Raw genomic sequence first — 55,944 nt, 5'->3', positions numbered from 1 at the left:
CAGGACGTGGCCGAGGACCTGGTGGTGCCGATCATGGATTTCCCGATCCGCATCGACCGCGATGCGCTGACGCTGGGTTATGCCGGCGTCTATGGCTCCTTCCTGCTGTTCGCCAAGCGCGCGGAGAAGAAGTACGGCGTGCCGGCGCGCGAGATCCTGGTCGAGATGGGGCGGCGCGGCATGGTCGGCGGGCAGGAGGACATGATCGAGGATACCGCACTGAATCTGGCGAGAACCCAGGGCAAGCTGCCCACAGCCGTCCGCGCTTGATCCCGCACGACACCAAAGGAGAGAGACTATGACAAGAATGAGGGCGGCCCGCCTGCACGAAATCGGCGGCAAGTTTTCCATCGACGAGATGCCCATCCCCAAACCGCGCGAGCATGACGTACTGGTGAAGGTGGAGGCCTGCGGCTTGATTCCCAACCTGCGCAACGTCGTGACGCATTTCCCCACTTGGTATCCCTTCCTGCCGCTGCCGGCGCTGCCCGCCATTTTCGGGCTGGACGCGGCCGGCACCGTGGCAGCCGTCGGTTCGGCGGTGAAGTCCTTCAAGCCGGGAGACCGGGTCTACGCGAACCCGGGCCTGTCCTGCGGCGAGTGCCGCTACTGCAAGCAGGGCGAATCCACCCGCTGCGAGGACTACACCTTTTCCGGCTATTTCGGCTTCGGCAAGGGATCGCAGACCCTGTTCGAGAAATACCCGTATGCAGGTTACGCCGAGTACATGACCACACCAGCCACCAACCTGGTGCGCCTGCCTGACAGCATTCCCGCTGCCCATGCAACGCGCTTCGGCTACCTGGGCACGGCCTACTCGGCCATCCGCAAGAGTGCCCTGCGGCCAGGGCAGAGCATCCTGATCCTCGGTGCAACCGGCACGCTGGGCGTGGGCGCGACCCTGCTGGCGCTGGCTTTCGGCGCTGCCCGCGTAGTGGTCGTGGCGCGCGACGCGGCCCTGCTGGGGCGGCTGGCGGCGCTCGATCCCAAGCGCGTGCTGCCGCTGCGCCTGGACGGACAGGGCATCGCGGCGCGCGTGCGCGACCTCGTGCCTGGCGGGGTGGATGCCATGCTCGACACGCTGGGCGCCAAGGCGCCGGCCGAACTGTCGGTGGATGCCATGCAGGGCGTCGCCCGCGGGGGGCGCATCGTGCAGATCGGCGGCGTTGCCGGCCCGATTCCCATCGACCCTCACCCCTTCATGTGCGCCCAATGGCAATACATCGGCTCCCTGTGGTTCTCCACGGCCGAGGGCGACGAGATGGCGAAGCTGATCGACGCGGGTCTGGTAGACCTCGGTGTGCTCGAAGCACGAGCCTATCCGCTGGAGCAACTCAACGAGGCATTGGAGATCGTCGAGACCCAGGCCAGCGGATTCACCAACTTCCACATCGTGCATCGATGAGCACGATCCGCATCGTCACCGGCCACGGCAGTGCCGGACAGTCCGACATTTTGCTGGAAGGCCCGCTGCTGGGTGGTGCCTTCGAGCACACCCCCGGCTTCGAGGTCGGCATCGCCTGGGGGACCACACCACAATCACATATCGAAGCACGTCCTGCCGACAGCGCCGCCGCGCTGGCCTCCGTGGTCCCCGCACAAGGCGGAACAGTGGCCATGCTGGTGACTTTTCCACCGGAGTCAGCCGGACACGGTGGCGACCCAGCAGCGGCCGTCGCCGAGATTGCCCGCCGCCTGCCGGGTCTGGCCGAATGCTTCGAGCCGGATGCGCCCGGCTTCCACCGCTCCGACACCATCGACTATGGCGTCGTGGTGGCTGGCGAAATCTGGCTGGAACTCGATGGCGGCGTGACCCGCTGCCTGCGCCAGGGCGACGTCATCGTACAGATCGGCACACGCCACGCCTGGCGCAACCGCAGCGGGCATCCGGCACGCGTGTTCTTCGTGCTGCTCGGCGCACAGCGCAGCTGAATGGCCGCTGGCGCAAGGCGGATCCGTCAGGCCGTCTTGCCGCCAGCGACAGGCCTGCCGCCGAGCAGGCCGCTGTCGCGGATCACGTCCAGCGAGCGCCGGACATGACGCCGGAGCACCATGGTGAGCGCATCAGCATCGCGGGCAAGGGCGAAGCGGAATATCTGCTCGTGTTCGGCATGGACTGCACCTGGGCGGGGGCCGTCGAGCGCCGACAGCCGCCGGTAACGTTCAGCCTGCAGATGCAAGCGTGCGCGCGCCTCGAGCAGCCGCGGCGAGCCACAGGCGCCGACCAGCGCTTCATGGAACTCGAAGTTGCGCCGCTCCCATTCCTCGTACACCTCGGGCGTGCGCGCAGCCAGCCTTTCCTCGGTCAACGAAAGCTTGTGGAAGGCGCTGACTAGGCGTGCCTCCCATTCGTCCTTGCCGTGGACGAGACTCTGGCTGGCCGCTTCCGCCTCGACCAAGGAACGCACATAGGAGAGGTCTTCGAGGTCGGCCAGCGACATCGGCGCCACCGAAAAGCCGCGCTGCCCCTGGGCGACCACCAGTGCGTCGGACACCAGCAGCGCGAGCGCCTCGCGCAAAGTGCTGGAACTCGCCGTATAGCGGGTCTTGAGATGTTCGATGCGCAGCCGCTCACCCGGAGGGTGGACGCCCAGGACGATGTCACGCCGAATCCTGCGATAGGCCGCTTCGATCAGGGTGGAAGGAGCATCGTCGGCAGCGGAGAAATCCGCAGCAAGTGAGGAGTTGAGTTGCATCGTCGGGAAAAGTGTTCATGGGACGGAAAATCATAGCACTGCAAAGGATGTTGACAGCCAACAAAATAAAAGACAATCTAATTAAAAAAATTCTTTCGTTAAAAATATCGATATTTTTAACGAAGCGGGCGCCACACCTACAGGAGCAGGAGAGATGAACCAGAGCAACCCGGAATTGGGCCACAGCATCGAGATCCGCGGCGTGCGCACCAACTATCACGACCTCGGCAAGGGTTTTCCGCTGCTGATGATTCACGGTTCGGGGCCAGGCGTCAGCGGCTTCGTCAACTGGCGCACGGTCATGCACCCGCTTGCCGAGGGGCGCCGTGTCCTGATTCCCGACATGGTCGGATTCGGCTTTACCGAACGGCGGCCGGGCCAGCGCTACGACGTCGACACCTGGGTCGAACAGGCCATCGGACTGCTCGACGCGCTCGACCTGCCGCAGGCCGACATCGTCGGCAACTCCTTCGGCGGCGCACTCGCGCTGAAGCTGGCGATCCGCCATCCGCATCGGGTACGGCGCATGGTGCTGATGGGCAGCGCGGGGCTCGATTTCCCGATCACCGACGGACTGGAAGCCGTGTGGGGATACGAACCCTCACCCGAAAACATGAAGCGCATCCTCGACATCTTCGCCTACGACCGCCGCCTGATCACCGACGACCTCGCCCGCCTGCGCTATGAGGCAAGCATCCAGCCTGGCTTCCAGGAAGCCTTCGCAGCCATGTTCCCGGCGCCACGCCAGCGCTGGGTGAAGGCACTCGCCAGCGCCGAGGACGAGATTCGATGCATTCCGCACGAAACCCTGCTGATCCACGGCCGCGAGGACCGCGTCATCCCGCTGCAGAGTTCGGTCACGCTGACCGGCCTGCTGCCGCGCGCGCAACTCCACGTGTTCGGCCGTTGCGGCCACTGGACGCAGATCGAACAGGCAGCCCGCTTCACCCGCCTGGTAGGCGATTTCCTCGGTGAGGCAGGCCTGGACGAACCCCTGCCTCTTGATCGAGCAGTGAGATAGGAGAACCAAGCATGACGAAGGACATCGAGGGACGCTGGGAGATCGTCTCCTGGCGGCAGGAATACGACGACGGCCGCTGCGTGTATCCGTTCGGCGAGAACCTGGAAGGCTTCATCGACTATGGACGCGGCACCGACACCATGTTCTGCGTAATCTCGCGCAAGCCACGCACGCCCTTCCGCAGCGGCGGCCAATGGGACGCCAGCGACGCCGACAAGGCCCGGGCCTACGACGAATACCTCACCTACGCCGGACGCTACAGCTACGACGGCGAGACGGTAACCCACCACATCGAGCTGTGCATATTCCCCAACTGGCAGGGCAGTGCGCAACGGCGGAAGGTGATACGCAAGAGCGCAGACGAGATCACGCTGGTCGCGCGCATCGAAGAGGGCACGCCCGAAGCGAGGACCGCGATCCTCGCTTGGCGGCGGGCAGGCAAGCAATAGCGGCATCAGGAGAAGAACACGATGGCACAAGTAAAACGTCTAGCCTATATCCAGATCGAGACGGAGGACGTCGAAGCATGGACTGCATTCGCGCGCGAGGTCCTCGCCTGCGAGGTGGCCGCAGGCAGCGGCGGGCGCGAAGCCTGGCTGCGGGTGGATGACCGGCCATGGCGCATCCATCTGAGCACCGGGCCACGCAACGACATCGTGGCGCTCGGCCTGGAGGCCGACTGCATCGAGGACGTCGAAGCCATCCATGCCCGCCTCGCCGCGGCCGGCCATGCGGTTCGGACAGGCGGCACGGAAGAATGTGCCGCACGCTGCGTTCAGGCGCTGCGCCATTTCGTGGATCCGGCCGGCCTCGCGGTGGAACTGAGCTGCGGCTCGCTGATGCGCCCCCAGACGCCTTTCCACGCCCCGGTGGCGCACGGCGGCTTCGTCACCGAGCAGCAGGGACTGGGGCATGTGATGCTGGTAGCCGAAAACGTCACCGAAACCCAGCGCTTCTACTGCGACCTGCTCGGCTTCACGGTCAGCGACTACGTGTCGACGCAGGATTACGGCGGCCGCCAGGGTAACTTCGTCTTCATGCGCTGCAACAGCAGGCACCACAGCGTGGCCATTGGCTACCTGCCGATCGGACGCCGGCTCGGCCATCTGATGCTGCAGGTACACGAATTCGACGACGTCGGCCGTGCACTCGACCGCGTGCGCCGGTACGGCGCGCCGCAGACGCGCGCACTGGGACGGCACATCAACGACCACATGTTCTCCTTCTACGTTCAAAGTCCGTCCGGCGCACAGATCGAGTATGGTTGGGGCGGCCTGGAAGTCGAGGAGGACGACAACGAGGTTCGGACCTACGACGTGACCAGCGCCTGGGGCCATCAGCACCTGAAAGTCTGACAATGCCGCGAAACCGGTGCACGGCCTGCCGGACCGTGCACCGCATGCCGCAGTCCGCAGCGAACGGACGCGGCGCGTACGAAATAAAACACTGAGGAGAGAGACATGGAAGGACATCAATGGATCGCGGGATGTCACGGCCAAGCCATGATGCCCAGCTTCGAGCGTTTCCACACACGGGACATCGAGGAAGCGCGGCGCTGGGGGACACGCGTATTCTGCGAGAATGAACTGCGCAGCATCGACGCACGCAAGCCGGTCGATGCCCGCATGGACTACCGCAAGCTCAGGGGCATCGGCATCGGCCGCATCAGCTATGGCGGCGAAGTGACGATAGACCCCGGCCAGCTCGACACTTTCTACCTGGTCCAGATGCCACTATGCGGAGGTGAACGCATCGAGAGCGCGGGCGAGCTCACCCTGTCCTCGCCGACCGTCGGCAGCGTGCTCAACGCGCATCGGCCGATCCGTATCCGCCATGGCGAACGCACCGAAAAGCTCATCGTGCGCGTGGACCGCGACCTGCTGGAGCAGCAGTGCAGCCAGCATCTCGGAGGGAGGCTTCGCGGCCGCATCGAATTCGACACCGCGATGCCTCTCGACACCCCCGAGGGCATGCGCTGGATGCGGACCATCGCCTGGCTGCTCGACGCCCTGCGCATGGACAACGACGGCCTCACCTCCACCCTGCTGACTGCGCAGATCGAGCAGATGATCGTAGCCATGCTGCTCGTCTGCCAGCCCAACAATCATTCGGCCATGCTGCGCGAAGACTGTCGCCCCCTCGCGCCTGCATTCGTGCGGCGTGCCGAAGAATTCATCGAGGCGCAAGCGCACGAGCCGATCACCATCGGCGACATGGCCGAACACGTTGGTGTCAGTACGCGTTCGCTCTACAACGGTTTCCGCAAGTACCGGCAGACCTCACCCATGCTTCATCTGAAGGAGATCCGGCTCCGGCGCGTGCGCGAGGATCTGCAGCGCGCCGAGCCCGGCCGCAGCACGGTGACGGCGGTGGCTTTCCGGTGGGGCTTCAACCATCTCGGCCACTTCACCACCGACTACAAGCGCCGCTTCGGCGAGAGCCCGTCGGAAACGCTGGCGCGCTGAGTCCGCCCGGATCCGGCACCGGACATCGCCCGGGGATCGGCCTGCCATGGCCGCCCCCGGGCTTTTTTCATTTCCATCCCGCACATCCTTCCAGTGCCGAATTTCGTGCACTGGCGGGATAAACCCCTCATGCATGGGAGCGCATGCCGGATCGACCATTCCTAAGATTGACCATGACGGATGCGGGGCAACACTGCGCCCCCTGACAAACACAGACATAGAGACCATGAACGATACCCATACCGTTACCCTGCGCTTTGCCGACGGGGTGAGCCGCGAAGTCGCGGTGATGGCCGATCAGACCGTGCTGGATGCAGCCCTGGAGGCAGGCATCCCCGTGCTGCACCAGTGCCGCAGCGGTAGCTGTTCGAGCTGCCTTGCCCGCCTGGCCGACGGCGACGCACCGATCAGACCGGGCGCAAGCTCCACGTTGATGCCTCACGAACTGGCCGCCGGCCAGCGCCTGCTGTGCATCACGCAACCCAGGGGCGACTGCACCTTCGACCTTGACTACGGCAGCGAGGAAGGCAGCCAGCCGGAAGTGGAAGTCCATGCCTTCGTCAACGCCATCGAGCCGGTGGCTTCCAACGTGGCAAAGCTGTCGCTGGAACTGGCCGAAGGCAACTGGCTTTCCTTCCGCCCCGGCCAGTTCGTGCAGATCGAGGTGCCGGGCGCCGAAGTGCTGCGCAGCTATTCGCCGGTGAGCACTGAATCCGATCTGCCCAACATCGAACTTCTGATCCGCCTGCTACCGCAGGGGGTGATGTCCACCTGGCTGACCTGTGGCGCCAAGCTCGACGACGTGGTGAGGATCAAGGGCCCCTACGGCGCCTTCTTCCTGCGGGAAAAGAAGCGCGTGCCCCACATCTTCGTGGCGGGTGGTACCGGCCTCGCGCCCGTGCTGGCGATGGTGGACCGCATCCACCAGCTCGGCGGCCGCAAGCCACCCATGCTGCTCGCCTTCGGCTGCGCCACGCCGGACCAGCTCTTCTATCTGGACGAACTGGAACTGCGCCGCCAGTGGCTGCCGACGCTGGAAACCCGCATCTGCGTGGACCGCGAAGCCACCGACGGGCTCATCTCCGGCAGCCCGGTGTCCACGCTCGCCGCCAATGACGTGACCGATCCCGAAACCGTCGCCTACTTGTGCGGCCCCCCGGGAATGATGGATGCCGCCACTGCGCGGCTGACCGAACTCGGCGTCAGGCCCGAGAACATCTTCGCCGAGCAGTTCGTCGCCAGCCACTGAACCCGGAACCCACGAGAAATGAGCGACTACACCCCCATCCCCACAGTCCGGAATCCCCTCTCCGCGCAGCAACTGGCGTGGTACGAGCAGGCCTGCGCGCGCATCGACGCTGGCCGCCTGCAGAAGCTGCTTTTTTCGATCACCGACATCCACAGTCCCACCGGCCTCGCCCGCGAGGCAAGCGAGTTCATGGCCGACCATCTCGGCAAGGTCGGCTTCAGTTCTCGCTACATGCCCATGACTGGGACCAGCGGCAACGTGCTCGCCGAACGCCGCGGCAGCGGCGGCGGGGCGGCGGTGATGCTGTATTCGCCCATCGACACCCACCTGGAACTGGACGATGAAGAGCGCCAATGGACCGGCAGCAAGGACGAGGCCGACATGCGGCCGCGCGCCCAGATCGTGGACGACTGGGTTTACGGCCTGGGTGCATCGAACCCGAAGGCCATGGTCGCCACGCTGACCGAGATCGCCTCCGCGCTGGTGGAATCGGGCGTGCCGCTGGTGGGTGACCTGCTGCTGGGCATGGGCGACGGCGGCATGCCGGTGGACATCTCCGCGCGCCAGCACTCGGGCATGTCCAATGGCGTGCTGCACCTGCTCAACCGCGGCGCGGCGGCGGACTTCGCCGTGGTGATGAAGCCGTGGAACTGGGTGTACCACGAGGAGCCGGGCATGGGCTGGTTCAAGCTGCGCGTGCACGGCACCCTGGGCTACGCGGGCGTGCCGCGCGGCACGCCGGGCTTCCGCAGCTCCGTCGTGCCGGCCGCCGATGTGATCCAGGAACTGGAAAAGTGGATCGTCGCCTACGCGGAGCGCAACACCTCCGGCGTGGTCGCGCCCCACGGCTGGATTTCCGGCATCCGCTCGGGCAATCCGGAGCGGCCGGCCTTCCCCTCGGCCATCACCGAAATCTTCTTCGACGTGCGCATCAGCCCGCGAACCTCGCCCGCGGACGTGAAGGCGCAGTTCGCCGCCTTCGTTGCCGACCTGCAGCAGCGCCGTCCCGATCTGGTGCTGGACTGGGAGATGTACGGCTCGGTGCCCGGCGGCACCACGGACGAGGCCAACTGGATCGTCCAGTCCGCCAAGCGCGGCTGGGAATTCATCGAAGGCCGCTCCCACGGCAAGCCCGACCTGCTCGGTGGCCAGACCGACGGCACCGCGCTGCGCCGCTACGGCGTACCCACCGTGCGCATCGGCTGGCCGTGGCCGGCCCAGGGCGCCACCGAGCCGGTGGCCGAAGGATTGGGCGGCATGGGCGCCACTTACATCCCGGACCTGCTGCCGTGCGCGAAGAAGATCATGTATGTGCTGATCGACACACTGACGCGCAAGCGCGAAGACATGGGCCTGTAAGGGGAGATCGCCATGAGTAAGAAAATCAGGATGATCTTCCCCGTGCCGATGAGCGAGGCGACCCGTCCCCTGGTGGAATCGCAATTGCCCCCGGGCGTGCGCCGGCCCGACATCGACGTGGAATTCGTCGGCGCTGGCCGCACGATGACACTGGCCGACAGCTACTACGACCTGGCCATCATGGAGATGGCAGTGATCGAGGCCGGCATGCGCGCGCAGGACGAGGGCTTCGACGCGGTGTGCATCAACACCGTCAGCGATTCCGGCCTCGCGGCGCTGCGGGCGCGGCTCTCCATCCCGGTGCTGGCGCCGGGGCAAAGCTCCTTCCACCTCGCGTCCATGCTGGGCCACCGCTTTTCCATCCTGACCATGTGGCCGCGCTGGTTCCCGCTGTACCGCAAGACGCTGAAGGAATACGGGCTGGAGTCGCGGCTGGCGTCCATCCGCTCCATCGACGTGCGGCCGGATACCGAAGCGCTGCTGACGGGCAAGGAGGAAGTCGTGTTCGCCAGGCTGGAAGCCGAGGCGCGCAAGGCCATCGAACAGGACGGTGCGGATGCCATCGTGCTCGGCTCCACCACCATGCACCAGTCCCACGCCTGGCTGGCCGAGCGCCTGCCGGTGCCGGTGCTCAACCCCGGCGTGGTCGCCTACAAGCTGTGCGAACTCTTCCTCGACCTGGGGCTGGCGCACAGCAAGGTCGCTTATCCCGCGCCCGAGACGATCAAGGATCAGGCTTTTTCATTTTGAGCGAGACAAGCCCCATGAATGAGACCGCACGGCCGCCCGAAGGGGGCGCTCATCCTCCCTCGGGGAGGATGTCGCGCAGCGACAGGAGGGTACAGTGAGCGAGCAAGACAAATTCCAAGTGGACGATGTCGAGGGCACGAGCCGCTACGTCACCGTCGATGGCGTGCGCCTGCATTATGTCGAAGTCGATGGCCCGGACGACGCGCCGCCGATCGTCTTCACCCACGGCGGCGGGCCGGGCAGCACCGGGTGGAGCAATTTCCGCCTCTCCGCCAAAGCCTTCTCGGCGAAGCATCGTTGCTATTTCCTGGATTTCGCCCAGTTCGGAAAGTCGGACATGGTGGTGGTCGATGGCCCCGTGTTCTCCTGGCATGCGAAGAAGCTGCTCGGCTTCCTGGACGCGCTGGGCATCGCCCTCGCCCATCTGGTGAACCAGAGCTTCGGCGGCTGCGTGGCCACCGCGCTGGCGGCGGAGCACGGCGAGCGCATCGGCCGCATGGTGATGATCGGCTCCCAGCCGGTGGGCCACGGCGTCATCGCGCCCATGCCGCTCACCACCAAGCACGCCCGCGACATCTTCCCCGGCTACTTCGGCGGCGGCGGCCCCAGCCCGGAGAAGATGCGCGCGCTGATCGCGCGGCTGGAGTTCCACGACGACGACAAGGTGGACGCGGAGAACGTGCGCCTGCGCTTTGAAGCCAGCATCAACCCCGCCTACCTCGAACTCATCAAGACGCCCGGCTTCTTCGGCCGGCCCGACGACCTCACCGCCCTGCTCCCCCGCGTGGCCGTCCCCACCATGATCTTCTGGGGCCTGCACGACTGGTTCGGCAGCATCGACGTGCCGATGCTGATGCTCAACCGCTTCGCCGACGCGCGCCTGCACGTGGTCGGCAACGCCGCCCACCACCTGCAGACCGAATGCCCGGACGAGTTCAACGCCGCGGCGCTCGCTTTCATCGGGGGCTACACGGCATGAACACCCCGCTGCATTACCTGGAAATCGCCGACCTGGCGCCGCTGCTGCGCACGGGCGAGGTGTCGCCGGTGGCACTCGCCCGGCACATGTTCGCCCGCATCTCCGAAGTGGATGGTGGTCTGCGCGCCTACGCCCGGCTGATGGAGGCCGAGGCGCTGGAAGCCGCCGCCCGGGCCGAGGCGGAGATCGCCGCCGGCCAGTACCGCGGGCCGCTGCATGGGGTGCCGGTGGCGGTGAAAGATCTGTTCTGGACCAAGGGCGTCGCCACCGCCGCCGGCACCACGGTCTTCGCCGGCTTCGTGCCTGACGAGGACGCCACGGTCGTGCACCGCCTGCGCGAAGCGGGCGCCATCGTCCTCGGCAAGCTGCAGATGACCGAAGGCGCCTTCGCCACGCCGCATCCGACCCTGCCGCCGCCGCTCAACCCGTGGGGCACGGATCACTGGACCGGCGCCTCGTCCAGCGGCTCCGGCGTCGCCACCGCCGCCGGCCTGTGTTTCGCCGCACTGGGCACGGACACGGGCGGCTCGATCCGCTTTCCGTCCGCGGCCAACGGCCTTTCCGGCCTGAAGCCCACGTGGGGCAGGGTGAGCCGCCACGGCGTATTCGAGTTGGCGGCCACGCTGGACCACGTCGGCCCCATGGCGCGCAGCGTGCGCGACGCGGCGCTGCTGTACGAAGCCATCGCCGGCCACGATCCGCTGGACCCGACCTCGCTGCTCGCGCCGGTGGAGCCCTGCGCCCACGGCAGCATCGCCGGCATGCGCATCGGTATCGACCGGGCCTGGAACGCCCACGGTTCGGACGCCGAAGTGCTGGCGGCGACTGAGGCGATGCTGAAGGTGCTCGCCGATCTGGGTGCGAAAATCGTGGACAGCCGCGTGCCCGACACCGCCTGGCACATCGCCGGCGAATGGGAAGTGCTGTGCGGCGTGCAGACCGCCGTCGCCCATGCGGCCACCTACCCCGGCCGCGCGGCGGACTACGGGCCGGCGCTGTCGCGGCTCATCGACGTGGGCCGTGCGACCGGCGGCATGCGCTACCAGCAGGCCATCCTCGACGCGCTCGCCTTCACCGGCCGCCTGGACGAGACGCTGGCCGGCGTGGATGCGCTGCTCGCCCCTGTCCAGCCCTTCGCCGCACCCACCTACGAAACGCTCGCCGCGCTGGCCGAATCGCCCGAGCTGAACCAGCAGCTCATCCAGTACACCGCGCCCATCAACGTCAGCGGCCATCCCGCACTGTCGCTGCCCTGCGGCACCACGGCCGCCGGCCTGCCCATCGGCTGCCAGTTGATCGGGGCCAAGGGCAGCGAAGCCACGCTGCTGCGCGCCGGCGCGGCGGTACAGGGCGTGACCGGCTGGCACAAGGCGCATCCGCCGCTCGATCGCTGATGCGGCGCCGAATCCACCAGGCCCCCGGACCGCCGCACCCCCTACAGGAGAACCATGGATGAATCCCAACCCCCAGAGCGCCGGCCCGACGCTGGCTGAAGCGACGGCACTGATCGCCGCCGGTGAACTGAGCTGTGAAGCGCTGATGCGCGACTGCATCGCCCGCGCCGAGGCCCACCCGGAACTGAACATCTTCATCACCCTCGACGCCGAACGGGCGCTCGCTGCGGCCCGCGCAGCCGACACGGCACGCGCCGCCGGCCACGTGCAGGGACTGCTCACCGGCCTGCCCATCGTGGTCAAGGACAACATCCACGCCGCCGGCCTGCCGGCCACAGCCGGCACGCCGGCGCTGGCCGACTTCGTGCCCCACAGTGACGCACCCACGCTGAGCCGGCTGAGGGAAGCCGGCGCCGTGGTGCTGGGAAAAACCAACATGCATGAACTCGCTTTCGGCGCCACAGGCTACAACCACGCCTTCCACCACCCGGGCAGCGTGGGCGTGCGCAACCCCTACGACGCCACCCGCATCGCCGGCGGCTCGTCCTCCGGCAGCGCCGCGGCGCTGGGCGCGCGCATGGCGCTGGGCGCACTGGGCACCGATACAGGCGGCTCCATGCGCATTCCATGCGCACTCAACGGCTGCGCGTCCCTGCGCCCGTCGTGGGGGCGATATTCCAGCGAGGGGGTCATCCCGATTGCCAACAGTCGCGACACCGTGGGCCCAATGGCCCTGTGCATGGCCGACGTGGCGCTGCTGGACGGTATCGTCACCGGTGAAGCTGCGCTGCACGCGGTAAGCCTGGAGACGCTGCGCCTTGGCGTGGCACCCGGCTTCTGGGCCAACCTGGACGAAGACACCCAGGCCCTCACTTCGGCCGCGGTGAAAAAGCTCGAAGCCGTCGGCGTGAACTTCATCGAAGTTCCGGAAGCACGGTTGCTGGAATTGAACGACCCCATCGGCTTTCCCATCGTCCTTTACGAAGCCTATGACGACATGGTCACCTGGCTGCGCGACCATGGGCCAGGCATTTCCATCGAAACGCTGTTCGATGGAATCACCAGTCCGGACGTGAAAAGCATCTATTGCGAATTCGTCCTCAAGCGCCAGACCCTCGGCTCGGGCGGCAAGCCCGTTCCGGCACGTCCGCTCTACGACGAAGCCGTTCTCCACGGCCGCCCCGCGCTGAAGGCACATTACCGCGAACTGTTCGCCCGCCACAGCCTGGATGCTTTCGTGTTCCCCACCACGCCCGTGGTCGCCCCCATCGCCCGACCCGAGATAAGCCTGCCGGAGAACTTCCGCCTCCTGATCCAGAATACCGAACCCTCGGCCAGCGCTGGCTTGCCCTCCATCCAGCTTCCCATCGGTCTCGGCCCCGCGACCGGCCTGCCCGTGGGCATGGAACTGGACGGCCCGGCCGGCACGGATCGCCGCCTGCTATCCATCGGCATGGCACTCGAGGCCGTACTGGGGCGAATTCCTTCCGCGCTGTGACAAAAGGCCGACGGCTCTTTTCGACCCGCCTCGCCACCCGGCAGGCGGGCTTTTGTGGTTTCAGGGAGACGAAGTCATGACAGATCTGGACGGCAAAGTGGTCATCGTTACCGGCGGCGGCAGTGGCATGGGACGCGATACCTCTCTGGCGCTAGGCCGCACGGGCGCCCGCGTGGTGCTTGGCGGCCGCCGCGCAGAGGAAGGCGAAGCCGTGGTCGCAGAGATACGTGCCGCAGGCGGGCAGGCGGCCTTCCGCATCACGGACGTTTCCCGCCCCGCCGACTGCGCTGCGCTGGTGCAATACACACTGGACACCTGGGGCCGGCTCGACGGCGCCTTCAACAACGCCGGCCTGCAAAGGGAGTTCTGCGACATCCACGACACGCCCGATGCCGATATCGGCGACGTGATCGACATCAACCTCAAGGGCGTGCTCTACATGATGAAGTACGAAGCCGCCGCGATGCTGGCGAGCGGCGGTGGCTCCATCGTGAACAACAGCTCCATCTTCGGCCTCAAGGCCATGCCGCACCTGGCGTACTACGTCGCCGCCAAGCACGGCATCGTCGGCGCCACCCGCGCTGCGGCGCTGGATTATGCTGCGCGCGGCATCCGCGTTAATGCGGTCTGCCCCGGCCCGATCAAAACCCCGAGCTACGACCGCGTGACCGGTGGCGACGACCACATGTACGACGACGGCGTGCCCATGCACCGCATCGGCAAACCAGCCGAAGTCAGTGCTGCAGTGTTGTGGCTGCTGTCGGGGGCATCGTCGTATGTGACCGGAGCGCTGCTGCCGGTCGACGGCGGGATGAGTGCGGCCTGAGGTACCGGGACGCAATCGTCGCAAGTCGAAGACGCAATGCCGGTTGCTCAGCGTGGATCGGCAGTGTCTTCAGGAGGACACGCCCCATGGGTGCGGAGTGCGGGCCTTCAGGGAGCAACAGCCCGCGCCACCGCAAAGCTGTCCTCGAACATGCGATAGCGGACGACCAGCCCGTTCTCGACTATCAGATCGAAGGCGAACTCCGTCTCCATCAACTTGCCGGTGCTTCTCGCCCGCGACGCCAGCGCACCCAGTACCACAGCGCGGCCGCCCTTCACCAGCACATCGCTGATTTCGAAGCGCTCAGCTGCAATCAGTTCTCGAATCTGGCTGAAGAATTCCGCAACGCCCTTTCTGCCATGCTTGCGGCCTATCCAGGGAACATTTTCCGTATCTCCAGCGATGAACCAATCCACATCCTCGCTGAATAAGGAAGCAATCTCGGCGGGAGTTGCACCTTGTCCAATCTTGCTCACCAGCCTGCGCACCGTGTCGTCGGTCATGAAAGGGCCTCGTTGAAATGAAAAAAGGGTATGGCGGAATGCCATACCCCACGAAGGATGCAAAGGCTCAGCGCCCCGCTGCCTGCAGCGTCTGCAGCGTGAAATCCTTGGCGCTCTTCCCCGGCGGATTGGTCTTCCATGTGGTGGAGTCCACCAGGGACACGGTGGCATGGTTGCGCTGGAAATCGATGACGGCGCCAGCGGCAGTGCGGATGTCGATGAAACCGTCCTCAGCCTTGGCCGGGTAGGAGTGGAATTCCATCATCTTCCAGAACTCGCCCTTGCGGTTGTAGGCCTCACCGTAATAAATGCGCGGATACTTGGTATCGACGTACAGCACCTTCTTGCTGTAAGGATGCTCGGAGGGCGTCGTGGCTTCGATGACGTAAACTTCGCGGGGCTCGTAGTCATTGTTGTTCATGTTCCAGAACGGGGCCTTGTCCTCCAGCACGGGGTATTTCTCTGCGAAACCCTTCCCGTCGCGCTTCCACAGCGGCGTCTTGCTGTTGGCCACGGCCAGCACCCAACGCTTGCCCAGCATCTTGTAACCGGCATACCAGCACGGACGAGCGTTGAAGACTTCCAGGTCATCCTGGAGCTGATCAGAGGAACCCACCGGATCCATCCACGCACCGCCGGAGAGGCGGCGCACTCGGCGCACTGCGGGAATGTAGGCCCACACGTCGGGCACCTTGGCGGAGTCGTACATGATGGTGAAGGTGCCCAACCCCTTCATGTCGGACGGAGCCTTGAAGAACAGGATCTGGCGGCCACGTTCGCTGCCGTCGCCTTCCACCGCGGCACCGCCGGAAAGGCGGCCCTTCATGGAGTAGCGAATGAATTCCGCCACCGGTTCGGCGTGCACGCCCTTGGCACCGTCGATCAATACCTGGGTGTAAAAAGGAGCATGGGCGAGATCACCGGTGAGCTGGCCCAGGTGCCAGTTCCAGACCACCTTTTCTGCGGCCTGGGGGTCGGCCATGTCGATATCCGGGAAAGGCAGGCCCGCTTCCCAACCGTCCACTTGGCAGCTTTCGCCATTGATCTTCGTCTTTCCTGCATTGGCCTGGGAAGCCTTGACCCACTTGGGATCGAGGGGGATCTCCCTGGACTTGGCAAGCGGAATCTGCATGCCGTTGTTGCGGATGCGCCACTCGATCTTCTCGGTGAGCAGGCTGGCGATGGTGTGGCCTTCGAAAGTGTCGTTCTTCACCTGATCGATGTTGGCGGCGGAGATGACGGTGCCGGCCGGCAGTTCGGCTGCATGGGCGAGGCCACAGGCGGCCACTGCGAGAGCAGCAGCGGTGAGGCGAAAGAGGGGGCGATTGATGGCGTTCATGGACTTGCTCCGGGGTCAGAAGAGATAGGTCAGGCTGGTGTAGAGCTGGTCGCGCTTGTGGAAGTAACCGAACATGGTGGTGCTGTCGCAGTTGTTGGCGTTGGGCGGGGCACACTTGCTGCCGTCGCGCCATTCGTCGTCCCAGAACTTGTCGTACTCCACCTTCCAGCGCCAATTCTTGGCCAGTTCGAAGGTCACCGAAGGCACGGCGAAACCGCCCTTGTTGGAGAGATCAGCGCCGACTACCAGTTCAGGCCGGATGCGACCGTTGTCATAGGACAGGCCCAGGATGCCGGTGAGCAGGAAGGAGTGCTCCTTCGCCTTGCCGCCCCAGCCCACGGAGTAGAGCAGGCGCTCGTCCTTGTCGTAATCCAGAATCCACTTGTCGAATAGCTGCACGGAGAAGAACGCCGGCTTTTCCGTACCCAGCAGGGACTGAGTGAACGCCAGGTTCTTGTCCATGCGCACCATCCACGCCAGCACATCCTTGTACTTGACCCCGTCGAAGCCCGGCGCAACGTTCTGGCTGGCGAATGAGCCCGGCGTCGCCGAGAAGTTGTAGGCAGCGTTCCTGACGTAGGCCACTTCGGCACTGAACACGGCATCGGCCAAATCCGAATAGCCACTGGCAGTGAACCCGAACACATCCACCTTCGGATAGATGATGTCGCCGAACAAGCCATTGGTATCGGCACGGCCTTCGGTTCTGACGTTGCTGAAACCGGGCATGCCATTGAACTTGCTGGTGCCATTCATGATGGCCGCAGGCCAGTAGGTCTTCAGGTAGGACACCGAATAATTGATGTCGCCCGCCATGCCGCTCCAACGGATGCCGCCGGTCACGTCGCGCACGTCGCCCTTGTTGTTCTCGAAGTCGTAAGGGTCGATGTTGCGGAAATCCACCCCCGCCCAGGGCTGGCTGGACCAGCGTCCCCCGTAGATCTCCAATTCGGTGCCGATGTCGCTTTTGCGGTCCCAGCCCGGACGGATGAACATCTCGATGCCGCCTTCCAGTTCGGGCACGTCGATGTTCACCTTGGCCATGATGTTGGCCTTGCGCAGCTCCTCGTTGGCCGGCTCCAGGAAGGAGCGCCACGTCCAGTCGAAGCCGTGCACCAGGTCATTGGCAGCGAAGAAGTCAGTCTCGCCCCAGGCGATCTGCTGCTTGCCCAGGCGCACGCGGGTGCGCTCGCCCAGCGGGAAGTCCACGTACAACTCGCGAATCACGTCGCTGATCCGATTGCGGTTGTACAGCGCCATGATGTCGCCATCACGGTAGTTGTGCGCGCCCATTTTTTCCAGATGGCGCAGAAAGGACGTTTTCACCTCGCCCACGGCGCGCAGCTTGGCAACCACGGAAACGTCTTCCGTGGCCTTCCAGTCGAGGTTGAGACGGGCGGTGGTGCGCGCCATGGACAGTTTGCCGCCGTCGTCGTAGTCGGGTGTGTCTTCCCAGTTGCGCATGTTCCAGGAAAGTTCCTGACGCAGGTAGCCATCGACCTTCAGGCTGCCATCGCCCTCGGCGTGCAGCGGCATGGCCGAGCACGCAAGGCCAACGGCTACGGTAGCGCCGAACCAGGTACGGCAGCATTCCGACTTGCAGTTTCTCTTTTTCATGCTAGTTCTCTCCAGGGGGTCGTTCGGGGGTTCAGGCGCCGGCGACGGAACGCAGGCCGGCGAGCACAGGGCGGTCGTGATGGTTCCTGCTGCCGAAGATGAAAACGGGGCGGAACACGTAGATGATGGAAGGCATGACGAAGAGGGCCGACGCCGCAGAAACGGCCAGCCAGATCGCCATCAGCAGACCCATTTCCGCCTGGAAACGCAGAGAAGATGCCCACCACAGCAGGGTGCTGAAAATGAGTACGCCAGCAGTGACCAATACCCCCATGCCGGCCGAATGCATGGCCTCGTGAATGGCCTTTTCGGGCGAACTTCCGGCGGCAATCTCTTCCTTGATGCGGTCGGCCACGTAGAAGGCGTAATCCACGCCCAGGCCGATGCCCAGCGCGGCGACCGGCACGGTGTTGATGTTCATGCCGATGCCTTTCCAGGCCATGAAGCTGAAGGTGAGCGTGTTGGAGATGATGACCGGCACCATGAACAGCATCCCGGCCACTGTGGAGCGGTAAACCACGGTGCAGATCACCACCAGCACGAAGAGCGCAAGCGCGATGTGTTCGATCTGGCTGGACAGGATCACTTCGTTGACCGCCGCCATCACGCCGATCAGGCCGCCGGCGAGCTGCCACTGCCCTTCGGAGAGAGGGTGCTGCTCGATGAACTCCTTGATGCGTGCCACCGCGGTTCGGATGGTTTCGCCCTGGCGGTCTCGGAACATCATGGTGATGGCGCCGTTGGCGTAGGCGGTGTCGGTGAAACGGTCCATGTCGCCCGGTTCGGATACGGAATCCAGAATGGCCATCAAGCTGCCATTCACCGCCTGGCTGTCGCCCAGTTCCAGGTAGCGCGGGTTGCCCTCCCGCAGTGTGCTGTTGACCACCGGAATCACGTCCGCGATGGAGATCGAACCGCCCACTTCCGGCTGGGCCTCGATGAAGCGCTGGAAACCATTCATGGCTTGCAGCACCTCGTTGGACTTCACCAGACCTTCGTTGCCGTCCTCTCCGACGACAATGAACATGCGGTCCACACCCTGGAAGCGTTGGTTGATGGCCGCGGAATCCAGGTTGTAAGCGGATTCCGGCCACAGGATTGGCGAGCCCGGGTTGGCATCGCCGATCTTGAGATTGAAGGCGTAGAGGCCGGAGATGGCCATCACCACTGCACTGCAGCCGATGACCGCATAACGGAAGCGCGAGGTTGCCATCCACACGCCCAGATCCAGGAACTTCCTCAGCAGCAGAGCACAGTCGATGGGGTGTACCGTGCCGTGGGGTTTGCGGATGTACGAGAGCAGTACCGGGGTGAGGATCACCGCGCTGATGGTCAGCGTGGACACCCACACCACCGACAGCAGTGTCAGTTTCTGCAGCATGGGGATTGGCGACAGTGCCACCACCGCCATGCAGGCCGCATCCGCGACGACGCCCAGCATGCCGGGGCGGAACAGGTCGGCCAGCGCCACTTTGGCGGCGAATCGGGCGCAGTCCGCGTCGGGCGGAATCACAGCCAGTTCATCGTCGAAGCGATTGACGATCTGCACCGAGTGGGACACCGCACGGGAAGTGATCAGCATCGCCACCACGATCACCAGCGGCTCGAAATGCACACCCAGGATGCGGCAGATACCCAGCGCCCAGATCGCGCTGACCACGCCCGCCAGCAGCGGCAGCAGCACGCCGCGCCAGGTGCGCAGCAGCACGAAGAGCATCGCCAGGGTCAGGCCCATGGCAGCAGCGACCAGATGGATGGTCTCCGGCACATAGTGGTTCACCCAGCCATACAGCATGGGATCGCCCACCACACGGATGTTCACCGAACCATCGTCGACGCTGGCTACCAAGCCGCGGATCTCGGCGAATACCTTGGCGTAGTCCACCTCCCGGTCGATGAAGTCCACGGTGATCAACGTAGACTGCAGGTCCTTGGAAACATAGAGACCGTACACCAACGGGTTACGCAGCACCGATTCACGCAGCAAGGCCATTTCTGCTGCATTGGTGGGCAGATCCGGCCACATCAGCGGCCTGGTCTCGATGCCGTCGGTGGACGCGCGCACTTCCTTGAGCTTCTTGGACGCCAGCGAGGTGATCTGGTACGGGTTTACCGCCGACACTTCGCGCAGTCCGAGGGTAATCGTGCGCACCTTGTCGAGCACCGCGGCAGAGAAGATGTCACCCTGTTCCACCTCGACCATGATCGTGATCATGTTCGAGCCGCCGAAAGTATCCTTGAATTTCTGGTGAGTCTGGATGTACTCATGCTTGGTGGGCAGCATGTCCTCAAATACGGTGCGCACCTCGACGTGGAGCGCGAACCAGGACAGGAACAGCGTCGCCGCGGCAAGCGCGCCGACAACCAAGTTGCGTTTGCGGATACAGAACTCCGCGATGCGTTCGATCATTTCTGTGCTCTCTGATTGGGGATGATTCGGAGCGCTGCTGTGGGCTCAGTAGCCGAGCGGTGCCCAGATCTGACCGTCCCAGCGGCCGACGTTGGCGCCGGCGAACCAGGCGCGGCCATCGACCGGCAGTACGCGCGTGTGCCAGGACAGATCACGTTCGTCCAGGCGCCCGCTCTGCCAGCGCTGGCCTTCGGCATCGGCAGCGATCCAGCGGCCCAGTGCGCCAGCACCGATCCAGCGTGCGTTCGCAGCGTCCCAACTCACGTCGAATAGGTGAACATGGATGTCCGTCTCCACCTGGGTCCAGCTGAGGCCGCCGTCCCGCGTGGTCAGCACGACGCCCTCCAAGCCCACCGCCACGCCGTGCTGGCCGTCGCGAAAGGCCACTGCCATCAGGGAACTTGCCACCGGGGATGAGAGCTCAGCCCAGGTGGCACCGCCGTCCTCGCTGACCAGAATGCGGCCGAACTCGCCGACGACGACCATGCGTGCCTCGCCGATCAGCGCCACGTCATTCCAGGCCAAATCCTCCTCATCGCGGATGCGCATCCAGGTGCCGCCAAAGTCGTGGCTCATCAGCAACGCGCCCATCTCACCGGTGGCCACGGCGATGCCTCCGGGGGCGGTGCGGACCCGCGCAAGCTTGTTGGCGATCTCGGAGCGGGGCACGTCGGCCACTTGCGACCAGGTCGTGCCGCCATCGGCGGACACCAGGATCACACCGGCATTGCCCACCGCCACCACGCGCACGCCGTCCCAGGTCGCCACATCCTGCAGGGTCTCGCCAGTGGGTGTCGGAGCGCGCGTGATATCTTCCGCAGACGGATCGATGCGCAGGATCTTCCCGCCCGAACCCGCTGCCAGCAGCATGCCGTTCGCGGCGACGAGGCCGTAATAGTGATCACGCCGCTCCAGCACTGGCGGCTGCAGGCTGGCACCTACTGGCTGCGGCTTGACGAACAGGCCCGCCCACAACAGACCGGCAATGGTCAACCACGGCAGTGCGGACACCACGCAGCCACCGACTGTCCAGTTACGGCGGCGGCCCTTGCCTGGCGCGGCTGACAGGCTCGCGGAGGCGGGCGGAGAAAAAGAGGTAATCTGTTCGGGGATGCGGTCCATGGCTGCTCTGTCGGGTCGGGGCTGGCTCGCAAGAGCCGTAGAGGTTTCTAGTGGCCTCTACGCTAGAGGCTCCCTCCCCCCCGGGGCTATCCGCTGAACGCAGCCCTTATCCGCTGGGTGCACGTGAATCCGCACAGTACGGACAGGCTCTGACCAAGGTCTGATGGCCGCAAGATCGGACATCCCTTCTCTTCAGCCTCGGCAAGGCACTTTCAAGCCTGTCGCCCCCGCTTGCCGCTTGTTGATCACCCCCCTGCTTGTGTAAGCTTGCGGCCGGGTGTCCGTGCCGCAACTCCGCCGCCGGGCAGGTTTTCGTGATGGTCGGGCCGCCTCACGGAGCACCCGTGCGCCCATGAACCGACACCTCGCCCTGCAGCCGCAGCAAGCTGCCCGCCCATCCTCCGACGCTGCGGATCACCGTCTCCTTCGCCTGCGCACCCGCCGCAGCCCGCCACGTGCGCCTCCACTGACCAACGGCTTCCACCCCGGCCCGTCTACCGTGGCCGCAACACCCCATCCCCACCCCTTTTCCGGTGAAGCCGCATGAATCCAACAACAATCCAGGTGATCGGCGCGATCCTGTTCGCCATCGCCATCATCCACACCTTCTCCACCAAATTCTTCGAGCACCTGGCCCACACCCGGCCGGCCCACGCGGGGCTGTGGCACCTGCTGGGCGAGGTCGAAGCGGTATTCGGCTTCTGGGCCATCGTACTGGTGGTGTTCATGGGCTTCGCCACCGGCCTGGACAGCGCGGTCGAGTATCTGGACACGCGCAACTACACCGAGCCGATGTTCGTGTTCGCGATCATGGTGGTGGCGGCGAGCAAGCCGGTGATGCAGTTCGCCTCGGCCACGGTGCGCATGATCGCCCGCACCGTGCCGCTGCCGGAATCGGTCGCGACCTATTTCACCATCGTCGCCGCCGTGCCGCTGCTCGGCTCCTTCATCACCGAGCCGGCGGCGATGACGCTGGCGGCGATGATGCTGCGCGAGCGCTACTACAGCCGGGGCATCTCCCGCCACCTGATGTACGTGACCATCGGCGCGCTGTTCGTCAACGTGTCGATCGGCGGCACGCTGACCAACTTCGCCGCGCCGCCGGTCCTGATGGTGGCCTCGACCTGGGGCTGGGACTCGCTCTACATGCTGTCGCACTTCGGCTGGAAGTCGGCGCTCGCCGTGACCATCAATGCCGCCGCGGCGACGCTGATCTTCTACCGCGAACTGAATGCACTGCCGCTGGAAACCGAGGAGCGCACGGATGAAGTGCCGATGACGATGGTCGGCATCCACCTCTTCCTGCTGTTCCTGATCGTCGCCTTCGTCCACCATCCGCCGATCTTCCTCGGCGTGTTCCTGCTGTTCATGGGCCTGGCGACGGCCTATCCGCGCTTCCAGGAACGCCTGATCCTGCGCGAAGGGCTGATGGTGGCCTTCTTCCTCGCCGGCCTGGTGGTGCTCGGCGGCCAGCAGGCGTGGTGGCTGCAGCCCCTGCTGACGAAGATGGATGCGACCACGGTGTATTTCGGCGCCACCGCGCTGACCGCCGTCACCGACAACGCCGCGCTGACCTACCTGGCTTCGCTGGTCGAGGGCCTGAGCGACGAATTCAAGCACGCCATCGTCGCCGGCGCGGTGACCGGCGGCGGCCTCACGGTGATCGCCAACGCGCCCAATCCGGCGGGCATGTCGATCCTGCGCCGCGACTTCAACCAGGGCGTGGTCAACCCGCTCGGCCTGTTCGTTGCCGCGCTGCCGCCGACCCTGGTCGCGATCCTGGCTTTCCGCGTGCTGTAAGCACCGGCCCGTGGCACGCTGCCGGAATCGGGCAGCGCGCCACGGGCCGGCCGAGGCTCAGAAGATCGTCATCAGCCTCAGATTGACGCGCAGGTTTTCGCGGACACCCTGATCCACCGACAGATCCCGCCCTATGTGGCCCATCAGTTGCCAGTTCGGCGCCAGGAAGTGGGATGCGCCGATCATCATCCGCGTGCGGCGCTGGCGATCGTCCTGATCCACGCGATCGATCTCCGTTTCGCCGCCTTCGACCCGGAACAGGCTGGCACTGAGCGTGGTGGCCGGCGACAGGTGGTAGCGCAGATGGGTCTGCAGTTCCCAAACCTGCTTCTGGCTCATGGTCTGCCTGTTCTCGCCGAAGCGCTTGTTGTCGCCGTGGAACTGCACGTCGCCGACCACATCCAGCGTGAACTTGTCGCCCAGCGGCAGCACCCCTGCTGCCTGCAGCGTGAACTTCCAGCGGTTTTCGCCGAAGGGGTTCAGCGTGCGGTGGCGGTCGTACTGCCCGGTGGGTAGCGTCAGGTAGGGCATGATGCCGAACACGCGGCGCTGCTCGTCCCTGTACAGGAAGATGCCGCTGCCCAGGATCACGTCGCCCACACCGTTGCGCACGGTCGCACCGCCGAGGTCGCCACCGGTATTGACCGAGCCGAACGGCAGGATGATCTGCGGCGTCATCGTGATGCCGCCGAGCTCGACGAACCTGACCAGCCTCAGCATGCCCACCTGGGCGCGCAGGCTGGCATCGCTCGAAACCTTGTCGCCGCCGGCATACAGCTTGTCCCCCTTGCTGTACTGGTAGTACATCAGCCCCAGGGTGGTGCCCGGCGGCGCGTGGTCGTAATCGCCCGGATCGACGCTTATCGCCGCAGCCTGTTGCGCAGTCGCTGCGAGCAGCGTGGCGCCGAGCCAGACCGTGATGCGACTGCCGCGCCGGCGCTTCGCCGGCACGGCGGAAGCCTGCCCGACACGTTTCTCGGTCTCGGTGGAAATGCCGGGCATGAGCCCGGATGCGTCTCTTTCGATCATCTGTTTGTCTCCTTCGGTGGGGCCGCGCATTCGATTCGATGCGCTGTCGCGCCCGATGGCGAATCCTCCGGAAATGGCCGCAGCCAGGTGCGCCATTTCCACGAGGCGTCTTTCTCGAAGCGGATTTCTTTTTGCTTTCGACAGCCACGGAACGTGGCCGGAAAAAACTTTAACTTGGATCAAAGACATTTCGCCTCAGGCTCATTGCGGTTTCACCGGTTTGTTCAAAACATTGCCAAGAACCGACAAGATGCCCGGAGCGATACGCCTATAGATTCTCTTCCGGCATGAAACGAAACGCGTCCATCGAGGCGCGGCAGCGTGCTACCGCGTGATCTCCGATCATCGGGAAACCCTTAGCAATGGAAGTGAAGGAGACAAAAATGAGTACTGCACAGGTACAAGGCAACAGCGCCGGAAACCAGGCGGCAGCCAGGCATTTCGACGCCATCGTCATCGGCGCGGGCGTGGCCGGGCTCTATCAATTGCATCGCCTGCGGGAAATGGGCATGAATGTGCGTGCCTATGAAACTGCCAGCAACGTCGGCGGAACCTGGTATTGGAACCGTTATCCGGGCGCCCGCTTCGATTCCCAGGCGGAGATTTACCAATACTGGTTCTCCGAGGAATTGTACAAATCGTGGCAGCCTTCCGAACGCTTCCCCGCCCAGGAAGAAACGGAGCGCTGGCTCAATTACGTCGCCGACAAGCTCGATCTGAGAAAGGACATCCAGTTCAATACCCGGATCGCCTCGGCCCATTACGACGAAGCGCAGGACATCTGGCGCATCACCACCGCGGACGGCGAACAGGTGACGACCCAGTACCTGGTCGCCTGCTGCGGCATGCTGTCGGCGCCGATCACCGAACGCTTCCCCGGCCAGTCCAGCTTCAAGGGCGAGCTCTACATCACCGGCCTGTGGCCCAAGGAGCCGGTGGATCTGAAAGGCAAGCGCGTTGCCGTGGTCGGCACCGGCGCCACCGGCATCCAGGTGATCCAGACGATCGCCCCCATCGTCGGTTCGATGAAGATCTTCGCCCGCACGCCGCAATACGTCGTGCCGATGAAGAACCCCAAGTACACCGCGGTGGACTGGGAAAAATGGGGCTCCCGCTTCCACGAGCTCAAGCAGCGCGTGCGCAGCACCTTCGCCGGCTTCGACTACGACTTCGACAAGGGTTCGTGGGCCGAGAACACGCCGGAGCAGCGCACCGCCGTCATGGAGGCGCTGTGGGAGGATGGCTCGCTGGCGCCGTGGCTGGCCGGTTTCCCGGAAATGTTCTTCGACGAGGAAATCAGCGAAGTGGTGTCCGAATTCGTCCGCGGCAAGATGCGCGAGCGCCTGAAGAGCCGCCCCGACCTGTGGGACCTGCTGATTCCGCAGGACTACGGCTTCGGCACCCATCGCGTGCCGCTGGAAACCAAGTACCTCGAGGTCTATCTCCAGCCCAACGTCGAAGCGGTGGATTGCCGCAAGACGCCGATCGAGCGGGTCGTGCCGGAAGGTTTCCAGACCTCCGACGGCAAGGTGCACGAAGTCGATGTGATCATCCTGGCGGTCGGCTTCGACGCCGGTTCGGGCGCGCTGAGCCGCATCGACATCCGCGGCCGCGGCAAGCGTTCGCTGAAGGAGCAGTGGAGCAAGGAAATCCGCACCGCGATGGGCCTGCAGGTCCACGGCTACCCCAACCTGTTCACCACCGGCGCGCCGCTAGCGCCGTCCGCCGCGCTGTGCAACATGCCCACCTGCCTGCAGCAGCAGGTCAATTGGATCACCGACTGCATCGCCTATGCCCGCCAGAACGGCAAGAAGGTGGTGGAAGCCACGCAGGAATTCGAGGACGAATGGGTCAGGCACCACGACGAAGTGGCCAACGCCACGCTGCTGACCAAGACCGACTCGTGGTACATGGGCTCCAACGTCGAAGGCAAGCCGCGCCGGCTGCTCTCCTACGTCGGCGGCGCGGGCACCTACCACAACAAGTGCGACGAGCTGGCTCGCCAGGGCTACCCCGGTTTCGCGATGAACTGACCGGACCGGAGAAACCAACATGAATCGACTTGCTGGAAAGGTGGCGGTCGTCACCGGCGGCAGCAGCGGCCTCGGCCTGGCCATCGTCCGGCGCATGGCCGGGGAAGGCGCGGCCGTCGCCATCCTCGATCGCGATGCGCGCGGCGAGGCGGAGGCGGAAGCGATCCGCGGCATGGGCGGCAAGGCGCTGTTCGTGCAGGTGGACGTGACCGACGAAGAGCGCATCAGCGCAGCCATGCAGGCTGCCGCCACGCAGTTCGGCTCCGGGTTCAACCGTATCGACGTGCTGGTGAACAACGCCGGCATCGAGGGCGAGAACACGCCGACCGACAAGCTGGCGCTGGCCGAGTGGAACCGGGTGATGGCGGTGAACGTGACGGCGGTGTTCCTGTGCACCAAGCACGCCGTGCCGTATCTGCGCCAGGCCGGGGGCGGCTCGGTCATCAACATTTCGTCGATCTACGGCATCGTCGGCGGCGGCGACATCCCGCCCTACCACGCCGCCAAGGGTGCGGTGCGGACGATGAGCAAGAACGACGCCCTGCTCTACGCCCCCGAGCGCATCCGGGTCAATTCCATCCATCCGGGCTTCGTGTTCACGCCGATGGTGGACCGCTACGTCCAGGACAACGGCCTGGCGCACGACGCGGCCAAGGCCCATCTGGATGCCCTGCATCCGCTGGGCGGCACCGGCACGCCGGACGACATCGCCTGGGGCGCGGTTTACCTGGCCTCGGACGAGGCGCGCTGGGTCACCGGCGCCGAACTCGTCATCGACGGCGGCTACACCGCACGCTGACCCCACCCCCGACCCCAACCCTTCAACCCCGGGGGCCGGCCGCCAGCCTGCGGCCGGCCATCCACGGAGGAGACAATCATGAAAAGACTGAGCAACAAAGTCGCCCTGATCACCGGCGGCGCAGGCGGCATCGGCCTGGCCACGGCCAAGCTGTTCGTTGCCGAAGGCGCCCGGGTGGTGCTGGCCGACCTTAACGAGCAGGCGCTGCAGGCAGCCGTGAAGGAAATCGGCAGCGATGCCGTCAGCCATGTGGCGGGCGACGTCACCCGGGAAGACCAGGTACGCAACATGATCGACACCGTGGTGCAGCACCACGGCCGGGTGGACGTGGTGTTTGCCAACGCCGGCACCGAAGGCAGCATCTCGCCGCTGGTCGATTACACCGTCGAGGCTTTCGACCGCGTCATGGCGGTGAATGTGCGCGGCGTGTTCCTGCCGCTCAAGCACGCCATTCCGGTGATGCAGAAACAGGGCGGCGGCAGCATCGTCATCACCTCGTCGATCGCCGGCCTGAAGGGTTTCGCCGGGCTGTCGGCCTATGTGGCGAGCAAGCACGCGGTGGTCGGGCTGATGCGTTCGGCGGTGCTGGAAGTGGGCAACAGCGGGGTGCGCATCAACACCATTCACCCCTCCCCGATCGACAATCGCATGATGCGTTCCATCGAGGAAGGCGCAGCGCCCGGCGCGGCTGCAACGGTGAAAGCCCAGTTCGAGACCATGATCCCGGCCGGACGCTACGGCCTGTCCGAAGAGGTCGCCCGGACCGCCCTGTTCCTGGCCAGCGACGAAAGCACCTTCTGCACCGGCGGACGCTACTGCGTCGATGGCGGCATGTCGGCAGGCTGAGTCCGCCGACATCCCCTTCCCGCCACGACGGCCGGAACACCGGCCTCATCCACATGCCCTGCGGCGCCGAGGCCGTCCGCGGCCCTGCCCCCAGCCCCACGAGGACACTCAAATGACCTACTACACCCAGGAAAACCACGGCCCCTACAAGCTCGTCAGCATCGGCCGGCTCGAACTCGAGGAAGGCGGCGTGCTCGAAGACTGCACGCTGGCCGTCGCCACCCACGGCCGGCTCAACACCGCGCGCGACAACGCGATCCTCGTCCCGACCTGGTATTCGGGCACGAGCAAGATCATGGAGCAGGTCTATATCGGCCCCGGCCGTGCGCTGGACCCGGACCGCTACTTCATCATCGTCGTCAACCAGATCGGCAGCGGCCTGTCGCTGTCGCCCAGCAACGCGCCGGCGGAAATCGCCGGGCCGAAATTCCCCCGCGTGCGCATCGGCGACGACGTCCGGGCCCAGCACCGCCTGCTCACCCAGCATTTCGGCATCGAACGCCTGGCCCTGGTCGTGGGTGGCTCGATGGGCGCCCAGCAAACCTACGAATGGGCGGTGCGCCATCCGGACATGGTCGAACGCGCCGCCCCGATCGCCGGCACGGCCCGCAACACCGAACACGACTTCATGTTCGGCGAAACCCTGATCGACACCATCGTCACCGATCCGGCCTTCCGCGACGGCAACTACGCCGACTCCGCCGAGATGGCGGCCGGCCTGCGCCGCCATGCCAAGCTGTGGACGGTGATGGGCTGGAGCACCGACTTCTTCCGCGGCGGCCGCCACAAGGCGCTGGGCTTCGACAGCATGGAGAGCTTCGTCGATCAATTCATGACCGGCTACTTCGCGCCGATGGACCCGAACAACCTGCTGTGCATGATCTGGAAATGGCAGCGCGGCGACGTCAGCCGCCATACCGGCGGCGACCTGGCCGCGGCGCTCGGCCGCATCAAGGCGAAGACCTTCGTGATGCCGATCAGCCACGACATGTTCTTCCCGCCCAACGACTGCCTGGCCGAGCAGAAGCAGATCGCCGACAGTGAATTCCGCCCGCTGAACAGCATCGACGGCCACCTGGCGCTGTTCGGCACCGACGCCAACTGCATCGCCGAACTGGACACCAATCTCCGGCAGTTGCTGGACGCTCAGCCCAGCGTCTGACGTGTCCAGCGTGCCCCCTGCCGCATCCGCGGCGGGGCTTGCAGGCCGCGGCCTCTTTGACGAGACCGCGGCTTTTTTTCATTTCACCATGACTCCAGCCCGGCCATGCGCTGGACTGCGCCGAAGCCAGATACAGAAGGTTTATCAATCACTTAGGTGAGCCAAGCATATGCCGGTGCATTCCGAAACCTGACCGGCCTTTCTCTTTGTCGGCCCCTATGAGGCCCCTGGGAAACGGGTCTTTCCGAGGAGTCATCATGGCAAAGCTGAAGCTCACCAAGTCCGCCGTCGATGCGGCGCAACCCCAGGCGCAGGCCATCGAGTTGCGGGATACCGTCGTACCGGGTTTTATGTGCAAGGTTACACCGGCGGGCCGCAAGGTATTCATGCTCCAGTACCGCACCAACGCGGGCGAGCACCGCAAGCCCGCCCTGGGCCTGTACGGGGAACTGACCGTCGAGCAAGCCCGCGCCCTGGCGCAGGAATGGATGGCCGAGGTACGCCGGGGCGGCGACCCCAGCGCGGCCAAGGCTGCTTCCCGTGCCGCCCCCACGGTCAAGGAACTGTGCGGCAAGTTCATGGGGGACTACTCCAAGCAGCGCAACAAACCCAGCACGCAGAAAGGCTACCAGAGCGCCATCGACCGCAACATCATCCCGATGTTGGGCCGCATGAAGGTGCAGGACGTGAAGCGTTCCGACGTGGCCGCAGCGATGAAGAAGATGGCGCACAAGCCCGCCGATGCGAACCGCACGTTCAGCGTCATGCGCCGCATGTTCAACCTGGCCGAGGTGTGGGGCTACCGGCCCGACGGCACCAACCCTTGCCGCCATGTCCCGGTGTACCCGGATGGCAAGGCCACCCACCTCATCAGCGACGAAGACATGGGCAAGCTGTTCCGCTACCTGGAGCGCCTGGAAGCCGAAGGGCTGGAGCACTACACCATCCCGCTGGCAATCCGCCTGCAATTCGAGTTCGCGGGCCGCCGTTCGGAAATCATCTCGCTGCAATGGCAATGGGTCGATCTGGAAAACCGCCGTGTCGTCTGGCCCGACAGCAAAACCGGCGGCATGTCCAAGCCCATGAGCGAGGAAGCCTACCGGCTGCTCTTAACAGCGCCACGCCAAGACGGCTGCCCCCACGTGCTGCCCTCACCGAACGACCCGACCAAGGCCCTCACCGAAGGCGAGTACTACGGCGGTTGGAGCCGCACCCTCAAGGCCGCAGGCGCAACGCATGTCGGCACGCACGGCATCCGCCATCGCTCGACGACCGACATTGCCAACTCGGGCATCCCGATCAAGGTCGGCATGGCACTGACCGCGCACAAGACCGTAGCGATGTTCATGCACTACGTTCACACCGAAGACGACCCGGTGCGCAAGGCGGCGGAGCTTGTGGCGAACCGGCGCAAAACCGTTGTCATGGGCAAACCGCCAGCCGCGCAGGAAAGCACCACTGCCGCATGACATAGCCGCTCCGTTCTGCATTCCGATTACAAGATTCCGCCCTGTTTTACGCACGACAACGTGCGCAAAACAGGGGCGGCAGCATTTAGAAAGCCACGTCAGCCGAAAGCGTGGTCGCTGGCATCGTCGCCGCTCATCATGAAGCCATCGGCGTGCATTGCGTCGTGTCTCCGGCCTGTCATTGCGCGTGCATTCACACTGCGCGCCAAATCGCACTCGGCGCAGCCGTCCCACGTGCAGACAGTGGCCCATGCCGCGCCGCCGCCACACCGAGTTTGCGTGCCGTGGCGCTTGAAGCGGCGGAAGGCAAGACAAAAGGACGCGGCACGGGGTCGCGTCGAAGCCAGTCTGCACATGGGGGAAGCGCGGCACGCCGCGTCGATGGCATCGTGCCGTCGAGATTCACCAAACCGCATGAATGCTGGTTTGCCCGCGTGCCACCTGCGCAGCAGCACGCCGTGCTGCGCCGGAGCCGCAGCGCATCGAATCTCGGGAAGTGAATCAGCGGTGCGGGCCAGAAACGCCCGAAATGGCCCGCTTAATGAAGCGGGACAGCGGTTCAGAGGGAGCCGTGTCGGCCCGCAGAAGATAGGTCGTCAGAGCCGGGGAGATGCCCGACAGCGGGCGGCTGGCTATGTCCGGCGAACGGCTGGCAGCGATCTGCGACGCCCCGAGCAGCGCCAAGGCATAGCCGGCCGAAACCAGGGTCAGCATCAGGTCGAGCGAGGCGACTTCTTCCGCCACCAGCGGCTCCGTGTCCACGGTGTGCAGCACCCGTGCAATTTGCCAACAGTAGCCTTCGCACACATGCGGGTCGCCCATCGCCAGCGGATAGCGCAGGACTTCTTCCAGCGGGATGCGTTTGTGGGTCAGCAGTGGATGTCTGGCTGGCACTGCCACCACCAGCGGGTCATGCCAGGCAGGCACCGCCAGCAGGCCATCGCCCACGTCGTCGGACTGCGCGAACCCCGCATCGTAGAGGTCTTCGCGCAGTCCGGCGATCTGCTGCGACAGCGGTATTTCGGCCAGATGAATCCCGACTTCGGGATCGTCGCCCCGGCACTTCTCCAGGCAGGCACCCAGGCGCGGCGGCGTGATGCCGTCGGACAGGGCGATGCGCAATTGACCGTCGTAGCCGGCGGCCACCGCTTTGGCTCCCTCGCGGGCCTGCTGCAAGGCGGTGAAGATGCGCGGCACATGCTCCTTGAAGACCTGCCCGGCACGCGACAGGCGGGTGCTGCGTGTGGTTCGGATGAACAGGCGCACGCCCAAGTCTTCTTCCAACTCCTTGATGGCTCGCGACAGCGGCGACTGCTCGATGTGCAGGCGCTCGGCGGCGCGGGCGAAATGGAGTTCTTCGGCCACGGCGAGAAAGCAGCGTAGATGTCGGAGTTCCATCATCTGACCTCATGGCCGATGACGAACCGCGCCCGGCTGGCTGAGCGCGCAGCGAGCACACAACACTCATCAATCAGCCTCGCCCTGTTGGCAAGGCTCAACGCATGGCCTATCGCGCCTTCGCGCCTTGCATTGCCAGCAACTTTTCGCCGCCATGCGCCTTGAGCGCAGCCGCCAATGCTTTCTCGTAGTCGGGCTGCGCGCTTTCGAGGCGTGTGCGTCCGTCTTTGGTCAGCACCGTGTAAACCCCCCGCTTGTCGTCCGGGCACAGATCGCGGACGGTGAAGCCGGAACGCTCCAGACGTTCGACCATCCGCGACACCGAACTTTGGTTCAGACCAAGGTGCGCAGCCAGATCCTGCATGCGCAGTTCGGAGTTCTGCGACCGGGCCAGTATTTCCAGTGCGCGGTATTCCGACAGGCCAAGCCCATGCCGGGCTTGCAGCACCTTGACCAGATCGGCTTCGACGTTGGCGACGATCTGGATCAGCATGAGCCAAGCATCGCTTTTCTTTGACGTCACCGGCGCGTACTCCTATTGAACGACGGACGATCCATTTTCTCATATGTATGCCCATGCAAGCACGTCAAGAGGCCCACCCTGTGGCGCTCACGTCTGCGAGCGAAACGCCAGAAAGGGTTGCATTCCCTCCGGCACCGGCAGCTTGCGCACGGCGGGGGATTGCCAAGCCAGCGGGTCGCGGGAGAACAGCGCATAGGTGCCGCGATAGTCGAACCCATGTGCCGCCGCCTCGTTCCGATCGACGGCGAAATACACCTGCTCGATACCCGCATAGAGCGCGCTCAGGTAGCACATGGCGCACGGTTCCCCCGAGGCCAACAGCGTCAGGCCGCGAAGATATGGCGTGCCCGCCGTGCGGCACGCATCCCGGATGGCTTCGATTTCCGCATGGGCGGTCGGGTCGTGGTGTTCCCGGACGCGGTTGACCCCACGCCCGAGAACCGTGCCGCGTGCATCGACCACGAAGGCCGTGAAGGGAATGCCACCGCCGTGGACATGCTCGCCCGACCAGGCGACGGCCTCCTTCATGCGCTGCATGAGGCGTTCATCGAAATCGCCCGCCTTCATGCGGGAACCCCACTTTTGTGAGCCTGGAGCTTGGCGCTGTCGGCGAGCTTCAACCAGACCACGCCACCGATGATGACGGCCAGCCAGCATGCCTGGGCCAGTGTCAGCGGCTGGTCAAGCAGGACGCTACCGAAAGTCGCCGCCCCCACCGAGCCGATACCGGCCCATACGGCATAGCCGATGCCCACGTCGATGGTTTTCAGCGCAACACTGAGCGCATACAACGTCAGCAGGAAAAACACCCCAGCGGAAATCGACCATCCAAGCACCGTGAATGCCTGGCTGCCCCCTACGCTGAGGGCATAGCCAATCTCGAATGCGCTGGCCAGCAGCAGCATGATCCAAGCACGTCCGTTGCTTTGGCTGGTTTCGTTGATAGTCGTCATGTCGGATTCCTTTGTGATGTCAGATTGAGAGTGAATGAAGCGGTGGTCTGTCGTCTTCATGCCGCGCCACTGAGCCGCAGACCCACGACGCCGCCGATGACGAGCGCGATTCCGAAGAACTTGCTCAGGTTCAGTCGTTGCCCGAAGAACAAGGCCCCCAGGATGACGATTCCCACGCCTGCAACGGACGTCCAGATGGCATAGCCCACGCCGACATCGAAGGTCAGCAAGGCAAGGCTGAGGAAGTAGGTGGCGATGGCCCCGCTGACCAGCGTGGCGGCTGTCCAGCCAAGGCGGGTGAAGCCCTTGGCGTTGCCTGCGGAAATGGCTACCGCAATTTCAAAGACCACGGCGATGCTCAGATATAGCCAACTCATGATGAAGGTTCCTTTCGTTGATGCCCCAAAGAGCGGTTGGGTGATGTGTCGAGAAAATGGGCGTTCAGCCCTGCGGTGATGCTGGCGACGGATCGCCGTTCGGCTCGTTTCCGAGCTGGTCGATGGCACGCTTGAGTTCATCCAGAGGCGGCGTGCCACGGAACACTTGTTTCCCGACGACGATGGTGGGAACGGATGTGATCTGCATTTCCTCGCGGGCATGGCGTTGGGCCTCGCGGTGGCGCTGGGCATAGGTGCCGTTTTCGAGCGCATGCCTGGCCTCGTCGGGGTCAAGCCCGATCTCGGCGGCGAGTTCGATCAGAATTTCAGGTTCGCCGATGTCCCGATCCTCCTGAAAGAAGGCCCGCAGGACGCGCAGGGAGTAAGCGTTGTCCAGCCCCTGATCCCGGGCCATCGCCAGCAGTTCAAACGCCTTTGCCGTGCGAGGCTGGGGCGATATGGAAGGCAAGCGGATCGGCACCCCGAGGCGCTCGGCCAGCGGATAGACGGATCGCTGCCAGACGGACGGCAGATACGGGTCTTCCGGCCTCAGCGTCGGCTCGGGCGCGGGACGCAGCTCAAAGGGACGCCATGTGATGTCGATGTCCCGGTTGCCGATCGCGTCGGACAGTACCTTTTCCGCCAGCAGGCAGTAGGGGCACACATAGTCGGAATAGAGGGTGATAGATGCCATGTCGGACTCCATTTATTTGCATGCACATGCATGTTAATGAAGGGGAACAGGGCTGTCAAACTATTTGCGCGCGCATGTATTTTTCGAGTAACGACGGACTCCCCGGAGGCCGTCGAGGCAAGGCTGGGCGCTCAAACCGAAGGGCCGCGCTGCCGCCTCAGCCGCTGCTCAATCACTGGCTTCCACAGCACCAGTGAGAAGCCCATGCCGTCATCGAGCATCGCGTAGCGCCCGCTGGCGAGCATGACGGAGCGCCGGTAGATAACGGCCACGCACTGGCCATCGGGCGATGATCCAGACCGGTTTCGGCAGCTATACCCTGCGCCAATCCACGCTACACAGAGCCAAGGCTTGCCACGACAATGCACCCCAATTGGCCCCTGACGTTTGGATGATTCAGGTGCCTGCTACCCAGAAATCAGCTCTAACCTCGTGCGCTGTATAGCCTTTCTCTCCACGTCACTTGTACGCGGAAGGCTTGACAGCAGACATTTTTCATCGCCGGGCCGCCCCAAGATGAAAAGCGCCCCCTTGGGGGGCAGCGACCGCACGCAGTGAGGGAGCGTGGGGGTTATTTTTCATTCCTGTTCCGGCCTGAGGCCGCCGGTCTTTCTGAGACAGGCCGGCGTGGTGCCCATCCTGCTGCGCATCACCCGCGTCAGATGGGCCTGGTCGGCGAATCCGCACATCGCCGCGACCTGCTTGATCGCCAGGCCATCGCTGGTCAGCAGGCGGGCGGCCCGCTCCAGGCGGCGGCGGACGACGTACTCGTGGGGAGACATGCCCGTGCTCGCGCGGAAATGCTTGGAGAAGGTCCATACGCCGAGCCCGATTGCCTCGGCCATCTGCTCGATGGTGATCCCCTTGTGCAGATGGGTTTCGACGTATTCGTCGAGGCGGCGTATCTGCCGGGGCGCCAGCGGCCCCACCGGTGTGTCGTCGCGAATGTCGATACAGGCGTACTTGCGGAACAGATGGACGGCCAGCTGCAGCGCGAGCCCCTCGACGTAGATGTTGCCGCCCGGCGCGCACTGCTCCGCTTCCGCGGTGATGGCATCGACGATGCCGGTGACGATCGGGTCCTGCGCCTGCAACACGTCCTGCAGGCGCACGTCGACCATGCTGCGCCCGGTGATGTCCACGGCCACCCGCTGCATCAGCGCGCCCGAGAGATAGGTGTGGGACACGCCGATGCATTCGGTCCAGTGCCAATGGGACATCTCCGCATGCGTCAGCAGCGAGAAGTCCCCCGGCACGCACTTCTTGCGGCTCCAGCGCCCCTCCACCTGCCGGTCCATCGGCGTCTGGCCGCTGCGGTAGCGGACGATCATGCAATGGTCCATCGGCGGCACCAGCACGTCCAGGCCGGTATAGAGATAGGCACGGTGAGCCACATCCTTCCAGCCCAATCCGTCACTGGCGGACAGGACCCGCCCTGGCACCCAGGTAGGCAGGTCCCTTGGAGTAATCAAGGTGCTCATATGACGACCAAGCGGAAACTGAACGCGTTTGAAGGATCGTGTCGGGCACGCGGAAGTCGTCAGGATACAAGAAATATTGAATTACTTGATCAAATCATCTGATATGTCAGCCGGTCCGTGTCCGCTCTCCCCCTGCCCCGGTCCCGCCGCCCGCCGCAGGAACAGCGCAACGATGAGCGCCGTCGCCAGCATGATGGTGGCGCTGATCACCGCGTTGACATGCAGCGCCGCGGCGAAGGCTTCGCGCGCGGCATGCAGCAGGGCCGCGCCGGCCTCGCCCGGCAGCCGTTCCGCCGCGCCGAGCGCGCCGCCCAGGGTATCGATGGCCGAGGCGGCGAGTTCGGGCGGCAGTCCCACACCGTTTGCCACGGCCAGCATGTGGCTGCGATAGACCGCCGCGCCGACGCTGCCGATGATCGCGATGCCGAGCGCCATGCCGAGCTCGGTGGCCGTTTCCGAGGTGGCCGCGGCGGCGCCGGTCTTGGTCGGCGGTGCCGAACCGACCACCAGGTCGGTGCCGAGGATCATCATCGGCATGACGCCCACCCCCAGCACCGAGGTGCCGGCCACCAGCAGCCACAGCGAGACCGCATCGCCAACATACGGGCTGCCGGCAGGCGGGCCCCCGACCAGCATCATCGCAAGGAAACCCGGCAGTGCCAGCAGCAGGCCGGCACTGACCAGCCGATGCGGCGGATGGCGGCGCGCCAGCCGCGGCACCAGCACCGACGCCAGCACCTGCAGCAGTGCCGGCGGCAGCATCACGATGCCGGCGTCGAGCGGCGACAGGCCGAGCACGCCCTGCAGGTACTGGAACACCATCAGCCAGGTGCCGGACAGCGCCAGGATGGTCAGCAGCATCGCCGCCACCGACACCGAGAAGCCGCGGTTGGCGAACAGGCCGAGATCGAACATCGGCTGCGCCAGCTGGCGCTGGCGGCGCACGAACAGCACGCCGACCGCCAGCCCGAGCAGCACCGCCGCCAGCGCGGCGAGCGTCACGCCGTCGCGCGCCGCCGACTTGATGCCGAAGATCACCGCCAGCACCATGCCGACGCACAGCAGCGCGCTCGGTAGGTCGAGCGGCCCGGCGGCATCGTCGCGGAATTCCGGCAGCAGCAGCGGGCCGGCGACCAGCAGCACCAGCATCACCGGTACGCCGAGCAGGAACACCGATCCCCAGGGGAAATATTCGAGCAGCACGCCGCCGACCAGCGGGCCGATCGCGCTGCCGACGATGAAACCGGTCATCCACACCGTGATCGCCACCGTGCGCTCGCGCTCGACGTGGAACATGTTGCGGATCAGGGACAGCGTGGACGGCATCAGCGTGGCGCCGGCGATGCCGAGCAGCGCGCGGGTGGCGATCAGCATCGCCGCAGTGGTCGACAGGGCCGCCAGCACCGAGGCCACGCCGAAGGCGAAGGCACCGGCCAGCAGCAGGCGGCGCCGGCCGATGCGGTCGCCCAGCGTGCCCATCGTGATCAGGAAGCCGGCGATCATGAAGCCGTAGATGTCCAGGATCCACAGCAGCTCGCTGCTGCTCGGCCGCAGGTCGGCACTCAGGTGCGGCGCTGCCAGGTGCAGCACCGTCATGTCCAGCGCCAGCAGCAGCGTGGGCAGCACCAGTACGGCGAGACCCCACCATTCGCGGCGGGTGGCGGGACGGGGGTGGGCTGCGGAAACGAGCGACGAAGACATGGAGACAGGAACCGAAAAGCGAACTGCGGATTATCGCGCCCGCACGCCTGCAGTGCCATCAACCTGCCACTGCAAAACAGGCACGATGCCCATCCTTCCACGGCCGCGGCGGTATCCGAGTCCACCGGTGGACCGGCGAATCACGCCTTCCACGTCGTTCCACGGCATCATGCGCAGCATCATCGTTCCATCCGGGCATCCATGTCCTCCGACCTCGGCACTCCGCTGGACCTCTACTGCGAACGCGCCTCGGCGGCCTTCTGGGCCGAGCCGGTCAATGCGCTGACCAACCTGTCCTTCATCGCCGCCGCCTTCGGCCTGCTGCATCTGATCCGGCGCGAAAGGCTGCGGCTCGATCCGGCGGGCAGCTTTCTGGTGGCCAACGTGGCCCTGATCGGCATCGGCAGCTTCCTGTTCCATACCCTGGCCAATCGCGGGACTCTGGTCGCCGACGTGTTGCCGATCTTCATCTACCAGATTGCCTTCGTCGGCCTCTATGCCCGCAGGGTGAGCCGCCAGCCGGTGGCCGTGGTGGCCGGGCTGGTGCTGCTCTACCTCGCCCTGTCCTTCGCCTTCGCCAGCCTGCCGCGGGCCTGGCTGAACGGTTCGCTGGCCTATGGCAGCGCGCTGGTGTTCGTCGCCGGCATTGGCCTCCACCATCTGCGCGCCGGCCGCCGCGACGCCTGGGGCGTGCTGGCGGCATTCGCCGTGCTCCTGCTGTCGCTCTTTTTCCGTTCGATCGACCAGCAGGTCTGCCCGCACGCTGCGCTCGGCACCCATTTCCTGTGGCATCTGCTGAACGGGCTGGTGCTCTACCTCACCACCCGGGCCTATCTGCTGAACGCGCTGCCGGCCGCCCCCTCTCAGCCGCGCTGAGCACCACGCGGGCCTGCGGCTCCGTCAGCGAGCATATCGACGTACAAGGCTTCGACCTGCGCGCGGGCCCACGGTGTGCGGCGCAGGAACTTGAGGCTGGAGGCGATGCTGGGCTCGTGGGTGAAGCAGCGGATCGCCACCCGGCGGCCGAGCCCGGCCCAGCCATAGTGCTCGACCAGCGCATGGAGCAGATTTTCGAGGGTGATGCCGTGCAGCGGGTTGTTGGGCTGAGTGCTCATGCGGATATCCATCAATGATCGAGTTGCAGCGCGGCGAGCCGGGCGTAGAGGCCGCCCTGGCGACGCAGGTCGGCCGGCGTGCCGACTTCGACGATGCGCCCGCCGTCGAGCACGACGATGCGGTCCACCCGCTGCACCGTCGCCAGGCGGTGGGCGATGACCAGCGTAGTGCGGCCGTGCATCGCCGCATCCAGGCCCTGCTGCACGAGGATCTCGGATTCGGCGTCGAGCGCGCTGGTGGCCTCGTCGAGCAGCAGCAACCGGGCATCCTTGAGAATGGCGCGGGCGATCGCGATGCGCTGGCGCTGGCCGCCCGACAGGCGGGTGCCGCGTTCGCCGAGGAAGGTGTCGTAGCCTTCGGGCAGGCGGGCGATGAAATCGTCGGCGCCGGCCGCACGCGCCGCTGCACGCACCGCCTCGTCGTCGGCGCCGGGACGGCCGTAGCGGATGTTGTCCATCGCGCTGGCGGAGAAGATCACCGGGTCCTGCGGCACGATCGCGATGTTCTGGCGCAGCGCGCGCAGCGCCAGCGTGCGGGTGTCCTGGCCGTCGATCAGGATGGCGCCGGCCGAAATCTCGTAGTAGCGCAGCAGCAGCTGGAACAGCGTGGTCTTGCCGGCACCGGACGGGCCGACCAGCGCGACCCGCTCGCCGGGCGCGATGTCGAGGCAGACGTCGTCGAGCGCACGCACTTGCGGCCGCGCCGGATAGGCGAAGCCGACGTGGTCGAAGCGGATCGCCATCTGCGGCAGGCGCCGCGGCACGGCCGGCATCGTAGCGTCGCGGATCGCCGGCTCGGCCTGCAGCAGTTCGAGCAGGCGGCCGGTGGCGCCGGCCGCGCGCATGACGTCGCCCCACACTTCGGCCAGCGTGCCCGCGCCGCCGGCGACCAGCGCCGCATACAGCACGAAGGCGGCGAGCTCGCCGGTGCTCAGTTCACCGGCATGCACCTGCTGCGCGCCGACCCACAGCACGAAGATGATGCTGCCCATCACCGCGGTGATGATCAGCGCGGTCAGACCCGCCCTCGTCCGGGTGCGGCGGATCGCGGCGAGGAAGCCGGTTTCGCTGCGTCCGGCGAAGCGGCGGGCCTCTGCCGCTTCCTGGGTGAAGGCCTGCACCGTGGGCATCGCATTGAGGATCTCGCCAGCCAGCGCCGAAGCATCGGCAATGCGGTCCTGCGATTCGCGCGACAGCTTCCTGAGCCGGCGCCCGATCAGCACGATCGGCACCGCAAGCACCACCATCAGGCCGAGATTGAGCGCGAACAGGCCGAAGCTGGTCACCGCCAGCATCACCATGCCGCCGGCGAACTGGAACAGGCTGCGCAGCCCCATCGACACCGAACTGCCGACCACGGTCTGGATCAGCGTGGTGTCGCCGGTCAGCCGCGACAGCACCTCGCCGGTCTGCAGGGTCTCGAAGAACTGCGGCGACTGCCCGAGCACGCGCGCATACACCGCGTTGCGCAGGTCGGCCGTGACCCGCTCGCCGACCCAGGACACGGTGTAGTAGCGCGCCGCCACCACCATGCCCCAGAACGCCGCGAGCGCGAACAATTGCAGGAAATGGCCGTCGAGCGCCGCGGCCGTCCCCGCGCCGCCGGCACTGCCGAAACCGAAGCCGAAATCCACCAGGTCGCGGAAGGCCAGCGGCACCAGCAGCAGCGTGGCCGAGCCGAGGCACAGCAGCACGAAGGCCAGCGCGATACGCGCGCGATACGGCCGCAGGAAAGGCAGCAGGCCGCGCAGCGCCGACAGGCCGCGCGGCGGCGCGTCTGCGGGAAGGGAAGCGGTGCCGGGCGGCGAGGAGGATGGGGATGGCGCGGTCGATTCGGGCATGCCCGATTATCGTCGATCGCGCAGTGGAAGTGCCCAGCCGGGTCAGGTCCGGCCAGGTCAGGCCCATCAGGCTCGGCCGGACCTGGCCCGTTCAGGCTGGACCCGGTCAGACCGGACAGGCACTTGACGAGGCTCAGCGCAGGCCGGCCGCGTTGTACGCCTGGCGGAGCTGGGCGACGTTGCCCAGCAGCGCCGACGGGCCGGCGCCACCCATCAGATACCAGCCCTTGGGATCGAGGAACACGACCTGCCCTTTCTGCCCGGCCGCCGTGCCCTTGACCTGGGCGTTGTCGAACACCTTCTGCGACGGAATGATGTCGCCGCCGCCCGCAGCCTGGCCGGTCGCGGTGTTGCGGTCGATCACGTAGATCCACTGCGGGTTCAGCTTCGCCAGGTCGTCGAAAGTGTAGGCCGTGCCTTGCGGCGGCAGATCGGCGCTGCCGACGGCAGACTTCGCGCCCAGCACGTCGAACAGGAAGCCGAAACGCGAGCCTGGCACCTGCGGAATGATCTTCTCGTTGATCGCCATCAGCAGCACGCCCGGCTCGGCCTGGCCTGCCAGGCGGCGCAGATCGGCCACTTCCCTATCCATCCGCTCGATCAGCGCTTTGCCCTGCGCCTGCTTTCCGAACAGGCCGGCCAGCGTATTCACGTTGCGCTTGATGTCGTTCAGCATCTGCCTGCCGTCGATCGACATATCCAGCGTGGGCGCGATCCGGCCCAGGATCTCGAGCTTGGCGCTGGAACGGCCGCCGACGATGATCAGATCGGGCTTGATGCTGCTCAGCGCTTCGTAGTCCGGTTCGAACAGGCTGCCGGCAACGGCGTAGCGGCTGGCATAGTCCTGCAGGTAACCCGGCATCTGCGCCTTGGGACCGCCCGCCACCGGCACGCCCAGGGCCTGCAGCGTATCCAATGCGCCCAGGTCGTACACCACCACACGCTTGGGTGCGGCAGGCACTTCGGTCGTGCCCTTGGCGTGCGTCAACGCCACCGTGACGGGCTGGGCGGCCAATGCGGGCACGGCGATGCCGCAGGTCGCGGCGAGAATAGCGCCCGCCAGGACGCGGCGGCGGACGAGAGAAAAGCGGTTGCTCATGCGATGGCTCCTTGCACAATGCGGTCATCCAAAAAACAGCGCCAGCCGGTGCAAGGGCTGGCGTCACACAAGCACGGGGACCCGTCGCCCTCGTGCAAGAACGGAAGGGTCAGAACATCGTTCGCACCGAGAACGAGAAGGTCCTCGGATCGCCCAGCGCCAGGCTGTTCGACCAGTACACTTCGTCCGTGATGTTCTGGATGCTGAAGTTGAAGGTGGTCGGGTATTGCCCGATCTTGGTCGTATACCTGACGCCGGCATCGAACAAGGTGTAGGACGGCACCACATCGGTATTCATATCGTCCTGGTACTTCTTGCCGGTGTAGTAGGCCCCGCCCGACACCGACAGGCCTCTGACGGTCGGGACGCTGTATTCGGCATAGATCTTCGCCATGACCCTGGCTGCGCCGGTCGGCTTCTTGCCTTCCAGTGCACTGTTGGTGGCCTTGTCGATGCTCAGGTCCATCAAGGTGCCGCCGGCGATGATGGTCAGGTCGTCCGTCACCTTGCCGGTGATGCCGAGCTCGATGCCCTGGTGGACCTGCTCGCCGTCCTGCGTCCGCGTCGGCTTCGGCGTGGTCTGGATGTCGTAGGCATTGGCCTTCTCGATCCTGAACAGCGCCGAATTGATCGACACCCGGTCGTTCAGGGTGTATTTCGCGCCGATTTCGTATTGCTTGCTGATGTAGGGGTCCAGCACCTCGTTCTCGTTCAGGTAGGTGCTGCCGACGACCGCCCCGGCTTCCAGGCTTTCGATGTAGGTCGCATAGGTGGTCAGCTCGTTGAACGGCTTGTACATCAGCGACAGCGTCGGCGTCAGCGCGGATTCGTCGTACTTGACCCCCGAGCGGTAGTTCTCGCTCATCGTCGTTGCGTAGTTAAAGCCGACCAGCGCGGACCAGCGCTCGTTGAAGACGATGTCGTCCCCGATCAGGATGTTGTCGTACTTCACTTTCGAGTTCGGCGTTCTCGGCGTCTGCCCCACGCTGCCCCAGGTGCCGGGCTTGGGATAGTTCCTGAATTCGTCGAGCGTCATGTCGGTGGGTATCTGGTAGCTCCGCGAATTGTCCGTGCTGCTCCTCGTCTTGTCCGACGCCGAGGAGTAGCCCACCGTCAGCGTATGCGATATGCCGAAGGTCTCGAACTTCGAATCCAGGTAGGCGCTGATGCCCTTCTTCTCGTTCTCCTGCAGGGCGTAATTGCCGAACCAGGAGGTCGCCAGCACCTTCCTGTCCAGATATCTCATGCGGGCGTCGCCGCCGGTCTTTTCCACTTCTTCGTAGAGCAGGTTGGTCCGCAGCGTGAAGACATCGTTGATGTCCCACCTGATGCCGCTCTCGACCCTGTTCGAGGTGAATTCCTGCACCAGCCAGTCGGGGGTGTGGCTGCGGTTCCGGCTGATGCCGCTGCGGTCGATCTGGCCCCCGGTCGCCCAGAAGATCGTCGGCCCCGGCGCTTCGGTGTCCTTGTAGCTGTAGCGCAGGTCGGCATAGAAGTTGTCCGTCGGCTTCCAGTCGAATACCAGGCTGACCGCTTTCTGCTTCTTTTCCTCCTTCCTGCTGGTTTCACCGCCCTGGTTGAATACGCTGAACCGGTAGCCGAAGACATTGTTGTCGTCGAACTGCCCGCTCAGTTCGGCATGGCCGAAATACGAACTGCCGCCATAGCTGCCGGCGGATACGCTTCTCCGGGTATCGATCGTCGGTTTCTTGGTGACGTAGTTCACCGCGCCGCCGACACGCCCGCCGCCATACAGGAAGCCGGTCGCACCGTTGATGATCTCGACGCGCTCGATATCCTGCATCATCGGCGTGCCGGCAATCCGGCTTGCGTAGGGAATGCCGTTGATGATCGGGAAATTGACCTGGAACCCGCGCATCGTCACCCACAGATTGTCGGTGGCATCGCTGGCAATGCTCGCCGTTTCCTGCGTCGTCGGATTCATCTTGAAGATCTGGTTCATGTCCTTGGCGATCACGTTCTCGATCAGATCGCCCGATATGATGCTCATCGAATAAGGTGTGTCCTGCAGGCTTCTTTCGCCCCAGATCCCCACGCCGGTAATGCTCTTGACGAGGTAGCCGTCCTCGGCGCTGCCGCTCTGTTCGGCCTTGACCGTGACGGCCGGCAGCTGGGCAACGCCGGATTCGGTTCCTGCCGCGGTCTGCGCCTGGGTCGCACCACTCGCCAGAAGAGCGAGAGCGACGAGGTTCAGGCGCAGGGAAGTACCCGTGCCGATCCGGTGCGGGCGTGCCTGCGGCACCCGTGTGTATTTCTGGCTCTCTGAATAGGCCATTGGAATATCTCCGTGCATTGGGGACAGGAAGTACGAAGGGGCGGGCTTCCTGGCCGGGAGAATTCCGGTTGGGTGGCTGGCTGGTCAGTACATTACGAAATAATAATCATTTCTATTTTTAATATCAAGCCACGGAATGTCAGAGACATCCTTGCAATCACGCTCCGACCGTGCTCGGCAGCCGGTCGCTGCCGCCGCTCGGCCAAGTGGACCAGCATCCGCCCGAAGAGTGAGCGAAGGCGTCGATGCGGCAGTGAAAGCAGGCCGGGCGCAAAAGGCGCTGCCCGGGAGAAGCGGCTCAGCGGCCGAGCAGATCGGCGAGCAGTTGCGGCCTGTGGTGCAGGAAGCCCTGGCCGATGGCGATGCAGGTCTGCTCCAGCAGGTAACGGTTTTCTTCGTCGGTCTCGATCCCTTCGGCGACGATCGACATGTTCAGCGCCGCGCCGAGCGACTCGACCGCGCGCAGAACGATCTGGTTGCGCGGCCGCCGATGGATCGACGACACCAGCGAGCGGTCGAGCTTCAGTTCGTCGACGGTCAGTTCCGCAAGCTTTGCCAGGGACGAATAGCCGGAGCCGAAATCGTCGATCGAAATGGCCACGCCGGCGTTGCGCAGCGCAGGCAGCACGTGGGTCTGGAAGAGACCGGTCGCAGCGAAGGACTCTTCCGTCAGCTCCAGGATGAAGCGCCCAGCCCGGCCTGATTCCGACAGGCGCCGGAGCAGCTTCTGCATGAACGGAACACTCGTCGTCTGCGCTGGCGAAACGTTGATGCTGTACCTGATCGTCGGCCCGAATCCGGCATCGAGGGCCGGCAGGTTCTGCAGCAGATCCTCCATCACCTGCGCCGATATCTCGTCCAGCAGGCCGAGCCGGGAGGCAGTCGGCAGAAAATGGCCGGGACTGTGGACCACACCCGCAGCATCGACCCAGCGCGCCAGTGCTTCGAAGCCCACGACGCACCCGGTCCTGATGTTGATTTTCTGCTGCAGTGCACAGCGGAATTCGCCGGCGGCGACGGCCTCCTTGACACGCTGTTCGAGGACGAGCCGATCGTCGACTTCCTGGCCCAGGTCGCGGGTGAAGAACGACAGACTGCCCTTGGCCGATGTCTTGGCCTGGTACATGGCGAGGTCGGCGCGGCGGCGCAGCGTTTCGTAGTCCTGGCCGTGCTCCGGATAGAAGGCGATCCCGATCGATGCCGACGGCCTGATCTCCGTCCCTTCGACGGACAAGGGCTGCCTGATGCTGTTCAGGATGCGCTCGACGATCTGGGCAACGTCACTCTGCCCTCCGACCGGGTCTAAAACAATGACGAATTCGTCGCCACTGATACGACCGAACACGTCGTTGCGCCTGATCTCGGCCTTGACGCGGCGGGCGATCTCCTGCAACAGCCGGTCTCCTACAGCATGGCCGTGCACGTCATTGACCCGCTTGAACTCATCGAGGTCGATGAAGGCCAGCGCCAATTGCTCTCCCCACTGCTTGCGCCCGATCATCTGATCGACGATTTCACCGACATAGGCGCGATTCGGCAAGCCTGTGAGTTGGTCGTGGTTGGCACGGAAACGCAAGGCTTCCTGGCTTGCCTCCAGCTTTCTGGCCAAATCCTTCAGGCGGTGGCTTTCCGCCTGGGTCAGGCTGGCCTGGCGGGCAGCGAAGGCGTGCGAAGCCAGCAGCGAGAATTTTCGTGCGAGCGCAACGTGTGATCGATCGAAGCCGGACTGGCCCAGCCTGCGCAGCAGGATCACGGCACCACGGCTGCCGCGGACCGCCAGCGGAAAATACAACGCTGGCTGGTCACACGAGATTTCAGGATCGAATCCACTGGGCCAGGTATCCGTTCCACTCCCCGCCACGGTGGACAGGATGCGTCCGGACAGCGCCTTCTGGAGAAGCCTGTCGGTGGGCCAGGCCGAGCCGATCAGGGCTTCATGGTTCGATGCGACGCACTCCAGCGCCTCGCAGCCGTCGCCCCGCTCGATCAGGACGATTGCATGCTCATATTCGAATACCGGCATCAGCGCGGCAAAGACACCCTTGAACGGATCGTCGTCGTCATCATTGGCACCGAGCAATGCATCCAGTGCGGACAGAAGAAGATTGGCATGCGTCGTCTCGATACGCAGAATGTCCAATTCCCGGCGCAGGTTGACGAGCGCCTCTCGCAGTTCCTCCGAGTCTTCCATGCGCACTGCCCGGCCTCACTTTCCAAAGGCAATGGCCGAGATCATCAGATTGCCGTGAGCGTTCCTGCCGAGGATGGCGCCCTGCTCACCGAAAGTGAAACAGCCCAGGAAGGGAGCCCCGTCGAAGCTCGCCGAAACCGCGCGCGACACGTTCGGCATCTCGTTGCCTACGGCGAGCATGCAGCCCGCGCAATAAATGACCAGGCCACCGGCAAGGCTGGACGATCCGCCCGGCAGCATCGAGATAGCCGCCGTCGCAACCTTCCCTGCCCGTTCGACGAGGTTCGACTTGTTGCCCCGCATGCTGAACAGCCGCGTCCCTTCTTCGACAGCGGCGAAAGTCGACAGCACGCCGTCCTCCAGAACCCGGTCGGGGTGAATCAGCAGATAGTGGGTGATCCCCTCGATCTTGCCGACATCGACGCCGACCGGGAACATGGTCGTGTCGGTCAGGATGTTGCTGCCGGCCGTCATTTTTTCGCCCAGCACACCGCCAAGCCAGCGGTTGTAGACCTCCGCGGCCGGCTCCCCGTCGATGCTGATGATCTGACGCCCCCAGGCCTTGGTGACGATCCCACTTTCGCCTGCAGCGTCGAAACCCACCCGCGTCACGACCCCGCTCGCGCCGCTCGGCTCGTAGCCGCCCTGGAAAGCGAACCCGATCCCACCGGACGAGAACAGCACGCCGACCACCAGGCCGTCGCGCATCAATCCCTCGGGGCCGAGCTGACTCCAGTCTCCGGCAACCTCGTTGTCTGCCGAACTGCCGCCGATGATCGGGCAACGATCTCCGACCACACGGCGAAGACCATCGATCACCGCCTCTTCCTGGCCCGGTGCCTGGTAGATCCATATCAGTTCCGGCAGTTCTCCGGCACAACCCGCTGCCTCGAGCGCGTCGTGAAGCGCCCGTTCGGCGCAGTCAGCGGCATTGCCCTGCAGCCGAACGGCCGCCGTGCCGTAATCACCGTCCGGATCCTCGACGAGCAGCAGTCCGATGGAATGCTCGCCTCCCAGACCGTTTTCACTCATGACGCCGCCACACGAGGTCCCGCCAAGGATCGCGGCATCGGGAAATCTGTCACGCACGAATGCCCAGATCGCCTCGTCATCGTGCATGCAGCCATAGAAGACGCAAAGAAAATCGGGCTCGATCGGCGCAGTTTCCAATGCTGCCGAAAGCTCCGACAGCACGTCGGCAGTTACGTCGCCCGCAGCAACATGAGACCTGAGTTGCACCATAAGAAAACAGCTCCTTCACCTGGCACGCCAGTAGATTTTATCGATTTTGAATTTAGCACGCGCAAATCAGCCTACATGAGTGCATTTCTCACGGCGGCAACCAGTCACCGGCAATGGGCGCCAGTCGTTCCGTCCGCCAAGGTTGAGCCGGGCATGTGCAATGTTGCAGGTCGACGCTAACCGCACGGATTGGCATGAGGCTTGCTTTGGAGCAGTTGTTATGAATATTTGACAGTAAGTTCATACGGCGCTGCGTCGCGACCGCAAAGCAAGGAACATCACATGCCTCATCCCCTGCCGCCCTGCGCACCACACCTGAAACCGTGTGCCGCCATGCTCGCCTCCCGCCTCACCTGCGGTCCTGTCCTTGCGCACGAAGTCGCCGACGGGCATGAAGCCAGCCTATCCGCCATCGAGGTCAAGGGCCAGGCGCTGGCCGGCGGCAGTGCCACCTTCACCAGCACCCGGCTGGAAACCGGCGACATCGGCGAACGCGGCGTCAACCAGGTGCAGCAGTTGTTCCGCCAGGTACCCGGCATGGACATCCGCGGCCTCGGCCTGAGCCGCGTGGCCGGCTCGATCGTGCTGCGCGGCTTCGGCGGCGACATCGCGGTCACCGTCGATGGCATTCCGCTCGACGAAGCGATGTCGCATGCCGACGGCTACGCCGACCTGAACGTGATCGTACCGCTCGAGCTGCGCACCATGACGGTGCGCAAAGGCCCTGTTTCGGTGCCTTACGGCAACTTCAACCGTGCCGGCAGCGTCGGCCATGCCACCGGTGCGCCGCGCACGCTGCGCGTCGGGACCCAATTCGATTTCTGAGGGCATCCATCATGAACATGAAAACCTCTACACGTTCGGCCCGCGGCCTGCTCGCCACGCTGCTCGCAGTTGTCGCCACCGGCGCCGCTGCCCACACCGTCTGGCTCGAACGTGAGGCCGCCGGGCAGTACCGCGTCGCCTTCGGCGGCCACGAAGGCAGGACCGAAGCCTATGCCGCGAGCAAGGTCGGTCCGCTGGATGCGTTCGCCGCCGATGGCGGCACGCTGCCGGTCGTGCGCAGCGAAACCGGCGACGGCGTGCGGGTGCGCGTCGACGGCGATGCCGCGGTGCTGCTGCTGAGCTTCGACAACGGCATCTGGAGCCGGGCGGAAGCTGGGCGCAGCGTCGAGAAGCCGATGAACGAAGTGCCCGGCGCCGTCAGCGGCGTGCGCGCGCTGAAGTACCACAAGACCATTTCGAGCTGGGACCGGGGAAGCGGGACCGCAACCCGCGCCTGGGGCCAACCCTTCGAGCTGGTACCGGCCGATGCCGCCGCGCCGCGCGCCGGCGTGCCGCTGAAGCTGCGCGTGCTGATCGACGGCAAACCGGCAGCCGGCATCAGCGTCGCCGCCGGCGAGGAAGGCGGCCCCGGCGCCGTCAGCGATGCCGACGGCTATGCTACGATCGTGCCGCAGGCCGGTTTCAACCGCATCTGGGCGGGACAGCGCAGCGAGGTCGAAGGCGACCCGCGCTACACCACGCTGTCGATCGAGTATCTGCTCGGCTTCGACGCGGAGCCGCAGCGATGAGGGGCGTATCTGCCGCTCTTCGCGCCTTCCTGCTTGGCACTAGCCTGCTTGCTGCCAACGGTCCGGCGCTGGCCCACGGCCTGTGGGTCAGCGCCCATGCCGAAGACGAGGCGGTGGTCGGCCAGGCCCGCTACTCGGACCAGACGGCCGCCGCCGGCCTGTTCGTCGACGTCCTCGACCCCGCCACCGGCGCCACGCTGGCCCAGGGCAGCAGCGGCGCCGACGGCCGCTTCCGCATCGCCGTGCCGCCGCTGCCGCGCTACCGGATCGTCGTCGACGGCGACGAAGGCCACCGCAGCGAAGCCGAAGCCGTGCGCGTGGCCGCCGGCGGGACGGCCGACGCCGACGCATTGCGCCTGCTGCGCGAGGACATCGCCCGCCTGGAGCAGCGCATCCGCCTGCAGGACATCCTCGGCGGCATCGGCTACATCCTCGGCCTGGCCGGGCTGAGCGCCTGGTTCATGGCGCGGCGGAGGGCCTGATGCACCTGGCAGATGGCGTCCTGAACGCACCGCTGCTGATCGCCGGCGCCGCCCTGTCGGCGGCCGGCGTGGCGCTGGGCCTGCGCAGCCTGCGCGAGGACAAGCTGCCGCTGGCGGCGCTGCTCGGCGCGGCCTTCTTCGTCGCCAGCACGATCCACGTGCCGGTCGGCCCCGGCAGCGTGCATCTGGTGCTCAACGGCCTGGCCGGCCTGCTGCTGGGCTGGTCGGTGTTCCCGGTGCTGTGCGTGGCATTGCTGCTGCAGGCGGCGCTGTTCTCCTTCGGCGGCTTCGCCGTGCTCGGCGCCAACCTGCTGGCGGTCGCCCTGCCCGGCGTCCTTGCCCACTACCTGCTGCGCAGCCGCCTCGGCGTCGAAACGACGCACGCTCGAGCGATGCTGGCCGGCGCAGCCTGCGGCGTGATCGGCATCGGCGGCGCGGTGCTGATGATCGGCGGCATGCTGGCGCTGTCCGGCGGCCGAGCCTTCGGCGAACTGATCGTGCTGTTCAGCCTCGCCCACCTGCCGGTGATGGCGGTGGATGCGGTCATCGGTGCCTTCACCGTCGCCGCGCTGCTACGCATGATGCCGCAGTCGCTGGCACCGGTGCGGCCATGAACGGCCCGCCAATGGCTGCAGCGCCGCGGTGGCCGCGCCTGCGGCTGGCCGCCGCGATCGGCGCCAGCCTGGTCGTTTCCCTGCTGTCCAGCCACACCTGGCTGATGGCTGCGGTCGCATTCGGTGCGATGGTGATGGCGGCGGCGCTGTGGCGTAGCAGCGGGCGCGGGCGCCTGCTGCGCCGGCTGCTGGCAGTCAATGGCTTCGTCGCGATGCTGTGGCTGAGCCTGCCCTGGCAGTTCGGCGCCGACGGCATCACCGTCTCCGCCGCCGGACAGGAGCTCGCGCTGCAGATCTCGCTGCGCACCAACGCAATCGCGCTGTGCTGCCTGGGGCTGCTCGACGGCCTCGATGCCTTCGCCATCGGCCGCGCCGCCGCCGGGCTCGGCCTGCCGGCCCGCATGGCGCGACTGCTGACGCTGATGGTGCGCTACTTCGGCCTGCTCGCCGACAGCCGGCGGCGGATCGAGCGCGCGATGCGCGCGCGCGGCTTCCGCCCGGGCATGAACCGCCGCACGCTGCAGGTCTGCGCCCAACTGGTGGCGCTGCTGCTGGTGCAGGCCATGCTGCGGGCCGAGCGCGTCGAAGTCGCGATGCGCGCACGCGGCTTCCGTACATGAACGCGCGCGCCGCCGGCACCGGCCCGGCATCGGCTGCCACAGCCCTGATCGAAGTGCGCGGCCTGACGGTGGCGCGCCGCGGCCGCAGCGTGCTCGACCGCCTGGACCTCGATCTGCACGAGGACGAGCGCCTGTTCGTGCTCGGTCCTTGCGGTGCGGGCAAATCCACGCTGCTGCAGGCGCTGCTCGGCTTCGTGCCGGCCGCCGCCGGCAGCATCCGCCTGCTCGGCCGCGACTGCCGCCGCGAGCGCGACTTCGCGCCGCTGCGCGGGCCGCTGGGCATGCTGTTCCAGGACAGCAACGACCAGTTGTTCGGCCCGACGGTGATCGAGGACGCCGAGTTCGGCCCGCTGAACCAGGGCCTGGACGCCGCCGCGGCCCGTGCCCGGGCACAGCAAGCGCTGCTGCGCGTCGGCATCGCCGGCCTGGCGCAGCGGCCGGTGCACGAGTTGTCCGGCGGCCAGCAGCGCCTGGCCGCACTGGCCGGCGTGCTGGCGATGCAGCCGCGCGTGCTGCTGCTGGACGAACCCACGGCCGCGCTCGATACTGTCAGCGCGGCCCGCATCACCGCCGTCCTGGCCGACAGCGGGCTGCCGATGATCGTCGCTTCGCATGACGAAACCCTGGTCGCGGCGCTCGCGACCCGGCGCATCGCCCTCGCTGCTCCTGCGCTCGACAGCTGAAGGCGGCACCGAGCTTACGGCCGCACATCGACGACCGGGAGAAACCGATGGAACGCATCACCATTTCGCTGGACAAGGAACTGGCCAGCGCCTTCGACGCGCTGATCGCCGAGCGCGGCTACAGCAGCCGCTCGGAGGCGATGCGCGACCTGCTGCGCCGCGAGCTGGAATCGACCCGCCTGCGCGACGAAGCCGGCGGCGAATGCGTGGCGACGCTGAGCTACCTGTACCGGCACCACGAGCGCGCGCTCGCCGAACGGCTGACCCGGCTGCAGCACGCGCACCACGACCTCACGGTGTCCACGCTGCACGCCCATCTCGACCACGACGACTGCATCGAATGCGCCATCCTGCGCGGGCCCAGCGCCGCGGTGCGCCGCTTCGCCGAGTCGATCATGGCCGAAAGCGGCGTGCGCCACGGCAGCCTGAACCTGATCGGCGTCGAGGTCAGCGCCGCGGACCACGGCCACACGCACCCGCACGGGCATCCGCACAGCACCCGCCACGTGCATTACCGGCCCCGCAGTTGAACATCAGCTTTCGCGTATAAGCGCTATCAAACGCGGCATGGCGGAGCGGGCCCCGGCACCACTACACTTCGGACCAGCACACCAATCGGCCATCCGCTGCCATGGCTGCCAGCCTCGGCAGCGGCGCGCAAGGGCCGGACAACATCAAATCGGGAGACTCGCATGAGCTACGAAATCCGTTCGATCCTTTACGCCTCCGACCTCACCCCGCGCTCGCCCGCGGTTTTCCGCCATGCCGTCGGCCTGGCGATGAAATTCAACGCCAAGCTGCATGCCGTCACCGTGACGCTGCCCTCGTCCAGCCTGCCCTACGAGGAATTCCTCAGCGAAGAGAAGATGGACGAAATCAAGCTGGCCGGCCACAAGAAGGCCGAGGCGCTGCTGCGCCACCGCATCGACGTGTTCGCCGAAGCCAACCCTGATCTCGACGTCAAGAGCGTGCTGGCCAGCGTGCGCGCGCTCGAAGGCGACGCCTCGCGCCGCATCCTCGACGTCTCCAAGCACGTGCTGGCGGACATGATCATCATGGGCTCGCGCGGCCACAGCACGATCGGCGAGCTGCTGCTGGGCTCGGTCGCCCACAAGGTGACGATGAAGGCAGACGTGCCGGTGATCCTGGTGCCGATCGACCGCTGAGCGCATCCATCCTCGCCATCTCCACGGGGAGCGCGCCGCACGGCCCGCTCCCCGTGTGCCGTTTACGCCGACGGCAGCACGATGCGCCGGCCGCAGTCGGACAGCAGCCGGCGCAGCCAGCGGTGGCCGGTCGAATGGTGGTTGCGCTCGTGCCACAGCTGGTAGAAGCGCATCGGCGGAAAGGAAATCGGCGACGGCACGATCGCGAGCTTCAGTAGGTCGGCGTAGAACTGGGCGAAGTGCCGGGTGGTGGTGAATACCAGGTCGGTGTTCTGCAGCAGATAGGGCGCGGCGGTGAAGGACTGCACCACCACGCGCTCGTCGCGGTTGATGCGCATCGACGCCAGCACGCTGTCGATCACGCCGCGCTGGCTGATCGAGTATGGCATCGGCACCACGTGGGCGGCGCGCATGTAGTCCTCGGTCGTCATGCCCTTGCGCACCAGCGGATGGCTGGCCGCCACCAGGCAGACGATCTCGTCCTCGAGCAGCATCGACAGGTGCATGCGGTGCGGCGGCTCGGGCCAGTTGCCGATCACGACGTCCAGGTCGCCCTCGGCCAGCGAGCGCTCGAAATCGAAGTTCGGCCCCAGCGCATGCAGCGTCAGCCGCGCCTGCGGCGCCTCGCGGCGGAAGCGCTCGGCCACGCTGGCGACGAACACCGGCGCCAGATAGTCGGGCGAACCGATGCGGAACTCGTGGCGCGTGCTGTGCGGCTCGAAGGATTCCGGCGCATCGACCATGCGGTCGATCTCCGCCAGCGCCCCCTTGGCATGCGACATCAGCGCCAGCGCGCGCTCGGTCGGCACCATGCCGCCTTTCTCGCGCACCAGCAGCGGGTCGCCCAGGATGTCGCGCAGGCGCTTCAGCGCCGCGCTGACGGCGGGCTGCGACTGGTTCATGCGCAAGGCGGTACGCGACACGCTGCGCTCGGTGATCAGCAGCACGAAGATGCGCAACAGGTAGGTATCGAGCGGGTCGTCGCCGCGTCTCAGGCTCATGGTGGGTCTCCTCGTCTATTTATAAGCGAGAGGGTATATCACTTATAAAGGCATATGTGTTTTGTTAAGAAAGGCCGGGCTTACACTGCGCCTCACACGATCCCCCGAAACCGGTAGCCGAACATACCGATTTCATCCTTCTCCACCGGACACTACCAGGAGCAACAGCATGGGACGCCTCACCACTCACGTACTCGACACCGCCAACGGCAAACCCGGCCAGGGCATTTCCGTCATCGTCTATCGCCTCGACGGCGAGCGCCGCGAAGTGGCGCGCACCGTCACCAACCACGACGGCCGCTGCGACCAGCCGCTGCTCGAAGGCGCGGCACTCGAAGCCGGCAAATACGAAATCGTCTTCGGCGCCGGCGACTACTTCCGCGCCCAGGGCCAGAACCTGCCCGAACCACTGTTCGTCGACGAAGTCGCGCTGCGCTTCGGCATCGCCGACACCGGCGCGCACTACCACGTGCCGCTGCTGGTGTCGCCGTGGAGCTACTCCACCTATCGCGGCAGCTGAGCCTTCCCTGATCCATCGCCGCCCTTCCTGAAGACCATAACCACTACATAGAGACACGAGATCATGGAAGCCTACCTGCTCGACTGGGCCAACCTGCTGGTCCGCTGGATACACCTGATCGCAGGCATCGCCTGGATCGGCGCATCCTTCTACTTCGTCATGCTGGACAACGCGCTGAAACCGCCCAAGGATCCGGAAGCGACCAAACGCGGCGTGTTCGGTGAACTGTGGGCGGTGCACGGCGGTGGTTTCTACCACAGCCAGAAATACCTCACTGGCCCCAAGCACGAACCGCTCAGCAACGACCTGCACTGGTCGAAGTGGGAGGCCTACAGCACCTGGCTGTCGGGCATGGGCATGCTGGCCATCGTGTACTGGATCGGCGCCTCCAGCTACCTGATCGACAGCAACGTGATGGCGCTTTCCCCCGCTGCCGCCATCGGCATCTCGATCGCCTTCCTCGTCGTCGGCTGGGTCTTCTACGACGTCCTGTGCCGCAACATGGTCGGCAAGGACGGGCTGCTGGTGGCGATCGTGTTCGTGTTCGTGATGGTCGCCAACTACGTGCTGCACCAGGTGTTCTCGGCCCGCGGCGCCTACATCCACGTCGGCGCGATGATCGGCACGATGATGGCGGCCAACGTCTTCTTCCACATCATTCCGGGGCAGAAGAAGATGGTCGAGCAGATCCGCAACGGCGAACCGGTCGACCCCAAGCCCGGCATCGTCGGCAAGCAGCGCTCGGTGCATAACACCTACTTCACGCTGCCGGTGCTGTTCATCATGATCAGCAACCACTACCCGATGACCTACGCCAACCCCAACGGCTGGCTGATCCTCGGCGTGCTGATGGTTGCCGGCGTGCTGATCCGCCAGTTCTTCGTGCTGCGCCACCGCGGCCAGGTCAAGTGGTGGCTGCCCGCCGCCGGCGCCGCGCTGATCCTGCTGCTGATCGTGCTGATGGCACCGAAGCCGGTCGATGCGAGCGGCGACAAGGTGAGCTTCTCCACCATCCGCGACGTGATGACCCAGCGCTGCGTGACCTGTCACGCCGAGAAGCCCAGCTACGACGGTTTCGTGCAGGCGCCCAAGGGGATTGCGCTGGAGACACCGGAGCAGATCCGCCAGCACGCGGCCAAGATCGCCGAAACCATCGCCAGCGGCTACATGCCCCTCGGCAATCTGACCGGGATCACCGACCAGGAACGCGAAGCCGTCGCCATCTGGCACGCCCAGGGCGCATCCACCACCGACTGAGAACGCCCGGCGCCGCGGGCCGCCGCCCGCGCGCGAACCGGCATTCCATACCGAATCCCACGAGGGAAGAGACAAATGACTACCCACACCTCCTCGCCGGCGACCGACACGACCGCCGCACTGGCCAAACTGTCCCGCCTGCCGCAGGACGCCTTCGTCGCCCGCCTCGACGGCATCTTCGAACATTCGCCCTGGATCGCCGAGCGCGCCTGGAGCGCCGGCCCCTTCACCAGCGTCGATGCGCTGCACGCCGCGATGTGCCTGGTGGTGGATAACGCCGCCCAATCCGAACAGCTCGCGCTGATCTGCGCCCACCCGGAACTGGCGGGCAAGGAAGCCGAGGAAGGCACGCTGACCACCGCCTCGACCGGCGAGCAGCGCGGCGCCGGGCTGGACCAGTGCAGCAAGGAAGAACTGCAGCGCCTGCGCGACCTGAACAAGGCCTACCGCGAACGCTTCGGCTTTCCCTTCGTGATCGCGGTCAAGGGCCTGACCCGCTACCAGATCATGGACGGCGTCGAAGCCCGCCTGGCCAACGACCGCGAAACCGAATTCCGCACCTGCCTGAAGGAAATCGGCAAAATTGCCCGTTTCCGCCTGGACGCACTGTTCGCAGCCCAGGGCTGACCACCGGCTGAAGGAGGCTCTCCGATGACTTCGCAAATCATTACACCCTACCCGCGCGACCTGATCGGCTACGGCAAGAATCCGCCCCACGCCGACTGGCCCGGCCGCGCCCGCATCGCCGTC

At 65.6% G+C, this 55,944-nt stretch carries 56 protein-coding genes and 1 pseudogene; 33 read left to right on the top strand and 24 right to left on the bottom strand.

The window, feature by feature from the left end:
• From NX068_RS19025 to NX068_RS19015, 3 genes are all read left to right on the top strand, one after another.
• Nucleotides 1-270: 4-hydroxy-2-oxovalerate aldolase family protein (locus tag NX068_RS19025; RefSeq protein ID WP_500862651.1), on the top strand; the 270-nt coding region annotated here is incomplete at its 5' end.
• A gap of 28 nt (nt 271-298) precedes the next feature.
• Complete coding sequence (locus tag NX068_RS19020) at nt 299-1,405, top strand: alcohol dehydrogenase catalytic domain-containing protein (protein WP_263462788.1); 1,107 nt, start codon at nt 299-301, stop codon at nt 1,403-1,405.
• Nucleotides 1,402-1,932 (top strand): cupin domain-containing protein, encoded by a 531-nt coding sequence (locus tag NX068_RS19015; protein WP_263462787.1) that lies wholly within the window; start codon nt 1,402-1,404, stop codon nt 1,930-1,932. The genes NX068_RS19020 and NX068_RS19015 overlap by 4 nt, the downstream gene beginning before the upstream one ends.
• A gap of 26 nt (nt 1,933-1,958) precedes the next feature.
• Here NX068_RS19015 and NX068_RS19010 read toward each other — a convergent pair whose 3' ends face one another.
• A complete protein-coding gene (locus NX068_RS19010; protein ID WP_263462786.1) occupies nt 1,959-2,696 on the bottom strand; it encodes a GntR family transcriptional regulator in 738 nt (245 codons plus the stop codon).
• Nucleotides 2,697-2,850: 154 nt separating this feature from the next.
• On the opposite strand from NX068_RS19010, the gene NX068_RS19005 reads away from it, so the two are divergent.
• From NX068_RS19005 to NX068_RS18955, 11 genes are all read left to right on the top strand, one after another.
• Nucleotides 2,851-3,717 (top strand): alpha/beta fold hydrolase, encoded by an 867-nt coding sequence (locus tag NX068_RS19005; protein WP_263462785.1) that lies wholly within the window; start codon nt 2,851-2,853, stop codon nt 3,715-3,717.
• 11 nt (nt 3,718-3,728) lie between these two features.
• Nucleotides 3,729-4,166 (top strand): lipocalin-like domain-containing protein, encoded by a 438-nt coding sequence (locus tag NX068_RS19000; RefSeq protein ID WP_263462784.1) that lies wholly within the window; start codon nt 3,729-3,731, stop codon nt 4,164-4,166.
• Nucleotides 4,167-4,187: 21 nt separating this feature from the next.
• The gene (locus NX068_RS18995) at nt 4,188-5,072 is read left to right on the top strand and encodes a VOC family protein (RefSeq protein ID WP_263462783.1); all 885 of its coding nucleotides are present in this window, start codon (nt 4,188-4,190) and stop codon (nt 5,070-5,072) included.
• A gap of 105 nt (nt 5,073-5,177) precedes the next feature.
• Nucleotides 5,178-6,182, top strand: coding sequence for an AraC family transcriptional regulator (locus NX068_RS18990; protein WP_263462782.1), 1,005 nt, complete (start codon nt 5,178-5,180; stop codon nt 6,180-6,182).
• Nucleotides 6,183-6,408: 226 nt separating this feature from the next.
• On the top strand, nt 6,409-7,431 hold the full coding sequence (locus tag NX068_RS18985) for an FAD-binding oxidoreductase (RefSeq protein WP_263462781.1): 1,023 nt from the start codon (nt 6,409-6,411) through the stop codon (nt 7,429-7,431).
• An 18-nt stretch (nt 7,432-7,449) separates the two neighbouring features.
• Nucleotides 7,450-8,790, top strand: coding sequence for a M20 family metallopeptidase (locus tag NX068_RS18980; protein WP_263462780.1), 1,341 nt, complete (start codon nt 7,450-7,452; stop codon nt 8,788-8,790).
• A gap of 12 nt (nt 8,791-8,802) precedes the next feature.
• Nucleotides 8,803-9,540, top strand: a complete 738-nt coding sequence (locus NX068_RS18975; protein ID WP_263462779.1) for an aspartate/glutamate racemase family protein — start codon at nt 8,803-8,805, stop codon at nt 9,538-9,540.
• 94 nt (nt 9,541-9,634) lie between these two features.
• Nucleotides 9,635-10,519 (top strand): alpha/beta fold hydrolase, encoded by an 885-nt coding sequence (locus tag NX068_RS18970; protein ID WP_263462778.1) that lies wholly within the window; start codon nt 9,635-9,637, stop codon nt 10,517-10,519.
• Nucleotides 10,516-11,913 (top strand): amidase, encoded by a 1,398-nt coding sequence (locus tag NX068_RS18965; RefSeq protein WP_263462777.1) that lies wholly within the window; start codon nt 10,516-10,518, stop codon nt 11,911-11,913. The genes NX068_RS18970 and NX068_RS18965 overlap by 4 nt, the downstream gene beginning before the upstream one ends.
• Before the next feature lie 58 nt (nt 11,914-11,971).
• The gene (gene iaaH / locus NX068_RS18960) at nt 11,972-13,411 is read left to right on the top strand and encodes an indoleacetamide hydrolase (protein ID WP_263462776.1); all 1,440 of its coding nucleotides are present in this window, start codon (nt 11,972-11,974) and stop codon (nt 13,409-13,411) included.
• A 76-nt stretch (nt 13,412-13,487) separates the two neighbouring features.
• Nucleotides 13,488-14,237: an SDR family NAD(P)-dependent oxidoreductase gene (locus tag NX068_RS18955; RefSeq protein ID WP_263462775.1), complete on the top strand. Its 750-nt coding sequence runs from the start codon at nt 13,488-13,490 to the stop codon at nt 14,235-14,237.
• Between the two features lie 107 nt (nt 14,238-14,344).
• Here NX068_RS18955 and NX068_RS18950 read toward each other — a convergent pair whose 3' ends face one another.
• The 5 genes from NX068_RS18950 to NX068_RS18930 form a co-directional block, all read right to left on the bottom strand.
• Entirely contained in the window at nt 14,345-14,740 is a 396-nt protein-coding gene (locus NX068_RS18950; RefSeq protein WP_263462774.1) for a nuclear transport factor 2 family protein, read from the bottom strand.
• 67 nt (nt 14,741-14,807) lie between these two features.
• Nucleotides 14,808-16,079, bottom strand: a complete 1,272-nt coding sequence (locus tag NX068_RS18945) for a DUF1329 domain-containing protein (protein WP_263462773.1) — start codon at nt 16,077-16,079, stop codon at nt 14,808-14,810.
• 15 nt (nt 16,080-16,094) lie between these two features.
• Nucleotides 16,095-17,696, bottom strand: a complete 1,602-nt coding sequence (locus NX068_RS18940; RefSeq protein ID WP_263462772.1) for a DUF1302 family protein — start codon at nt 17,694-17,696, stop codon at nt 16,095-16,097.
• 31 nt (nt 17,697-17,727) lie between these two features.
• Nucleotides 17,728-20,106, bottom strand: a complete 2,379-nt coding sequence (locus tag NX068_RS18935; RefSeq protein WP_263462771.1) for an efflux RND transporter permease subunit — start codon at nt 20,104-20,106, stop codon at nt 17,728-17,730.
• A 45-nt stretch (nt 20,107-20,151) separates the two neighbouring features.
• Entirely contained in the window at nt 20,152-21,228 is a 1,077-nt protein-coding gene (locus tag NX068_RS18930) for a WD40/YVTN/BNR-like repeat-containing protein (RefSeq protein ID WP_263462770.1), read from the bottom strand.
• A gap of 543 nt (nt 21,229-21,771) precedes the next feature.
• Here NX068_RS18930 and NX068_RS18925 point away from each other — a divergent pair.
• Entirely contained in the window at nt 21,772-23,028 is a 1,257-nt protein-coding gene (locus tag NX068_RS18925) for a putative Na+/H+ antiporter (RefSeq protein ID WP_263462769.1), read from the top strand.
• Between the two features lie 57 nt (nt 23,029-23,085).
• Here NX068_RS18925 and NX068_RS18920 read toward each other — a convergent pair whose 3' ends face one another.
• The gene (locus NX068_RS18920; protein ID WP_263462768.1) at nt 23,086-24,057 is read right to left on the bottom strand and encodes a transporter; all 972 of its coding nucleotides are present in this window, start codon (nt 24,055-24,057) and stop codon (nt 23,086-23,088) included.
• A gap of 383 nt (nt 24,058-24,440) precedes the next feature.
• Between NX068_RS18920 and NX068_RS18915 the strand changes: the two genes are divergently transcribed.
• The 5 genes from NX068_RS18915 (at nt 24,441) to NX068_RS18895 (ending at nt 30,366) form a co-directional block, all read left to right on the top strand.
• Nucleotides 24,441-26,090: a flavin-containing monooxygenase gene (locus tag NX068_RS18915; protein WP_263462767.1), complete on the top strand. Its 1,650-nt coding sequence runs from the start codon at nt 24,441-24,443 to the stop codon at nt 26,088-26,090.
• A gap of 19 nt (nt 26,091-26,109) precedes the next feature.
• On the top strand, nt 26,110-26,889 hold the full coding sequence (locus NX068_RS18910; protein WP_263462766.1) for an SDR family NAD(P)-dependent oxidoreductase: 780 nt from the start codon (nt 26,110-26,112) through the stop codon (nt 26,887-26,889).
• A gap of 78 nt (nt 26,890-26,967) precedes the next feature.
• Nucleotides 26,968-27,735 (top strand): SDR family NAD(P)-dependent oxidoreductase, encoded by a 768-nt coding sequence (locus NX068_RS18905; RefSeq protein ID WP_263462765.1) that lies wholly within the window; start codon nt 26,968-26,970, stop codon nt 27,733-27,735.
• Between the two features lie 112 nt (nt 27,736-27,847).
• On the top strand, nt 27,848-28,897 hold the full coding sequence (locus tag NX068_RS18900) for an alpha/beta fold hydrolase (RefSeq protein ID WP_263462764.1): 1,050 nt from the start codon (nt 27,848-27,850) through the stop codon (nt 28,895-28,897).
• 257 nt (nt 28,898-29,154) lie between these two features.
• Nucleotides 29,155-30,366, top strand: coding sequence for a tyrosine-type recombinase/integrase (locus tag NX068_RS18895; protein ID WP_263462763.1), 1,212 nt, complete (start codon nt 29,155-29,157; stop codon nt 30,364-30,366).
• A gap of 501 nt (nt 30,367-30,867) precedes the next feature.
• Here NX068_RS18895 and NX068_RS18890 read toward each other — a convergent pair.
• From NX068_RS18890 to NX068_RS18845, 10 genes are all read right to left on the bottom strand, one after another.
• Nucleotides 30,868-31,767 carry a LysR family transcriptional regulator gene (locus NX068_RS18890; protein ID WP_442806766.1) on the bottom strand — a complete coding sequence of 300 codons (900 nt, stop codon included), beginning with the start codon at nt 31,765-31,767 and terminating at the stop codon, nt 30,868-30,870.
• A gap of 106 nt (nt 31,768-31,873) precedes the next feature.
• A complete protein-coding gene (locus NX068_RS18885) occupies nt 31,874-32,257 on the bottom strand; it encodes a MarR family winged helix-turn-helix transcriptional regulator (RefSeq protein WP_263462762.1) in 384 nt (127 codons plus the stop codon).
• A 117-nt stretch (nt 32,258-32,374) separates the two neighbouring features.
• A complete protein-coding gene (locus NX068_RS18880; protein WP_263462761.1) occupies nt 32,375-32,854 on the bottom strand; it encodes a nucleoside deaminase in 480 nt (159 codons plus the stop codon).
• Nucleotides 32,851-33,240 carry a DMT family transporter gene (locus NX068_RS18875; protein ID WP_263462760.1) on the bottom strand — a complete coding sequence of 130 codons (390 nt, stop codon included), beginning with the start codon at nt 33,238-33,240 and terminating at the stop codon, nt 32,851-32,853. The genes NX068_RS18880 and NX068_RS18875 overlap by 4 nt, the downstream gene beginning before the upstream one ends.
• 56 nt (nt 33,241-33,296) lie before the next feature.
• Nucleotides 33,297-33,617, bottom strand: a complete 321-nt coding sequence (locus NX068_RS18870; RefSeq protein ID WP_263462759.1) for a DMT family transporter — start codon at nt 33,615-33,617, stop codon at nt 33,297-33,299.
• A 64-nt stretch (nt 33,618-33,681) separates the two neighbouring features.
• Complete coding sequence (locus tag NX068_RS18865; protein WP_263462758.1) at nt 33,682-34,311, bottom strand: DsbA family oxidoreductase; 630 nt, start codon at nt 34,309-34,311, stop codon at nt 33,682-33,684.
• A gap of 131 nt (nt 34,312-34,442) precedes the next feature.
• Complete coding sequence (locus NX068_RS21280; RefSeq protein ID WP_442806765.1) at nt 34,443-34,583, bottom strand: DUF3363 domain-containing protein; 141 nt, start codon at nt 34,581-34,583, stop codon at nt 34,443-34,445.
• Nucleotides 34,584-34,889: 306 nt separating this feature from the next.
• The gene (locus NX068_RS18855) at nt 34,890-35,705 is read right to left on the bottom strand and encodes a helix-turn-helix domain-containing protein (protein WP_263462757.1); all 816 of its coding nucleotides are present in this window, start codon (nt 35,703-35,705) and stop codon (nt 34,890-34,892) included.
• 168 nt (nt 35,706-35,873) lie between these two features.
• Nucleotides 35,874-37,493 carry an MFS transporter gene (locus NX068_RS18850; protein ID WP_263462756.1) on the bottom strand — a complete coding sequence of 540 codons (1,620 nt, stop codon included), beginning with the start codon at nt 37,491-37,493 and terminating at the stop codon, nt 35,874-35,876.
• 30 nt (nt 37,494-37,523) lie between these two features.
• On the bottom strand, nt 37,524-37,676 hold the full coding sequence (locus NX068_RS18845; protein ID WP_263462755.1) for a hypothetical protein: 153 nt from the start codon (nt 37,674-37,676) through the stop codon (nt 37,524-37,526).
• An 18-nt stretch (nt 37,677-37,694) separates the two neighbouring features.
• Between NX068_RS18845 and NX068_RS18840 the strand changes: the two genes are divergently transcribed.
• On the top strand, nt 37,695-38,369 hold the full coding sequence (locus tag NX068_RS18840) for a ceramidase domain-containing protein (protein WP_263462754.1): 675 nt from the start codon (nt 37,695-37,697) through the stop codon (nt 38,367-38,369).
• Here the strand turns inward: NX068_RS18840 and NX068_RS18835 are convergent.
• The 6 genes from NX068_RS18835 to NX068_RS18810 all read right to left on the bottom strand — a co-directional run bounded on the left by NX068_RS18835 (nt 38,357) and on the right by NX068_RS18810 (nt 47,277).
• Entirely contained in the window at nt 38,357-38,608 is a 252-nt protein-coding gene (locus NX068_RS18835; RefSeq protein ID WP_263462753.1) for a VF530 family protein, read from the bottom strand. The two genes, NX068_RS18840 and NX068_RS18835, sit on opposite strands and share 13 nt — an antisense overlap.
• An 11-nt stretch (nt 38,609-38,619) precedes the next feature.
• Entirely contained in the window at nt 38,620-40,449 is a 1,830-nt protein-coding gene (locus NX068_RS18830) for an ABC transporter transmembrane domain-containing protein (protein ID WP_263462752.1), read from the bottom strand.
• Nucleotides 40,450-40,582: 133 nt separating this feature from the next.
• Nucleotides 40,583-41,548, bottom strand: a complete 966-nt coding sequence (locus tag NX068_RS18825) for a siderophore ABC transporter substrate-binding protein (RefSeq protein WP_263462751.1) — start codon at nt 41,546-41,548, stop codon at nt 40,583-40,585.
• A gap of 109 nt (nt 41,549-41,657) precedes the next feature.
• Complete coding sequence (locus NX068_RS18820) at nt 41,658-43,844, bottom strand: TonB-dependent siderophore receptor (RefSeq protein ID WP_263462750.1); 2,187 nt, start codon at nt 43,842-43,844, stop codon at nt 41,658-41,660.
• A 298-nt stretch (nt 43,845-44,142) separates the two neighbouring features.
• Complete coding sequence (locus NX068_RS18815) at nt 44,143-46,035, bottom strand: putative bifunctional diguanylate cyclase/phosphodiesterase (protein ID WP_263462749.1); 1,893 nt, start codon at nt 46,033-46,035, stop codon at nt 44,143-44,145.
• Nucleotides 46,036-46,050: 15 nt separating this feature from the next.
• Nucleotides 46,051-47,277: an FIST signal transduction protein gene (locus tag NX068_RS18810; RefSeq protein ID WP_263462748.1), complete on the bottom strand. Its 1,227-nt coding sequence runs from the start codon at nt 47,275-47,277 to the stop codon at nt 46,051-46,053.
• Nucleotides 47,278-47,559: 282 nt separating this feature from the next.
• Between NX068_RS18810 and NX068_RS18805 the strand changes: the two genes are divergently transcribed.
• From NX068_RS18805 to NX068_RS18770, 8 genes are all read left to right on the top strand, one after another.
• A complete protein-coding gene (locus NX068_RS18805; RefSeq protein WP_263462747.1) occupies nt 47,560-48,102 on the top strand; it encodes a TonB-dependent receptor in 543 nt (180 codons plus the stop codon).
• 11 nt (nt 48,103-48,113) lie between these two features.
• On the top strand, nt 48,114-48,851 hold the full coding sequence (locus NX068_RS18800) for a DUF4198 domain-containing protein (protein ID WP_263462746.1): 738 nt from the start codon (nt 48,114-48,116) through the stop codon (nt 48,849-48,851).
• Nucleotides 48,848-49,333: an HI_1622 family ECF transport-associated protein gene (locus NX068_RS18795; protein WP_263462745.1), complete on the top strand. Its 486-nt coding sequence runs from the start codon at nt 48,848-48,850 to the stop codon at nt 49,331-49,333. Before NX068_RS18800 ends, NX068_RS18795 begins: the two co-directional genes overlap by 4 nt.
• Nucleotides 49,333-49,947 carry a cobalt transporter CbiM gene (cbiM, locus tag NX068_RS18790; protein WP_263462744.1) on the top strand — a complete coding sequence of 205 codons (615 nt, stop codon included), beginning with the start codon at nt 49,333-49,335 and terminating at the stop codon, nt 49,945-49,947. Before NX068_RS18795 ends, cbiM begins: the two co-directional genes overlap by 1 nt.
• Nucleotides 49,944-50,567, top strand: coding sequence for an energy-coupling factor transporter transmembrane component T family protein (locus tag NX068_RS18785; protein ID WP_263462743.1), 624 nt, complete (start codon nt 49,944-49,946; stop codon nt 50,565-50,567). The genes cbiM and NX068_RS18785 overlap by 4 nt, the downstream gene beginning before the upstream one ends.
• Nucleotides 50,564-51,250, top strand: coding sequence for an energy-coupling factor ABC transporter ATP-binding protein (locus tag NX068_RS18780; RefSeq protein WP_263462742.1), 687 nt, complete (start codon nt 50,564-50,566; stop codon nt 51,248-51,250). The genes NX068_RS18785 and NX068_RS18780 overlap by 4 nt, the downstream gene beginning before the upstream one ends.
• A gap of 47 nt (nt 51,251-51,297) precedes the next feature.
• Complete coding sequence (gene nikR / locus NX068_RS18775; protein ID WP_263462741.1) at nt 51,298-51,780, top strand: nickel-responsive transcriptional regulator NikR; 483 nt, start codon at nt 51,298-51,300, stop codon at nt 51,778-51,780.
• A 162-nt stretch (nt 51,781-51,942) separates the two neighbouring features.
• Nucleotides 51,943-52,416 (top strand): universal stress protein, encoded by a 474-nt coding sequence (locus NX068_RS18770; RefSeq protein WP_263462740.1) that lies wholly within the window; start codon nt 51,943-51,945, stop codon nt 52,414-52,416.
• Between the two features lie 62 nt (nt 52,417-52,478).
• On the opposite strand, the gene NX068_RS18765 is transcribed toward NX068_RS18770, so the two are convergent.
• On the bottom strand, nt 52,479-53,417 hold the full coding sequence (locus tag NX068_RS18765; RefSeq protein WP_068638672.1) for a LysR family transcriptional regulator: 939 nt from the start codon (nt 53,415-53,417) through the stop codon (nt 52,479-52,481).
• 169 nt (nt 53,418-53,586) lie between these two features.
• On the opposite strand from NX068_RS18765, the gene uraH reads away from it, so the two are divergent.
• From uraH to NX068_RS18745, 4 genes and pseudogenes are all read left to right on the top strand, one after another.
• Complete coding sequence (uraH, locus tag NX068_RS18760; protein WP_068638674.1) at nt 53,587-53,937, top strand: hydroxyisourate hydrolase; 351 nt, start codon at nt 53,587-53,589, stop codon at nt 53,935-53,937.
• A gap of 63 nt (nt 53,938-54,000) precedes the next feature.
• A complete protein-coding gene (locus NX068_RS18755; protein WP_263462739.1) occupies nt 54,001-55,194 on the top strand; it encodes a urate hydroxylase PuuD in 1,194 nt (397 codons plus the stop codon).
• A 75-nt stretch (nt 55,195-55,269) separates the two neighbouring features.
• The gene (gene uraD, locus NX068_RS18750; protein ID WP_263462738.1) at nt 55,270-55,821 is read left to right on the top strand and encodes a 2-oxo-4-hydroxy-4-carboxy-5-ureidoimidazoline decarboxylase; all 552 of its coding nucleotides are present in this window, start codon (nt 55,270-55,272) and stop codon (nt 55,819-55,821) included.
• A gap of 24 nt (nt 55,822-55,845) precedes the next feature.
• A pseudogene (locus NX068_RS18745) lies at nt 55,846-55,944 on the top strand (allantoinase); the annotation flags it as partial.

The organism is Thauera carbonicopians (assembly GCF_025699485.1).
Classification (GTDB): Bacteria; Pseudomonadota; Gammaproteobacteria; order Burkholderiales; family Rhodocyclaceae; genus Thauera.
The sequence above is the reverse complement of the archived record's forward strand: the minus strand, read 5'-3'. Positions and strand labels throughout refer to the sequence as shown.

Coding starts and splice junctions, on each gene's coding strand:
- NX068_RS19020 (WP_263462788.1), top strand. CDS start 299: ATGACAAGAATGAGGGCGGCCCGCCTGCACGAAATCGGCGGCAAGTTT.
- NX068_RS19015 (WP_263462787.1), top strand. CDS start 1,402: ATGAGCACGATCCGCATCGTCACCGGCCACGGCAGTGCCGGACAGTCC.
- NX068_RS19010 (WP_263462786.1), bottom strand. CDS start 2,696: ATGCAACTCAACTCCTCACTTGCTGCGGATTTCTCCGCTGCCGACGAT.
- NX068_RS19005 (WP_263462785.1), top strand. CDS start 2,851: ATGAACCAGAGCAACCCGGAATTGGGCCACAGCATCGAGATCCGCGGC.
- NX068_RS19000 (WP_263462784.1), top strand. CDS start 3,729: ATGACGAAGGACATCGAGGGACGCTGGGAGATCGTCTCCTGGCGGCAG.
- NX068_RS18995 (WP_263462783.1), top strand. CDS start 4,188: ATGGCACAAGTAAAACGTCTAGCCTATATCCAGATCGAGACGGAGGAC.
- NX068_RS18990 (WP_263462782.1), top strand. CDS start 5,178: ATGGAAGGACATCAATGGATCGCGGGATGTCACGGCCAAGCCATGATG.
- NX068_RS18985 (WP_263462781.1), top strand. CDS start 6,409: ATGAACGATACCCATACCGTTACCCTGCGCTTTGCCGACGGGGTGAGC.
- NX068_RS18980 (WP_263462780.1), top strand. CDS start 7,450: ATGAGCGACTACACCCCCATCCCCACAGTCCGGAATCCCCTCTCCGCG.
- NX068_RS18975 (WP_263462779.1), top strand. CDS start 8,803: ATGAGTAAGAAAATCAGGATGATCTTCCCCGTGCCGATGAGCGAGGCG.
- NX068_RS18965 (WP_263462777.1), top strand. CDS start 10,516: ATGAACACCCCGCTGCATTACCTGGAAATCGCCGACCTGGCGCCGCTG.
- iaaH (WP_263462776.1), top strand. CDS start 11,972: ATGAATCCCAACCCCCAGAGCGCCGGCCCGACGCTGGCTGAAGCGACG.
- NX068_RS18955 (WP_263462775.1), top strand. CDS start 13,488: ATGACAGATCTGGACGGCAAAGTGGTCATCGTTACCGGCGGCGGCAGT.
- NX068_RS18950 (WP_263462774.1), bottom strand. CDS start 14,740: ATGACCGACGACACGGTGCGCAGGCTGGTGAGCAAGATTGGACAAGGT.
- NX068_RS18945 (WP_263462773.1), bottom strand. CDS start 16,079: ATGAACGCCATCAATCGCCCCCTCTTTCGCCTCACCGCTGCTGCTCTC.
- NX068_RS18940 (WP_263462772.1), bottom strand. CDS start 17,696: ATGAAAAAGAGAAACTGCAAGTCGGAATGCTGCCGTACCTGGTTCGGC.
- NX068_RS18935 (WP_263462771.1), bottom strand. CDS start 20,106: ATGATCGAACGCATCGCGGAGTTCTGTATCCGCAAACGCAACTTGGTT.
- NX068_RS18930 (WP_263462770.1), bottom strand. CDS start 21,228: ATGGACCGCATCCCCGAACAGATTACCTCTTTTTCTCCGCCCGCCTCC.
- NX068_RS18925 (WP_263462769.1), top strand. CDS start 21,772: ATGAATCCAACAACAATCCAGGTGATCGGCGCGATCCTGTTCGCCATC.
- NX068_RS18920 (WP_263462768.1), bottom strand. CDS start 24,057: ATGATCGAAAGAGACGCATCCGGGCTCATGCCCGGCATTTCCACCGAG.
- NX068_RS18915 (WP_263462767.1), top strand. CDS start 24,441: ATGAGTACTGCACAGGTACAAGGCAACAGCGCCGGAAACCAGGCGGCA.
- NX068_RS18910 (WP_263462766.1), top strand. CDS start 26,110: ATGAATCGACTTGCTGGAAAGGTGGCGGTCGTCACCGGCGGCAGCAGC.
- NX068_RS18905 (WP_263462765.1), top strand. CDS start 26,968: ATGAAAAGACTGAGCAACAAAGTCGCCCTGATCACCGGCGGCGCAGGC.
- NX068_RS18900 (WP_263462764.1), top strand. CDS start 27,848: ATGACCTACTACACCCAGGAAAACCACGGCCCCTACAAGCTCGTCAGC.
- NX068_RS18895 (WP_263462763.1), top strand. CDS start 29,155: ATGGCAAAGCTGAAGCTCACCAAGTCCGCCGTCGATGCGGCGCAACCC.
- NX068_RS18890 (WP_442806766.1), bottom strand. CDS start 31,767: ATGATGGAACTCCGACATCTACGCTGCTTTCTCGCCGTGGCCGAAGAA.
- NX068_RS18885 (WP_263462762.1), bottom strand. CDS start 32,257: ATGCTGATCCAGATCGTCGCCAACGTCGAAGCCGATCTGGTCAAGGTG.
- NX068_RS18880 (WP_263462761.1), bottom strand. CDS start 32,854: ATGAAGGCGGGCGATTTCGATGAACGCCTCATGCAGCGCATGAAGGAG.
- NX068_RS18875 (WP_263462760.1), bottom strand. CDS start 33,240: ATGACGACTATCAACGAAACCAGCCAAAGCAACGGACGTGCTTGGATC.
- NX068_RS18870 (WP_263462759.1), bottom strand. CDS start 33,617: ATGAGTTGGCTATATCTGAGCATCGCCGTGGTCTTTGAAATTGCGGTA.
- NX068_RS18865 (WP_263462758.1), bottom strand. CDS start 34,311: ATGGCATCTATCACCCTCTATTCCGACTATGTGTGCCCCTACTGCCTG.
- NX068_RS18850 (WP_263462756.1), bottom strand. CDS start 37,493: ATGTCTTCGTCGCTCGTTTCCGCAGCCCACCCCCGTCCCGCCACCCGC.
- NX068_RS18845 (WP_263462755.1), bottom strand. CDS start 37,676: ATGATGCTGCGCATGATGCCGTGGAACGACGTGGAAGGCGTGATTCGC.
- NX068_RS18840 (WP_263462754.1), top strand. CDS start 37,695: ATGTCCTCCGACCTCGGCACTCCGCTGGACCTCTACTGCGAACGCGCC.
- NX068_RS18835 (WP_263462753.1), bottom strand. CDS start 38,608: ATGAGCACTCAGCCCAACAACCCGCTGCACGGCATCACCCTCGAAAAT.
- NX068_RS18830 (WP_263462752.1), bottom strand. CDS start 40,449: ATGCCCGAATCGACCGCGCCATCCCCATCCTCCTCGCCGCCCGGCACC.
- NX068_RS18825 (WP_263462751.1), bottom strand. CDS start 41,548: ATGAGCAACCGCTTTTCTCTCGTCCGCCGCCGCGTCCTGGCGGGCGCT.
- NX068_RS18820 (WP_263462750.1), bottom strand. CDS start 43,844: ATGGCCTATTCAGAGAGCCAGAAATACACACGGGTGCCGCAGGCACGC.
- NX068_RS18815 (WP_263462749.1), bottom strand. CDS start 46,035: ATGGAAGACTCGGAGGAACTGCGAGAGGCGCTCGTCAACCTGCGCCGG.
- NX068_RS18810 (WP_263462748.1), bottom strand. CDS start 47,277: ATGGTGCAACTCAGGTCTCATGTTGCTGCGGGCGACGTAACTGCCGAC.
- NX068_RS18805 (WP_263462747.1), top strand. CDS start 47,560: ATGCCTCATCCCCTGCCGCCCTGCGCACCACACCTGAAACCGTGTGCC.
- NX068_RS18800 (WP_263462746.1), top strand. CDS start 48,114: ATGAACATGAAAACCTCTACACGTTCGGCCCGCGGCCTGCTCGCCACG.
- NX068_RS18795 (WP_263462745.1), top strand. CDS start 48,848: ATGAGGGGCGTATCTGCCGCTCTTCGCGCCTTCCTGCTTGGCACTAGC.
- cbiM (WP_263462744.1), top strand. CDS start 49,333: ATGCACCTGGCAGATGGCGTCCTGAACGCACCGCTGCTGATCGCCGGC.
- NX068_RS18785 (WP_263462743.1), top strand. CDS start 49,944: ATGAACGGCCCGCCAATGGCTGCAGCGCCGCGGTGGCCGCGCCTGCGG.
- NX068_RS18780 (WP_263462742.1), top strand. CDS start 50,564: ATGAACGCGCGCGCCGCCGGCACCGGCCCGGCATCGGCTGCCACAGCC.
- nikR (WP_263462741.1), top strand. CDS start 51,298: ATGGAACGCATCACCATTTCGCTGGACAAGGAACTGGCCAGCGCCTTC.
- NX068_RS18770 (WP_263462740.1), top strand. CDS start 51,943: ATGAGCTACGAAATCCGTTCGATCCTTTACGCCTCCGACCTCACCCCG.
- NX068_RS18765 (WP_068638672.1), bottom strand. CDS start 53,417: ATGAGCCTGAGACGCGGCGACGACCCGCTCGATACCTACCTGTTGCGC.
- uraH (WP_068638674.1), top strand. CDS start 53,587: ATGGGACGCCTCACCACTCACGTACTCGACACCGCCAACGGCAAACCC.
- NX068_RS18755 (WP_263462739.1), top strand. CDS start 54,001: ATGGAAGCCTACCTGCTCGACTGGGCCAACCTGCTGGTCCGCTGGATA.
- uraD (WP_263462738.1), top strand. CDS start 55,270: ATGACTACCCACACCTCCTCGCCGGCGACCGACACGACCGCCGCACTG.